62 protein-coding genes (2 of these 62 cut by a window edge) are annotated in these 56,606 nt (G+C 49.2%); 33 read left to right on the forward strand and 29 right to left on the reverse strand.

Annotation, left to right across the window (positions count from 1 at the left end; all coding sequences use genetic code 11):
- A protein-coding gene (locus tag D9738_RS07475) for a D-hexose-6-phosphate mutarotase (protein ID WP_130259881.1) crosses the window boundary here: on the forward strand, positions 1 to 470 show its 3' portion. 415 nt of this gene lie to the left of the window's left edge; only the last 470 of its 885 coding nucleotides appear in the window; the start codon falls outside the window, past its left edge; it ends in the stop codon at positions 468 to 470.
- A 48-nt stretch (positions 471 to 518) separates the two neighbouring features.
- On the opposite strand, the gene D9738_RS07480 is transcribed toward D9738_RS07475, so the two are convergent.
- Positions 519 to 1,373, reverse strand: coding sequence for an aldo/keto reductase (locus D9738_RS07480; protein ID WP_130259882.1), 855 nt, complete (start codon positions 1,371 to 1,373; stop codon positions 519 to 521).
- Positions 1,374 to 1,462: 89 nt separating this feature from the next.
- Positions 1,463 to 2,209, reverse strand: a complete 747-nt coding sequence (gene mipA / locus D9738_RS07485) for a scaffolding protein MipA (protein ID WP_130208388.1) — start codon at positions 2,207 to 2,209, stop codon at positions 1,463 to 1,465.
- A 435-nt stretch (positions 2,210 to 2,644) separates the two neighbouring features.
- On the opposite strand from mipA, the gene yeaG reads away from it, so the two are divergent.
- The 5 genes from yeaG to yeaK all read left to right on the forward strand — a co-directional run bounded on the left by yeaG (position 2,645) and on the right by yeaK (position 9,813).
- Positions 2,645 to 4,579 carry a protein kinase YeaG gene (yeaG, locus tag D9738_RS07490; RefSeq protein ID WP_064529211.1) on the forward strand — a complete coding sequence of 645 codons (1,935 nt, stop codon included), beginning with the start codon at positions 2,645 to 2,647 and terminating at the stop codon, positions 4,577 to 4,579.
- Positions 4,580 to 4,690: 111 nt separating this feature from the next.
- The gene (locus D9738_RS07495; RefSeq protein ID WP_130208390.1) at positions 4,691 to 5,974 is read left to right on the forward strand and encodes a YeaH/YhbH family protein; all 1,284 of its coding nucleotides are present in this window, start codon (positions 4,691 to 4,693) and stop codon (positions 5,972 to 5,974) included.
- Between the two features lie 146 nt (positions 5,975 to 6,120).
- A complete protein-coding gene (locus tag D9738_RS07500; RefSeq protein WP_165383325.1) occupies positions 6,121 to 7,596 on the forward strand; it encodes a GGDEF domain-containing protein in 1,476 nt (491 codons plus the stop codon).
- 180 nt (positions 7,597 to 7,776) lie between these two features.
- Entirely contained in the window at positions 7,777 to 9,267 is a 1,491-nt protein-coding gene (gene dgcJ, locus D9738_RS07505; RefSeq protein WP_130260043.1) for a diguanylate cyclase DgcJ, read from the forward strand.
- Between the two features lie 42 nt (positions 9,268 to 9,309).
- Positions 9,310 to 9,813, forward strand: coding sequence for a mischarged aminoacyl-tRNA deacylase (yeaK, locus tag D9738_RS07510; protein WP_130208392.1), 504 nt, complete (start codon positions 9,310 to 9,312; stop codon positions 9,811 to 9,813).
- On the opposite strand, the gene yoaI is transcribed toward yeaK, so the two are convergent.
- Positions 9,814 to 9,918: a small membrane protein YoaI gene (gene yoaI / locus D9738_RS07515; RefSeq protein WP_130218789.1), complete on the reverse strand. Its 105-nt coding sequence runs from the start codon at positions 9,916 to 9,918 to the stop codon at positions 9,814 to 9,816.
- A gap of 169 nt (positions 9,919 to 10,087) precedes the next feature.
- Between yoaI and D9738_RS07520 the strand changes: the two genes are divergently transcribed.
- Positions 10,088 to 10,534: a DUF441 domain-containing protein gene (locus tag D9738_RS07520; RefSeq protein WP_130208396.1), complete on the forward strand. Its 447-nt coding sequence runs from the start codon at positions 10,088 to 10,090 to the stop codon at positions 10,532 to 10,534.
- Between the two features lie 81 nt (positions 10,535 to 10,615).
- Positions 10,616 to 10,963: a DUF488 domain-containing protein gene (locus D9738_RS07525; RefSeq protein ID WP_064529217.1), complete on the forward strand. Its 348-nt coding sequence runs from the start codon at positions 10,616 to 10,618 to the stop codon at positions 10,961 to 10,963.
- A gap of 21 nt (positions 10,964 to 10,984) precedes the next feature.
- On the opposite strand, the gene D9738_RS07530 is transcribed toward D9738_RS07525, so the two are convergent.
- Positions 10,985 to 11,239: a DUF333 domain-containing protein gene (locus D9738_RS07530; protein ID WP_130259883.1), complete on the reverse strand. Its 255-nt coding sequence runs from the start codon at positions 11,237 to 11,239 to the stop codon at positions 10,985 to 10,987.
- Between the two features lie 184 nt (positions 11,240 to 11,423).
- Here D9738_RS07530 and D9738_RS07535 point away from each other — a divergent pair, with 184 nt between their 5' ends.
- The 3 genes from D9738_RS07535 to yoaJ are packed head-to-tail and all read left to right on the forward strand — an operon-like array spanning position 11,424 to position 12,657.
- Positions 11,424 to 12,449 carry a sensor domain-containing diguanylate cyclase gene (locus D9738_RS07535; RefSeq protein ID WP_130259884.1) on the forward strand — a complete coding sequence of 342 codons (1,026 nt, stop codon included), beginning with the start codon at positions 11,424 to 11,426 and terminating at the stop codon, positions 12,447 to 12,449.
- A gap of 32 nt (positions 12,450 to 12,481) precedes the next feature.
- Positions 12,482 to 12,580 (forward strand): YoaK family small membrane protein, encoded by a 99-nt coding sequence (locus D9738_RS07540; protein ID WP_001219350.1) that lies wholly within the window; start codon positions 12,482 to 12,484, stop codon positions 12,578 to 12,580.
- 2 nt (positions 12,581 to 12,582) lie between these two features.
- Entirely contained in the window at positions 12,583 to 12,657 is a 75-nt protein-coding gene (yoaJ, locus tag D9738_RS07545; RefSeq protein WP_001386836.1) for a protein YoaJ, read from the forward strand.
- Positions 12,658 to 12,716: 59 nt separating this feature from the next.
- Here yoaJ and D9738_RS07550 read toward each other — a convergent pair whose 3' ends face one another.
- The 5 genes from D9738_RS07550 to dmlR all read right to left on the reverse strand — a co-directional run bounded on the left by D9738_RS07550 (position 12,717) and on the right by dmlR (position 15,521).
- Complete coding sequence (locus D9738_RS07550; protein WP_064529219.1) at positions 12,717 to 12,965, reverse strand: GlsB/YeaQ/YmgE family stress response membrane protein; 249 nt, start codon at positions 12,963 to 12,965, stop codon at positions 12,717 to 12,719.
- A gap of 149 nt (positions 12,966 to 13,114) precedes the next feature.
- Positions 13,115 to 13,297, reverse strand: a complete 183-nt coding sequence (locus tag D9738_RS07555; protein WP_064529220.1) for a DUF1869 domain-containing protein — start codon at positions 13,295 to 13,297, stop codon at positions 13,115 to 13,117.
- 3 nt (positions 13,298 to 13,300) lie between these two features.
- The gene (yeaR, locus tag D9738_RS07560; RefSeq protein ID WP_240725503.1) at positions 13,301 to 13,651 is read right to left on the reverse strand and encodes a DUF1971 domain-containing protein YeaR; all 351 of its coding nucleotides are present in this window, start codon (positions 13,649 to 13,651) and stop codon (positions 13,301 to 13,303) included.
- 181 nt (positions 13,652 to 13,832) lie between these two features.
- The gene (leuE, locus tag D9738_RS07565) at positions 13,833 to 14,471 is read right to left on the reverse strand and encodes a leucine efflux protein LeuE (protein WP_130208404.1); all 639 of its coding nucleotides are present in this window, start codon (positions 14,469 to 14,471) and stop codon (positions 13,833 to 13,835) included.
- 126 nt (positions 14,472 to 14,597) lie between these two features.
- Positions 14,598 to 15,521 (reverse strand): DNA-binding transcriptional regulator DmlR, encoded by a 924-nt coding sequence (dmlR, locus tag D9738_RS07570; RefSeq protein ID WP_130257682.1) that lies wholly within the window; start codon positions 15,519 to 15,521, stop codon positions 14,598 to 14,600.
- A gap of 102 nt (positions 15,522 to 15,623) precedes the next feature.
- Here dmlR and dmlA point away from each other — a divergent pair, with 102 nt between their 5' ends.
- The 4 genes from dmlA to yeaX all read left to right on the forward strand — a co-directional run bounded on the left by dmlA (position 15,624) and on the right by yeaX (position 20,747).
- Complete coding sequence (gene dmlA, locus D9738_RS07575; protein ID WP_130259885.1) at positions 15,624 to 16,709, forward strand: multifunctional D-malate/3-isopropylmalate/tartarate dehydrogenase; 1,086 nt, start codon at positions 15,624 to 15,626, stop codon at positions 16,707 to 16,709.
- A 250-nt stretch (positions 16,710 to 16,959) separates the two neighbouring features.
- The gene (gene yeaV / locus D9738_RS07580; RefSeq protein ID WP_130259886.1) at positions 16,960 to 18,570 is read left to right on the forward strand and encodes a BCCT family transporter YeaV; all 1,611 of its coding nucleotides are present in this window, start codon (positions 16,960 to 16,962) and stop codon (positions 18,568 to 18,570) included.
- Positions 18,571 to 18,601: 31 nt separating this feature from the next.
- Positions 18,602 to 19,726 carry a carnitine monooxygenase, oxygenase subunit YeaW gene (gene yeaW / locus D9738_RS07585; RefSeq protein ID WP_033869918.1) on the forward strand — a complete coding sequence of 375 codons (1,125 nt, stop codon included), beginning with the start codon at positions 18,602 to 18,604 and terminating at the stop codon, positions 19,724 to 19,726.
- Between the two features lie 55 nt (positions 19,727 to 19,781).
- A complete protein-coding gene (gene yeaX, locus D9738_RS07590) occupies positions 19,782 to 20,747 on the forward strand; it encodes a carnitine monooxygenase reductase subunit YeaX (RefSeq protein WP_130259887.1) in 966 nt (321 codons plus the stop codon).
- Positions 20,748 to 20,788: 41 nt separating this feature from the next.
- Here the strand turns inward: yeaX and rnd are convergent, their stop codons facing one another.
- From rnd to D9738_RS07615, 5 genes are all read right to left on the reverse strand, one after another.
- Positions 20,789 to 21,904, reverse strand: a complete 1,116-nt coding sequence (gene rnd, locus D9738_RS07595) for a ribonuclease D (RefSeq protein ID WP_130259888.1) — start codon at positions 21,902 to 21,904, stop codon at positions 20,789 to 20,791.
- A gap of 81 nt (positions 21,905 to 21,985) precedes the next feature.
- A complete protein-coding gene (fadD, locus tag D9738_RS07600; protein ID WP_130259889.1) occupies positions 21,986 to 23,671 on the reverse strand; it encodes a long-chain-fatty-acid--CoA ligase FadD in 1,686 nt (561 codons plus the stop codon).
- A 204-nt stretch (positions 23,672 to 23,875) separates the two neighbouring features.
- Positions 23,876 to 24,457 (reverse strand): Slp family lipoprotein YeaY, encoded by a 582-nt coding sequence (gene yeaY / locus D9738_RS07605; protein ID WP_130218769.1) that lies wholly within the window; start codon positions 24,455 to 24,457, stop codon positions 23,876 to 23,878.
- Positions 24,458 to 24,495: 38 nt separating this feature from the next.
- Positions 24,496 to 25,191 carry a tRNA (adenosine(37)-N6)-threonylcarbamoyltransferase complex dimerization subunit type 1 TsaB gene (gene tsaB, locus D9738_RS07610; RefSeq protein ID WP_130259890.1) on the reverse strand — a complete coding sequence of 232 codons (696 nt, stop codon included), beginning with the start codon at positions 25,189 to 25,191 and terminating at the stop codon, positions 24,496 to 24,498.
- Between the two features lie 57 nt (positions 25,192 to 25,248).
- Positions 25,249 to 27,159 (reverse strand): ATP-dependent DNA helicase, encoded by a 1,911-nt coding sequence (locus D9738_RS07615; protein ID WP_130259891.1) that lies wholly within the window; start codon positions 27,157 to 27,159, stop codon positions 25,249 to 25,251.
- Positions 27,160 to 27,290: 131 nt separating this feature from the next.
- Here D9738_RS07615 and D9738_RS07620 point away from each other — a divergent pair, with 131 nt between their 5' ends.
- On the forward strand, positions 27,291 to 27,635 hold the full coding sequence (locus D9738_RS07620) for a RidA family protein (protein WP_010376144.1): 345 nt from the start codon (positions 27,291 to 27,293) through the stop codon (positions 27,633 to 27,635).
- A 433-nt stretch (positions 27,636 to 28,068) separates the two neighbouring features.
- On the forward strand, positions 28,069 to 28,368 hold the full coding sequence (locus tag D9738_RS07625) for a DUF1889 family protein (protein WP_130208426.1): 300 nt from the start codon (positions 28,069 to 28,071) through the stop codon (positions 28,366 to 28,368).
- Between the two features lie 124 nt (positions 28,369 to 28,492).
- On the opposite strand, the gene D9738_RS07630 is transcribed toward D9738_RS07625, so the two are convergent.
- Positions 28,493 to 28,645 (reverse strand): hypothetical protein, encoded by a 153-nt coding sequence (locus tag D9738_RS07630; RefSeq protein WP_240780543.1) that lies wholly within the window; start codon positions 28,643 to 28,645, stop codon positions 28,493 to 28,495.
- Positions 28,646 to 28,651: 6 nt separating this feature from the next.
- Positions 28,652 to 28,831 (reverse strand): YoaH family protein, encoded by a 180-nt coding sequence (locus D9738_RS07635; RefSeq protein ID WP_000457334.1) that lies wholly within the window; start codon positions 28,829 to 28,831, stop codon positions 28,652 to 28,654.
- A 73-nt stretch (positions 28,832 to 28,904) separates the two neighbouring features.
- Between D9738_RS07635 and pabB the strand changes: the two genes are divergently transcribed.
- From pabB to D9738_RS07655, 4 genes are all read left to right on the forward strand, one after another.
- Positions 28,905 to 30,266, forward strand: a complete 1,362-nt coding sequence (pabB, locus tag D9738_RS07640) for an aminodeoxychorismate synthase component 1 (protein WP_130259892.1) — start codon at positions 28,905 to 28,907, stop codon at positions 30,264 to 30,266.
- Positions 30,267 to 30,269: 3 nt separating this feature from the next.
- Entirely contained in the window at positions 30,270 to 30,848 is a 579-nt protein-coding gene (locus tag D9738_RS07645) for a CoA pyrophosphatase (protein WP_064529235.1), read from the forward strand.
- A gap of 183 nt (positions 30,849 to 31,031) precedes the next feature.
- Entirely contained in the window at positions 31,032 to 32,396 is a 1,365-nt protein-coding gene (gene sdaA, locus D9738_RS07650) for an L-serine ammonia-lyase (protein ID WP_130259893.1), read from the forward strand.
- 130 nt (positions 32,397 to 32,526) lie between these two features.
- The gene (locus tag D9738_RS07655) at positions 32,527 to 34,125 is read left to right on the forward strand and encodes a cyclic diguanylate phosphodiesterase (protein WP_130259894.1); all 1,599 of its coding nucleotides are present in this window, start codon (positions 32,527 to 32,529) and stop codon (positions 34,123 to 34,125) included.
- A 3-nt stretch (positions 34,126 to 34,128) separates the two neighbouring features.
- On the opposite strand, the gene yoaE is transcribed toward D9738_RS07655, so the two are convergent.
- Positions 34,129 to 35,685: a CNNM family cation transport protein YoaE gene (gene yoaE, locus D9738_RS07660; RefSeq protein ID WP_130259895.1), complete on the reverse strand. Its 1,557-nt coding sequence runs from the start codon at positions 35,683 to 35,685 to the stop codon at positions 34,129 to 34,131.
- Positions 35,673 to 35,831 carry a hypothetical protein gene (locus D9738_RS25400; protein ID WP_276319693.1) on the reverse strand — a complete coding sequence of 53 codons (159 nt, stop codon included), beginning with the start codon at positions 35,829 to 35,831 and terminating at the stop codon, positions 35,673 to 35,675. Before D9738_RS25400 ends, yoaE begins: the two co-directional genes overlap by 13 nt.
- A 315-nt stretch (positions 35,832 to 36,146) precedes the next feature.
- On the opposite strand from D9738_RS25400, the gene manX reads away from it, so the two are divergent.
- The 5 genes from manX (at position 36,147) to mntP (ending at position 40,341) form a co-directional block, all read left to right on the forward strand.
- Entirely contained in the window at positions 36,147 to 37,118 is a 972-nt protein-coding gene (manX, locus tag D9738_RS07665; protein WP_130259896.1) for a PTS mannose transporter subunit IIAB, read from the forward strand.
- Positions 37,119 to 37,180: 62 nt separating this feature from the next.
- Positions 37,181 to 37,981 (forward strand): PTS mannose transporter subunit IIC, encoded by an 801-nt coding sequence (gene manY, locus D9738_RS07670; protein ID WP_064529241.1) that lies wholly within the window; start codon positions 37,181 to 37,183, stop codon positions 37,979 to 37,981.
- A 12-nt stretch (positions 37,982 to 37,993) separates the two neighbouring features.
- The gene (gene manZ, locus D9738_RS07675) at positions 37,994 to 38,845 is read left to right on the forward strand and encodes a PTS mannose transporter subunit IID (RefSeq protein WP_130208438.1); all 852 of its coding nucleotides are present in this window, start codon (positions 37,994 to 37,996) and stop codon (positions 38,843 to 38,845) included.
- Between the two features lie 54 nt (positions 38,846 to 38,899).
- Entirely contained in the window at positions 38,900 to 39,358 is a 459-nt protein-coding gene (locus D9738_RS07680) for a DUF986 family protein (protein WP_130259897.1), read from the forward strand.
- A gap of 416 nt (positions 39,359 to 39,774) precedes the next feature.
- On the forward strand, positions 39,775 to 40,341 hold the full coding sequence (gene mntP, locus D9738_RS07685; protein ID WP_001353153.1) for a manganese efflux pump MntP: 567 nt from the start codon (positions 39,775 to 39,777) through the stop codon (positions 40,339 to 40,341).
- Here the strand turns inward: mntP and rlmA are convergent.
- The 5 genes from rlmA to mgrB all read right to left on the reverse strand — a co-directional run bounded on the left by rlmA (position 40,338) and on the right by mgrB (position 42,850).
- Positions 40,338 to 41,147: a 23S rRNA (guanine(745)-N(1))-methyltransferase gene (gene rlmA / locus D9738_RS07690; protein WP_130208445.1), complete on the reverse strand. Its 810-nt coding sequence runs from the start codon at positions 41,145 to 41,147 to the stop codon at positions 40,338 to 40,340. The two genes, mntP and rlmA, sit on opposite strands and share 4 nt — an antisense overlap.
- A 167-nt stretch (positions 41,148 to 41,314) precedes the next feature.
- Positions 41,315 to 41,524: a transcription antiterminator/RNA stability regulator CspE gene (gene cspE / locus D9738_RS07695; protein WP_001062678.1), complete on the reverse strand. Its 210-nt coding sequence runs from the start codon at positions 41,522 to 41,524 to the stop codon at positions 41,315 to 41,317.
- Between the two features lie 39 nt (positions 41,525 to 41,563).
- Positions 41,564 to 41,680, reverse strand: a complete 117-nt coding sequence (locus D9738_RS07700; protein ID WP_064529246.1) for a DUF2627 domain-containing protein — start codon at positions 41,678 to 41,680, stop codon at positions 41,564 to 41,566.
- A 664-nt stretch (positions 41,681 to 42,344) separates the two neighbouring features.
- A complete protein-coding gene (locus D9738_RS07705; protein ID WP_130208447.1) occupies positions 42,345 to 42,632 on the reverse strand; it encodes a YebO family protein in 288 nt (95 codons plus the stop codon).
- Positions 42,633 to 42,706: 74 nt separating this feature from the next.
- The gene (gene mgrB / locus D9738_RS07710; protein WP_130208449.1) at positions 42,707 to 42,850 is read right to left on the reverse strand and encodes a PhoP/PhoQ regulator MgrB; all 144 of its coding nucleotides are present in this window, start codon (positions 42,848 to 42,850) and stop codon (positions 42,707 to 42,709) included.
- A 156-nt stretch (positions 42,851 to 43,006) separates the two neighbouring features.
- Here mgrB and D9738_RS07715 point away from each other — a divergent pair, with 156 nt between their 5' ends.
- The gene (locus D9738_RS07715) at positions 43,007 to 43,246 is read left to right on the forward strand and encodes a YobH family protein (protein WP_130208729.1); all 240 of its coding nucleotides are present in this window, start codon (positions 43,007 to 43,009) and stop codon (positions 43,244 to 43,246) included.
- A gap of 146 nt (positions 43,247 to 43,392) precedes the next feature.
- Here D9738_RS07715 and kdgR read toward each other — a convergent pair whose 3' ends face one another.
- Entirely contained in the window at positions 43,393 to 44,184 is a 792-nt protein-coding gene (kdgR, locus tag D9738_RS07720; RefSeq protein ID WP_096849880.1) for a DNA-binding transcriptional regulator KdgR, read from the reverse strand.
- 176 nt (positions 44,185 to 44,360) lie between these two features.
- Between kdgR and D9738_RS07725 the strand changes: the two genes are divergently transcribed.
- Positions 44,361 to 45,734 (forward strand): MFS transporter, encoded by a 1,374-nt coding sequence (locus tag D9738_RS07725; protein ID WP_130208451.1) that lies wholly within the window; start codon positions 44,361 to 44,363, stop codon positions 45,732 to 45,734.
- Positions 45,735 to 45,782: 48 nt separating this feature from the next.
- Here the strand turns inward: D9738_RS07725 and htpX are convergent, their stop codons facing one another.
- The 4 genes from htpX to msrC form a co-directional block, all read right to left on the reverse strand.
- Entirely contained in the window at positions 45,783 to 46,664 is an 882-nt protein-coding gene (gene htpX / locus D9738_RS07730) for a protease HtpX (RefSeq protein WP_000984517.1), read from the reverse strand.
- 191 nt (positions 46,665 to 46,855) lie between these two features.
- Positions 46,856 to 48,904 carry a carboxy terminal-processing peptidase gene (gene prc, locus D9738_RS07735; protein WP_130208453.1) on the reverse strand — a complete coding sequence of 683 codons (2,049 nt, stop codon included), beginning with the start codon at positions 48,902 to 48,904 and terminating at the stop codon, positions 46,856 to 46,858.
- A 19-nt stretch (positions 48,905 to 48,923) separates the two neighbouring features.
- Positions 48,924 to 49,622: an RNA chaperone ProQ gene (gene proQ, locus D9738_RS07740; protein ID WP_130259898.1), complete on the reverse strand. Its 699-nt coding sequence runs from the start codon at positions 49,620 to 49,622 to the stop codon at positions 48,924 to 48,926.
- 96 nt (positions 49,623 to 49,718) lie between these two features.
- Positions 49,719 to 50,216: an L-methionine (R)-S-oxide reductase gene (gene msrC / locus D9738_RS07745; RefSeq protein WP_130208455.1), complete on the reverse strand. Its 498-nt coding sequence runs from the start codon at positions 50,214 to 50,216 to the stop codon at positions 49,719 to 49,721.
- A gap of 129 nt (positions 50,217 to 50,345) precedes the next feature.
- On the opposite strand from msrC, the gene yebS reads away from it, so the two are divergent.
- The 5 genes from yebS to D9738_RS07770 all read left to right on the forward strand — a co-directional run bounded on the left by yebS (position 50,346) and on the right by D9738_RS07770 (position 56,401).
- On the forward strand, positions 50,346 to 51,629 hold the full coding sequence (gene yebS / locus D9738_RS07750) for a membrane integrity lipid transport subunit YebS (protein WP_130259899.1): 1,284 nt from the start codon (positions 50,346 to 50,348) through the stop codon (positions 51,627 to 51,629).
- Positions 51,598 to 54,231, forward strand: a complete 2,634-nt coding sequence (gene yebT / locus D9738_RS07755; RefSeq protein ID WP_130259900.1) for a lipid-binding membrane homeostasis protein YebT — start codon at positions 51,598 to 51,600, stop codon at positions 54,229 to 54,231. The genes yebS and yebT overlap by 32 nt, the downstream gene beginning before the upstream one ends.
- 79 nt (positions 54,232 to 54,310) lie before the next feature.
- Complete coding sequence (gene rsmF / locus D9738_RS07760; RefSeq protein ID WP_130259901.1) at positions 54,311 to 55,750, forward strand: 16S rRNA (cytosine(1407)-C(5))-methyltransferase RsmF; 1,440 nt, start codon at positions 54,311 to 54,313, stop codon at positions 55,748 to 55,750.
- Positions 55,751 to 55,867: 117 nt separating this feature from the next.
- Positions 55,868 to 56,104: a YebV family protein gene (locus D9738_RS07765; RefSeq protein WP_002431586.1), complete on the forward strand. Its 237-nt coding sequence runs from the start codon at positions 55,868 to 55,870 to the stop codon at positions 56,102 to 56,104.
- Between the two features lie 105 nt (positions 56,105 to 56,209).
- Positions 56,210 to 56,401 (forward strand): YebW family protein, encoded by a 192-nt coding sequence (locus D9738_RS07770; RefSeq protein WP_130208463.1) that lies wholly within the window; start codon positions 56,210 to 56,212, stop codon positions 56,399 to 56,401.
- On the opposite strand, the gene pphA is transcribed toward D9738_RS07770, so the two are convergent.
- Positions 56,402 to 56,606: the 3' end of a protein-serine/threonine phosphatase gene (gene pphA, locus D9738_RS07775; RefSeq protein WP_130259902.1), read on the reverse strand. The gene runs 452 nt beyond the window's last position; the window shows 205 of its 657 coding nt (coding positions 453-657); its start codon lies off the right edge, out of view; its stop codon occupies positions 56,402 to 56,404.

Raw genomic sequence — 56,606 nt, forward strand, 5'->3', positions numbered from 1 at the left:
CGCATTTCCGCGTGGGTAAAACCTGTAAAATCGATCTTGAATCACATGGCGAATTTGAAACCACCTCTGCCCTGCATACCTACTTTAATGTTGGCGATATTGCCGGGGTGAGCGTCAGTGGTCTGGGCGATCGCTACATTGATAAAGTGAATGATGCAAAAGAAGGTGCACTAACTGACGGGGTCCAGACATTCCCGGATCGTACCGACCGCGTGTATCTGAATGCCCAGGATTGCAGTGTGATTAATGACGAGGCGTTAAATCGTATTATCGCCGTAGGCCACCAGCATCATCTGAACGTCGTTGGCTGGAACCCAGGACCGGCGCTTTCTGTCAGCATGGGCGATATGCCGGATGATGGCTACAAAACATTTGTTTGTGTGGAAACAGCTTACGCTTCAGAAACTCAAAAAGTCACCAAAGAGAAACCTTCACATCTGGCGCAATCCATTCGCGTTGCCAAACGTTAATTTGCGTTAGTCACTGTGCCGGATGCATGCATCCGGCCTTGCAGCAAATCACACCATATCCAGCGCAGTTTTTCCTTTTGGTGCCGGGTACGCTTTTTCCAGCATCGCCAGTTCTTCCCCTGAAAGCGTCAATTCCAACACTGCCGCATTTTGTTGGACATGTGCGACAGTTGCCGCTTTCGGAATCGCCATCACGCCCTGATGGCTGATCACCCACGCCAGCAGAACTTGCGCCGCAGTGACATTGTGAGCATGAGCAATTTCGTTGACCACTGCGTTTTTTAGCAAGCCATTACGTAAGCGCCCAGCCTGCGCCAATGGACTGTATGCCATCACTGGCATATGTTGTTGCTGACACCAGGGTAGCAGATCATATTCAATACCGCGCGAGCCGAGATGATAAAGCACCTGATTGGTAGCGCATTGATTTCCCCCTGGCACCTGCCAGAGTTCCTGCATGTCGGCATAATCAAGATTAGAAACGCCCCAGCGACGAATTTTGCCCTGGGCGATCAGTTTTTCCATTGCCGCAACAGTCTCTTCAAACGCGAAACTGCCAGACCAGTGCAATAAGTAGAGATCGAGATAATCGGTATTGAGACGACGTAAACTGGCTTCGCAAGCGTTAATGGCTTTTTGCCCGCCGGCATTCCACGGATAGACTTTGGAGACGAGGAAAACCTTATCACGCAGGCCGGATAAAGCTTCACCAACCACCTTTTCGGCACCGCCTTCGGCATACATTTCAGCGGTATCAATGAGAGTTAAACCAAGATCAATGCCCGCACGCAGTGCATCAACTTCGGTTTTACGCTGACTGACCTCTTCGCCCATATACCATGTTCCCTGCCCTATGGCTGGCAGTGAGACATCGCCACTAAATTGAATCGTTTTCTGTTGCATCGCTTCCTCCCAGTTTTTGCACCACCGTAATGCAAAACAGGGCATTACGCCCTGTTTTTATGCACAAAATGCCCTGGAAAGATGCATTATCAGAATTTGTAGGTGATCCCGGTAGAAATCAGGCCAGTCCAGGATTTATCCACCATCGGGCTGTCGGTAACTTCGTCAGACAGGCGGGTATAGCGCGCGGTGCCATAAACGTTCCAGTCGCCGAGGAAGTTGTAGCTGGCGCTCAGCTCCAGATACGGGCTCCAGCTGTCATTCGGGTTATAGCCACGCAGGCCGCTGCGAGCGGACTCTTTACGCGATACGCCATAATAGTATTCGTTATGGTTTTCGCTGTTCCACTGAACACCGATACCCGGGGTCAGAGTCAGACCACCATTGGTGTAACGGTATAACCAGGCAGTATCCCAGACAATGCCGTTGCTGTTATCCAGGGTATCGCCAGCCAGGGTGGTACGCAGGTAACCATACTGGGTAAAGTGAGCGTAAGACAGACCAGCCATCATGGTGCTCTTGCGGTCATCCAGGTGACGCATTTGGTGATCGCCGCTGTCTTTGGCTTTGAAGTAGAGCGGCGACCAGTAAGCGGTAATCGAAAGTTTATCCGTTGCATCATTCCACAGGTAGTAACCACCACCTAAGCCACGGAACCAGAAGTTATCGCCTTCGTAGTTGATTACTGGTACTGGGTAAACATCGGTATCGTAATCTTTATAAGGGTGTTCAACGACACCTACGCCTGCGCCCAGGGAAAAATTACCTTCAGCGTGTGCTACGCCTGCAGACGTTGCGATAAGCACTCCAAGTGCCAGAAGTTTGAGTTTGGTCACAATTAATTATTCCTTAAACAAATGTTTAGCGGGCGACAAAGTTTACCCGTCAATACAACGAAACCCAAACTTTTTGCGTTTTCATTTCAAAAGGTAACTGTTTAATTTTCCTGACGCTGATGACGCGGCGCTTACAGCCGAATGAATTTTGCGTTTCTGGCGGCATTATTCTTTACATTAGTTATGCAATTTTTATGGATGAGTTGTTGATATGCCATTGAAATTCAGAAAGCCGTGCAGGCAAGTTTCTCAATTGCCATCTACGCTTAATTTTGAAGGTGTATCACCGGGCACGTTGTTCTCATGGTCGGCAGGATGGCATGAGAGTTGCTGTGTTTTAGCAAGAGACGTCGTTCAGTTTACCTCTTCCGGGAGCCTCTACTATTCATATGAACGGCTCTTAACCTGTGCTAAAAAACGAAAGGACGGCATACCATGAATATATTCGATCACTATCGCCAGCGATATGAAGCTGCCAAGGACGAAGAGTTCACACTGCAGGAGTTTCTTACCATTTGTCGGCAAGATCGCAGTGCTTATGCCAACGCGGCAGAGCGGCTATTGATGGCTATTGGTGAGCCTGTCATGGTCGATACAGCCCAGGAGCCCAGACTTTCTCGACTCTTTTCTAACCGGGTCATCGCACGTTATCCGGCATTTGAAGAGTTTTACGGCATGGAAGACGCGATTGAACAGATTGTCTCTTATCTGAAACACGCGGCTCAGGGGCTGGAAGAGAAGAAACAAATCCTGTATCTGCTGGGGCCTGTGGGTGGGGGTAAGTCGTCACTTGCTGAACGACTGAAATCATTAATGCAACGCGTGCCTATTTATGTATTGAGCGCCAACGGTGAGCGAAGCCCGGTTAACGATCATCCGTTCTGTCTGTTCAATCCACAGGAAGATGCGCAGATCCTTGAAAAAGAGTACGGCATTCCACGCCGCTACCTTGGCACCATTATGTCGCCGTGGGCGGCAAAACGTCTGCATGAATTTGGTGGCGACATCACTAAATTCCGCGTGGTCAAAGTGTGGCCGTCTATTCTGCAACAGATTGCCATTGCCAAAACGGAACCGGGCGATGAGAACAACCAGGATATTTCCGCGCTGGTGGGGAAAGTGGATATTCGTAAACTCGAACACCACGCCCAGAACGATCCGGATGCCTACGGCTATTCCGGTGCGCTGTGCCGCGCTAACCAAGGGATCATGGAATTTGTTGAGATGTTCAAAGCACCGATTAAAGTGCTGCATCCTCTGTTAACCGCCACTCAGGAAGGTAACTACAACGGGACGGAAGGTATCTCCGCCCTGCCGTTCAACGGGATTATTCTCGCCCACTCGAACGAATCTGAATGGGTGACTTTCCGTAATAATAAAAACAACGAAGCCTTCCTCGACCGTGTCTATATCGTGAAGGTGCCGTATTGCTTGCGTATTTCCGAAGAGATCAAAATCTACGAGAAATTACTTAATCATAGTGAATTGACCCACGCGCCATGCGCGCCAGGCACGCTGGAAACATTGTCACGTTTTTCCATTCTTTCGCGCCTGAAAGAGCCAGAAAACTCCAGCATTTATTCGAAGATGCGCGTTTATGATGGCGAAAGCCTGAAAGATACCGATCCGAAAGCCAAGTCATATCAGGAATATCGTGATTACGCGGGCGTCGATGAAGGGATGAACGGTCTGTCTACGCGTTTCGCGTTTAAGATCCTCTCCCGCGTGTTCAACTTCGATCACGTGGAAGTGGCGGCTAACCCGGTTCATCTGTTCTACGTTCTTGAACAGCAGATTGAACGCGAGCAGTTCCCGCAAGAACAGGCCGAACGCTATCTGGAGTTCCTGAAAGGCTATCTGATCCCGAAATATGCCGAGTTTATCGGCAAAGAGATTCAGACGGCCTACCTTGAATCCTATTCTGAATATGGGCAGAACATTTTCGACCGTTATGTCACCTATGCGGATTTCTGGATTCAGGATCAGGAGTATCGCGACCCGGATACTGGTCAATTGTTTGATCGCGAGTCGCTGAACGCCGAGCTGGAGAAAATCGAAAAACCGGCGGGGATCAGCAATCCGAAAGATTTCCGTAACGAGATCGTCAACTTTGTACTGCGTGCCAGAGCGAATAACAGTGGGCGCAATCCGAACTGGACCAGTTACGAAAAACTGCGCACGGTCATTGAGAAGAAAATGTTCTCCAATACCGAAGAGTTGTTGCCGGTCATTTCGTTTAACGCCAAAACCTCAACCGACGAGCAGAAGAAACACGACGATTTTGTCGACCGTATGATGGAAAAAGGCTACACCCGTAAACAGGTACGTTTACTGTGCGAATGGTATTTGCGCGTACGTAAATCGTCTTAACAACAACGGCCCTGTGCGCATGCGCCGGGCCTACAACGACAGCGAACCGTGGGCCAGACAGGCGGCAACACAGGCGTAGCATACAGTTGGCAAATGCAGTACGGGGGGCATATGACCTGGTTTATTGACCGGCGTCTGAACGGCAAAAATAAAAGCATGGTGAATCGCCAGCGTTTTTTACGCCGTTATAAAGCGCAAATTAAACAGTCGATCTCCGAGGCCATTAATAAGCGTTCGGTGACCGATGTCGACAGCGGCGAGTCCGTTTCCATTCCAACGGAAGATATCAGCGAACCAATGTTTCATCAGGGGCGTGGCGGCTTGCGCCATCGCGTTCATCCGGGCAACGACCATTTCGTACAGAACGACCGTATTGAGCGGCCTCAAGGCGGCGGCGGTGGTTCTGGTAGCGGTCAGGGCCAGGCCAGCCAGGACGGTGAAGGTCAGGATGAATTCGTCTTTCAGATTTCGAAAGATGAGTATCTCGATCTGCTGTTTGAAGATTTGGCTTTACCAAATCTGAAACAAAACCAGCAACGCCAGTTGACCGAATTTAAAACGCATCGCGCGGGTTATACCGCTAACGGCGTTCCGGCCAATATTAGCGTGGTACGCTCATTGCAAAATTCGCTGGCGCGACGTACCGCGATGACCGCGGGCAAGCGGCGGGAACTGCACGCGCTGGAAGAAAATTTAGCGATAATCAGCAATACTGAACCTGCGCAACTGCTGGAAGAGGAACGCTTGCGCAAAGAAATTGCCGAACTGCGAGCTAAAATTGAACGTGTTCCTTTCATCGACACTTTCGATTTACGCTACAAAAATTATGAGAAACGGCCCGATCCCTCCAGCCAGGCAGTAATGTTCTGCCTGATGGACGTTTCTGGCTCGATGGATCAGTCCACCAAAGATATGGCCAAACGTTTTTACATTCTTCTGTATCTGTTCCTGAGCAGAACATACAAGAACGTAGAAGTCGTTTACATTCGCCATCATACCCAAGCGAAAGAAGTTGATGAACATGAGTTTTTCTACTCACAGGAAACGGGCGGCACCATTGTTTCCAGCGCACTGAAACTGATGGATGATGTGGTAAAAGAGCGTTATAACCCGGCGCAGTGGAATATCTATGCTGCGCAAGCATCGGACGGCGACAACTGGGCTGATGACTCTCCGCTGTGCCATGAGATACTGGCGAAGAAATTACTGCCAGTTGTTCGTTATTACAGCTATATCGAAATTACCCGCCGTGCGCATCAGACATTGTGGCGAGAATATGAGCACCTGCAATCTACTTTCGAAAACTTTGCGATGCAGCATATCCGCGATCAGGATGATATTTATCCGGTATTCCGTGAACTGTTTCATAAGCAAAACGCAACTACTAAAGACTAATACCATCAGCCAGGTCATTATTACCTGGCTGATTTTTAGCTTACTGTAAATTATTTAATTTATTACATACGTTAGCTTACAATTGGTTTAAATATGACAGCGCAACCTTTACACAATTTAGTTCCAGAAAACAATCATTCGGAAAAATGATTCGGTTAACACGTATTTTCCCGGGGTTATTCTTTAATTATTTTTTATTGATAGTGAAAATTGATCCTGGTCAAAACTATATATCTCGAGCATCAATAAAATTCAGCACTCACATTGCTCTCCTTTTTATGATTTCTATGTGTACACAAAAGCTAAAAGCACAAAGCTTTTTTATTTTCAGTTTACTGCTGACATTGATTTTATTTTGCATCACCACCTTATATAACGAAAACACCAATGTAAAACTCATCCCGCAGATGAATTACCTGATGGTTGTTGTGGCTTTGTTTTTCCTTAACGCCGTCATTTTTCTATTCATGCTAATGAAATATTTCACTAACCGTGAAATTTTACCAACACTCATTTTAAGCCTTGCATTTTTAAGTGGCATTTTCTATTTAACTGAAACCATTGTCATTATTCATAAACCTATCAGTGACAGTACGCTTATTCAGGCTAAATCAAATGATGTTTCCATATTATATCTGTTTCGCCAGCTAAGTTTCATTTGCTTAACAGCGTTAGCTCTCTTCTGTTATGACCGAAAAAGTATTCTAACGAACAACAAGAAAAAAACCTGCATCCTGTTGTTGGCGCTGATACCTTTCATGTTGTTTCCCTTACTGGCACACAACCTGAGCAGTTATAATCCTGACTATTCCTTATACGTCGTAGATTACTGTCCGTATAGCAATTCTGCGAGCTGGGGAATTAACTACACAAAAATTTTGGTTTGTCTGTGGGCATTTTTGCTGTTCTTTATTATCATGCGCACACGACTAGCAAGCGAACTTTGGCCGTCAATAGCGTTATTATGTCTGGCATCGCTCTGCTGTAACTTACTTCTGCTGACTCTGGATGAATACAATTACACCATTTGGTACATCAGTCGTGGTATCGAAGTTTCCAGCAAACTGTTTGTTGTGACTTTTCTGATTTATAACATTTTTCAGGAGCTGCAACTCTCCAGCAAACTGGCGGTTCATGATGTGTTGACCAATATTTATAATCGTCGTTACTTTTTCAACAGCGTAGAGTCATTATTGTCGCGACCTGTTGTGAAGGATTTTTGTATCATGCTGGTAGATATTAACCAGTTCAAACGCATCAATGACCAATGGGGGCATCATGTGGGTGATAAAGTGCTGGTTTCAATTGTCGATATTATCCAGCAAAGTATCCGCCCCGATGACATTTTAGCCCGTCTTGAGGGGGAAGTATTTGGCCTGCTATTTACCGAACTCAATGCTGCCCAGGCAAAAATTATTGCTGAACGTGTGCGTAAAAATGTCGAACTCCTGACCGGCTTTAGTAACAGGTATGCTGTTCCTGAACCAATGACTATCAGCATTGGCAGTGTTTTTTCCACCGGAGATACGCACAATCTTTCACTTGTCATGACAGAAGCAGATAAAGCCTTACGTGAGGCGAAAAGCGAGGGAGGCAACAAAGTGATTATTCATCGTCTTTGAGTGCAAAAATATTCACAGCCATGCTTTTTGCGTGGCTTTTGCATACAATTAATATCTAATACCACTAAATTTCTCCTCCCCAACGGCACAGAGATGAGTATAATTAGCGCCCCTGTGCCAGGCCGCAATCGAACTTTAACTGGTTTTCTCATTTCACTAACCGAAGGAGTGCCATTTATCATGAAATTGCACCATAGAATGCTCCGGCATTTTATCGCCGCAAGTGTCATTGTGCTGACATCTTCCTTCCTTATTTTTGAACTTGTCGCCAGCGACAGAGCGATGAGCGCCTACTTGCGCTATATCGTCCAGAAAGCGGATTCCTCCTTTCTCTATGATAAGTATCAAAATCAGAGTATTGCCGCACATGTCATGCGCGCACTTGCTGCTGAGCAGTCAGAGGTGTCGCCAGAACAGCGACGTGCTATCTGCGAGGCTTTTGAAACGGCCAATAATACTCATGGATTAAATCTGACGGCCCATACTTATTCTGGCTTGCGCGGGACATTACAGAGCGCATCCGATGACTGTGACACAATTGTGGAAGCAGCGGCGCTATTACCCGCATTTGATCAAGCGGTGGAAGGCAATCGCCATCAAGATGAATATGGTTCCGGTCTTGGGATGGCCGAAGAGAAATTTCACTATTATCTCGATCTCAATGACCGCTATGTCTATTTTTATGAGCCGGTCAATGTTGAATACTTCGCCATGAATAACTGGTCGTTTTTGCAATCAGGAAGCATTGGCATTAACCGTAAAGACATTGAAAAGGTGTTTACCGGTCGAACCGTATTATCGAGCATTTACCAGGATCAGCGTACCAAACAGAATGTGATGAGCCTGCTGACGCCGGTTTATCTCGCAGGTCAACTTAAAGGGATAGTGCTGCTGGATATCAATAAAAACAACCTGCGGAATATCTTTTACACTCATGACCGCCCTCTCCTCTGGCGTTTTCTCAATGTTACGCTTACCGATGTAGATTCGGGTCGGGACATTATTATCAACCAGAGTGAAGACAATCTGTTTCAGTATGTCAGTTACGTCCATGACTTACCTGGCGGAATTCGCGTTACATTATCCATTGATATTCTTTACTTTATTACATCTTCATGGAAAAGCGTTGTCTTCTGGCTGCTGACGGCATTGATATTACTGAATATGGTGCGCATGCACTTCCGCTTGTACCAAAACGTGACTCGCGAAAATATTAGCGATGCGATGACCGGATTGTATAACCGCAAAATATTGACTCCTGAGTTGCAGCAACGCTTGCAGCGCCTGGTTCAGGCAGGTTCTGCAGTCATGTTTATTGCTATTGACATGGACAAGTTAAAGCAAATTAATGACATACTCGGCCACCAGGAAGGTGATTTAGCGATTACTTTATTGGCACAGGCGATTAAACAGTCGATTCGTAAAAGCGATTATGCTATCCGTCTCGGCGGTGATGAATTTTGCATCATCCTGGTCGATTCGACGCCACAAATTGCTGCGCAATTGCCTGAACGTATTGAAAAACGCCTGCAACACATCGCACCGCAAAAAGAGATCGGCTTCTCTTCCGGCATTTATGCGATGAAAGAAACCGATACGATTCACGATGCTTATAAAGCGTCCGATGAACGTCTGTATGTCAATAAACAGAACAAAAACAGCAGTTCATGATAATCTTCTGTGGTTGTTTAGTTATAAATCCAGGAGCGTGAAATGACTGAAGTGGCTAAAGGAAGCGTGACGCATCAGCGCTTAATCGCTTTATTATCACAAGAAGGCGCTAACTTCCGCATCGTCACCCACGAAGCGGTGGGCAAATGTGAAGCGGTGTCAGAAATTCGCGGCACCGCTTTGGGCCAGGGCGCCAAGGCGCTGGTGTGTAAAGTCAAAGGTAATGGCGTTAATCAACATGTATTAGCGATACTTCCTGCCGATCAACAGGCCGATCTGAGCCGACTCGCCAGTCACATTGGCGGGTTACGCGCCTCGCTTGCCAGCCCGGCGGAGGTCGATGAACTCACGGGCTGCGTTTTTGGCGCCATCCCGCCTTTCAGCTTCCACCCCAAACTCAAACTGGTCGCCGACCCACTACTCTTCGAGCGATTCGATGAAATTGCCTTCAATGCGGGAATGCTGGATAAATCAGTTATTCTTAACACCGCAGATTATTTACGCATTGCGCAACCAGAGCTGGTCCATTTCCGCCGTACTGTATAACTAGCTGGTCCGTTCAAGTAGCAAAACTGACAGTACCAGCACAACCGCAATGGCAAAAAACGATGACGTGATAATCAGTGTCTCAATGAACATTTGATCGTTCATGGTTTTACCCCTGGAGATAACTGTTTTCACGTTATTGTTAGCGTACGCAAATGGCAGTTTGATGACAATTCTCCCTATTTTTTATGCAAAAAGTGTAATTAATGTCTGATTCCTGCCCTCAGCAAGCGTAAAGTACGGGGGATAATTATTTTTTGGCAAGGAAACCACGATGTTTGATGTCACTTTGTTAATCCTCCTCGGATTAGCTGCGCTGGGCTTTGTCAGCCACAACACCACTGTCGCCGTTTCAATTCTGGTGTTGATCATTGTCCGCGTCACACCGTTGAGCACCTTTTTCCCCTGGATTGAAAAACAAGGGTTGAGTATCGGGATAATTATTCTCACCATCGGCGTTATGGCGCCAATCGCCAGCGGGACGCTGCCACCATCAACACTTGTTCACTCGTTTCTGAACTGGAAATCATTAGTCGCGATTGCCGTAGGCGTGATTGTTTCCTGGCTTGGCGGACGCGGCGTCACGTTAATGGGTAGTCAGCCACAACTGGTAGCCGGATTGCTGATGGGTACGGTTTTAGGCGTAGCGCTTTTTCGCGGTGTGCCCGTCGGCCCGCTTATTGCTGCTGGCCTGGTTTCGCTGATTATTGGTAAGCAGTAGTTTTTGCCGCAGCCGCCATAACCATAAAAACAAAGTGCTATAGTGGCGTAGCAATGTTGCGTGAAAGGGAGAACAAACACGATGAATATTCAGTGTAAACGCGTCTATGATCCGGCTGAACAAGGCGATGGTTATCGCGTACTGGTCGATCGTCTCTGGCCGCGTGGTATCAAAAAAACAGATTTAGCACTTGATGAATGGGACAAAACCATCACGCCTTCAACGGAATTACGCAAAGCCTTTCACGGCGAAGTGATCGATTTTGAAACCTTTCGCGAACAATATCTTGCAGAACTGGCGCAGCATGAGCAAGAAGGGAAACGACTGGCGGATATTGCCCGCCAGCAGACACTAACCCTACTCTATTCGGCAAAAAATACCACGCAAAACCATGCTCTGGTGCTGGCCGATTGGCTACGCAGTTTGTAATTCTCGCCCGGCATCCGGTTGTTATTTTCTACCAGCCGGATGATCCCTGCGCCATAATGCCCATTCATCAATCGTTTCGCCGCCCGGTAATTTGCAATTGTTGCTGACCCCTTGCACTGTTTGTACCGGAATAAGCGAACCTCCCTTTTGCTGGCAGTAGACCGATGCAGGATTAGCCATTCCAACATGTGGCGGTTTAGGCGCATCGGGTTGAGAAGCAGTTGAACACCCCGCTAGGACTAACAGGCAAGGCAAAGCAAAACGGATAATTTTCATATAGTGATCTCACTCGTTTATCTACTCTTTAGAGTATCGCGGTATCGTTATGTTTTGCAGCACTATTTCTTTTACATTCATTCAAAATACATTACGTCTGGTTTCATCTTCGTTGATGATGTTTTATCATGCCTGCAAAGATTAAATATTCAGCATTTTACCTACCACCTCCTGGAGTTCTTTCGTGTCAGATCAGATCATTGCCCGCGTCTCGCAGTCACTCGTCTCGGAACAGTCTCTGGAAAGTCTGGTCCGGCAACTTCTGGAGATGCTAGAAATGGTTACCGACATGGAGTCGACGTATCTGACAAAAGTGGATATTGACGCGCGCCTGCAACACATTTTGTATGCCCGTAATAGCCAGAAAATGCACATCCCGGAGAATTTTACCGTTTCCTGGGATCACTCATTGTGCAAACGCGCAATTGATGAGAACTGTTTTTTCAGCGATGAAGTCCCTGACCGTTGGGGCGACTGCATTGCGGCACGCAATCTTGGGATCACGACATTTCTGAGCACGCCGATTCACTTACCGGATGGCTCATTCTACGGCACGCTTTGCGCCGCCAGCAGCGAGAAACGCCCGTGGAGCGAACGCGCGGAGCAAGTTTTGCAGTTATTCGCCGGGCTTATTACACAATACATCCAAAAAGAGGCGCTGGTTGAGCAATTGCGTGAAGCTAATGCGGCGTTGATTGCGCAATCTTATACTGACTCTTTGACGGGACTGCCGAATCGAAGGGCAATTTTTGATAATCTGACGACACTGTTTTCTCTCGCGCGGCATCTGAAACGTAAAGCCATTATTGCCTTTATCGATCTGGATAACTTCAAATTAATCAATGACCGTTTTGGTCATAATAGCGGCGATCTGTTTCTTATTCAGGTTGGCCAGCGCCTTAACACACTACATCAGAATAGCGAGATTATTGGTCGTCTCGGCGGTGATGAATTTTTGGTCGCGTCGCTGGCCGATGAAAATGCCGATATCCCGTCATTGCGTGAGCGTATTCAGCAGCAAATACGCGGTGAATATCACTTAGGTGATGTTGACTTGTTTTATCCTGGCGCCAGCCTCGGCATTATTGAAGTGGATCCTGAAACAACTGATGCCGACAGCGCCCTGCATGCCGCCGATATTGCAATGTACCAGGAGAAAAAACACAAAGAGAAAAAACCTTTTGTCGCGCATTCAGCTCTGGATTCCTGAGGCGTATTCACATCCTTTTGATTGGTGATAACATGCGAATCGGTATTATTTTCCCTGTCGTAATCTTTATTACGGCAGTCGTATTTTTAGCGTGGTTTTTTATTGGCGGCTATGCTGCCCCGGGAGCATAAAGATGAAAAAAACAACGATTATTATGATGGGTGTTGCGATTATTGTCGTCCTTGGTACCGAGTTAGGATGGTGGTAACACTGCAACTGTAAAAATAGCAAAGGCTGCGAAAAAGCAGCCTTTGTTTTATTTGAGCGTTAGCTTTTGACTTTTCTGTAGATAAACAGCACGACAAGCGCACCGATCACCGCAACCACGAAGCTGCCAAAGTTAAAGCCATCGACTTTACCAAAACCAAACAGTGTACTGATCCATCCGCCGACCACGGCGCCGACAATCCCCAACAGGATAGTCATGAAGAATCCACCACCATCTTTACCTGGCATAATCCACTTCGCCAGAATACCAGCAATAAGCCCAAAAATAATCCATGACAGAATGCCCATTTTATCCTTCCTTATCTGTTTTGTATTAGCGAGTTGGTCGCTAATAAAAAGCATAGCACAACATCAAAGAAGTAAAAATTGTGATGAGCATCACGCATATTTTTTTTTGCGATGGCGCATAAAATGGCGAATTTTTCTATCAGGTAAAATTACCAGCCACAAACATCATGTTCGTTTTCTGTGTCATAAGAGCGCACCGTGTTAACAAGATCTTTTAACACTTCCGCCGCAACTTCTGGCACCAGCAATGTCATCGGTGTCTCTGTTTCGTAATCAACAGAGACACCATTACTGTTATTGGTGACGGTTACGGTATACGTTGCTTTGCCCATAATTCATCTCCCGGTATGAATGACTTTCCGTTGTTTTGCGCCTTCCATCAGGACTTCAGGGGCAACGAAGAAGTCGATGTTGAAATAAGTATCGTCAGTCATGGCTTCAATGTTGTGCCATTTTTCCGGCGGGAACACCGCAAATTGCCCCGCTTCGATAAGGATCACCTGATCAGGTTCTGTGCTGTGTTCATCAGCATAGCCGAGATATTTGACCGCCCCATGCATAACGGACAATCGAGGGTAAACCCCGGGACGAGTTCCTTTATCAAGATGACGTTCGAATATTCCGGCAGGTGCGGTTTGTTTATTCCAGAAAGGTGTTGAGCGTGTATGAATGTAATTCTGTGGGATTTGTAGCATCCTTCTCCCTCCTTCGGTAAATGCGCTGAAAACCGTTTATTCCAGCCGTTTCAGGGTACGCCTGATAATTTGCATTTTAAATACCATTTATTGGTTACTTTTTAGCACTGCGTCAACGTCCAGGCGCGGTAGCGTTCAGGAGGGAAGCCCGCGGCATCGCGGGCAGAAAGCATTAAGATTGCAGCGTCGCCAGTCGAGCGGCAAAACCGACAAACATCAAACCAATCAGAGAGTTGCCTAGTTTTGCCAGTTTCTTTTTAGTGCGAATGTACTGCGTGACAAAGGCGCCGGAAATAATCAGGAAGCTCAAATAACAGAAGCTGACTATCTCAAGTGTCATCGCCAGAATAAAGAACGAAATACCCGTATGTGGCGCATTAACGTCGATAAATTGCACGAAAAATGACACGTAGAATAAAATAGCTTTCGGGTTGGTCAGGCTCAATATTAGTGCGCGCTTGAAAATAGCGCCATATTGCGGTTCATCCGATTTGGCCTCGCTATTGTTGCCCTTCAGGGTGGCGTAAAGAATTTTACCCCCAAGATAGAGCAAATAAAACGCGCCAAGATAACGTACGATGTTGAATAATATCGGTGTGGTCTTAATCAACGTTGCCACACCTGCCCACGCCAGAAACATTAATACCGCATCACCAATAAATACGCCGCAGGCTGCAAGATAACCACCTTTCACTCCACTGCTGACGCTATTTTTAAGCACAAACAAAGTATTCGGCCCAGGCACCAGCACGATAAAAATGGCCCCAACCAGATAGGTCCAGTAATTCAGAACCCCATATTCAGCGAACACGTTAACCTCTTTAATTTTCTTTGGGAAATGCGCGATTAAAGGTGAATATGCTAACCAATCTGTAGTGGCTTAGAAAGGAGAAAATCAGGTTTTAACCTGATAATAACCCGATAATTGAATCATTAATCAGGCGTGATCCAGTGAAAAATTCGGGTAGTGCTCGGCAAAATACTGGCGTAAAAACTCTACCGTTATCCGCACCTTCGCTGATGTTGCCAGCCTGGATACATACACCGCCCAGACATTCGCGGGCTGATAATACTCCGGTAGTACCTGCACCAAATGGCCACTGGCAATATTTTCGCTGACATCCCACCAGGAGCGCAGCGCAATACCCTGACCATCGAGACACCATTGATGCACTATTTCACCATGATTAGACGATAGCGGGCCAGTGACTTTAATGGCGTGGTTTCCTTCCTTATTGCGCAATTGCCAGACGCCAAATGGATGATCGCGCTCTTTTATAACCAGACAAGGTAACGCTGAAAGGTCCGTGAAATGTTTCGGCGCACCATGTTGTGCAATAAATTCCGGCGACGCGCAGAGGATACGGTAATTGGTCGCCAGTTTGCGGGCGATTAAGTTAGGTGCAATGTCATCACCAATACGAATATCGAGATCGACGCCTTCATTGACCAGGTCGACCAGTCTGTCTTCCACGTCAAAGCGTAATTCCAGTTGCGGATAAGCCTTTGCCAGCGCCGATAATGCCGGAGCTACAACTCGCCGTCCAAACCCAAAACTACTGATAACACGCAACATCCCTTGTGGCACGAGGCGCACGTCGGAGAGTTCATCCATCATCTGCCCGACATCCTGCAATATGCGCTGCGCCCACTCATAAATCCGCTCACCTTCTTCGGTGATCGTCACGCGACGAGTGGTGCGGTGTAATAACACCACGTTCAGCGTTTGTTCCAGTAAGGCGATACGCTTGCTAACGAAAGCCGGAGAAACCCCCATTTCTTCTGCTACAGCAGCAAAACCAGCCCGGCGAGCCACCAGCATAAAGACGCGCAAATCGTTCAGCAGCGGTAAATTATTCATGATTCGTGTTTTATGTTTCACCAGTTGCGGGGATTAATTCCTTTTCAGTCAATTATAGGATGAGGGTATTGTCAATTTTGATGGTCAGGAAGTGAGAACCCAATGATGAAAACGTTTCGGATCGCTGCAATACCCGGGGATGGAATCGGCAAAGAAGTCCTTCCTGAAGGGATTCGTGTGTTACAGGCTGCCGCTGAACGCTGGGGCTTTGCCTTAAGCTTTGAGCAGATGGAATGGGCAAGCTGTGAATATTACAACCATCACGGCAAAATGATGCCGGACGACTGGCATGAACAACTCAGCAGTTTCGACGCTATCTACTTTGGTGCCGTCGGCTGGCCGGATACCGTTCCGGACCATATTTCGTTATGGGGATCGCTGCTGAAATTTCGCCGTGAATTTGACCAATACGTTAACCTGCGTCCGGTCCGCCTCTTTCCTGGCGTACCTTGCCCACTGGCGGGGAAACAGCCTGGCGATATCGATTTTTACGTAGTGCGCGAGAACACGGAAGGCGAATACTCGTCTCTGGGTGGACGGCTAAACGAAGGAACGGAGCATGAGGTTGTCATCCAGGAATCGGTATTTACCCGCCGTGGTGTCGACCGTATTTTGCGTTATGCCTTTGAACTTGCACAAAGCCGCCCACGTAAGACGCTAACTTCTGCCACTAAATCGAACGGTTTAGCCATCAGCATGCCGTACTGGGATGAGCGAGTGGAAGCAATGGCTGAGAATTACCCTGGGATCCGCTGGGACAAACAGCATATTGATATTCTCTGCGCGCGTTTTGTGATGCAGCCGGAACGCTTCGATGTGGTGGTGGCGTCCAATTTGTTTGGCGATATCCTTTCCGACCTTGGCCCGGCCTGCACCGGCACCATCGGCATTGCCCCATCCGCCAACCTGAATCCGGAACGTACTTTCCCGTCGCTCTTCGAGCCTGTCCACGGTTCCGCGCCGGATATCTACGGGAAAAATATTGCTAACCCTATCGCCACGATTTGGGCCGGTGCAATGATGCTCGATTTCCTCGGCAATGGCGATGAGCGTTTCCAGCAAGCGCATAACGGTATTCTGGCAGCGATTGAAGAAGTGATTGCTCACGGGCCGAAAACACCCGATATGAAAGGCAATGCCACCACGCCACAGGTTGCCGACGCGATTTGCAAAATTATTTTGCGTTAAGGTCAAACCAGTTTATTTGAACCGCGTCACTGACGCGGTTTTTTTATTCATTCTCTTCAGTAAATAACCTGCGTCATTTCACCTTTTATTGTTTCCGTTTCGTGTTTTATGGCTTTCCGTATTCTTAATTGTTTAATTTATGTAACATGCAAATAATCAATTTGTTAAACACAACATGCAATTCATTACCCTGCACATAATTACAACTAGCAAAAGCCAGAGACGGGCTTTTATGCCCAGGAGATGACTCATGATGAGCAATGTTAAGAAAAAAGATGTGCCGCTGATAAGCATCAGCCTGGTGGCCATTCTTTTCATCGCAGCTGCATTAAGCCTTTTCCCACAACAATCGGCCGACGCGGCCAACGCAATATTCACTTTTGTCACGCGTACGTTAGGTTCCGCCGTACAGGTATTGGTTTTGCTGGCAATGGGACTGGTGATTTATTTAGCCACCAGTAAATACGGCAATATTCGTCTTGGCGAAGGAAAACCGGAATACAGCACGCTCTCCTGGCTGTTTATGTTTATTTGTGCCGGTTTAGGTTCTTCTACGCTTTATTGGGGGGTTGCTGAGTGGGCCTATTATTATCAAACGCCTGGTTTAAATATCGCGCCACGTTCACAACAGGCACTCGAATTTAGCGTTCCCTACTCCTTCTTCCATTGGGGCATCAGCGCCTGGGCAACTTATACGCTGGCCTCATTAATCATGGCTTACCACTTTCATGTGCGGAAAAATAAAGGGCTGAGCCTTTCCGGCATTATTGCTGCTATTACCGGCGTTCGCCCGCAAGGTCCGTGGGGAAAACTGGTCGATTTGATGTTCCTGATCGCCACTGTCGGCGCACTGACCATTTCCCTGGTCGTCACCGCCGCAACCTTTACCCGTGGGCTTTCCGCGCTGACCGGTTTACCGGATAACTTCACCGTGCAGGCATTTGTGATCCTGCTTTCCGGCGGCATTTTTTGCCTTAGCTCGTGGATTGGTATCAACAACGGTTTGCAACGTCTGAGCAAAATGGTTGGCTGGGGCGCCTTCCTGCTGCCATTGCTGGTTCTGATTGTCGGCCCAACCGAATTTATTACCAACAGCATCATCAATGCCATCGGCCTGACCACGCAAAACTTCCTGCAAATGAGCTTATTTACCGATCCGCTTGGCGATGGTTCATTTACCCGCAACTGGACCGTTTTCTACTGGCTGTGGTGGATCTCATACACGCCCGGTGTGGCAATGTTTGTCACCCGCGTTTCGCGCGGTCGTAAGATTAAAGAAGTTATCTGGGGCTTGATCCTCGGCAGCACCGTCGGTTGCTGGTTCTTCTTCGGTGTCATGGAAAGCTATGCCATTCATCAGTTTATCAATGGCGTAATCAACGTCCCACAGGTGCTGGAAACACTGGGCGGTGAAACTGCCGTTCAACAAGTTCTGATGTCGTTGCCAGCAGGTAAATTATTCCTCGCCGCATACCTGGGCGTGATGATTATTTTCCTTGCCTCGCATATGGATGCGGTGGCCTACACTATGGCGGCGACCAGTACGCGAAATCTCCAGGAAGGTGACGATCCTGACCGTGGGCTGCGTCTTTTCTGGTGCGTGGTGATCACACTGATCCCGCTTTCAATTCTGTTCACCGGCGCGTCGCTGGAAACGATGAAAACCACCGTCGTGCTCACAGCCCTTCCCTTCCTCGTCATTTTACTGGTGAAAGTCGGCGGATTTCTTCGCTGGCTGAAACAGGATTACGCCGACATTCCGGCTCATCAAGTTGAACATTATCTCCCGCAGACACCGGTAGAAGCATCGGAAAAAGATCCGCTGATCCCGGCAGGAACGGTATTCAAAGGCGACAACTGAACGCCATCATCCTAACGATAAAGGTATCCCTATGAGCAATCTGAGCCCTGACTTAGTACTACCCGAAAATTTTTGCGCTAACCCGCAAGAGGCATGGACTATTCCGGCCCGTTTCTATACCGATCAGAACGCCTTTGAACACGAAAAAGAGAACGTCTTCGCCAAAAGCTGGATTTGCGTCGCTCACAGTAGCGAACTGGCGAATGCGAATGATTACGTGACGCGTGAGATCATTGGCGAAAGCATTGTTCTGGTACGCGGTCGTGATAAGGTTTTGCGCGCGTTCTATAACGTGTGTCCGCACCGTGGTCATCAGTTGTTGAGCGGTGAAGGAAAAGCAAAAAATGTGATTACCTGTCCGTATCACGCATGGGCATTCAAACTCGATGGCAACCTGGCCCACGCACGTAACTGTGAAAACGTCGCTAATTTCGACAGCGACAAAGCGCAACTGGTCCCGGTGCGTCTGGAAGAATATGCCGGATTCGTCTTCATCAACATGGACCCCAACGCCACCAGCGTAGAAGATCAGTTACCCGGTCTGGGAGCGAAAGTGCTGGAAGCCTGCCCGGAAGTCCACGACCTGAAACTGGCGGCCCGCTTTACCACCCGCACGCCTGCCAACTGGAAGAACATTGTCGATAACTATCTCGAGTGCTATCACTGTGGTCCGGCGCATCCAGGTTTCTCCGACTCCGTTCAGGTTGATCGTTACTGGCACACCATGCACGGTAACTGGACACTGCAATACGGTTTCGCCAAACCGTCAGAACAGTCGTTTAAATTTGAAGAGGGTACGGATGCGGCATTCCACGGTTTCTGGCTGTGGCCGTGCACTATGCTAAACGTCACACCGATCAAAGGGATGATGACGGTCATTTATGAATTCCCGGTGGATTCTGAAACCACCCTGCAAAACTACGATATTTACTTCACCAATGAAGAGTTAACCGACGAGCAAAAATCGCTGATTGAGTGGTATCGCGATGTGTTCCGTCCGGAGGATTTACGTCTGGTTGAAAGCGTACAGAAAGGGCTGAAATCGCGTGGCTATCGTGGTCAGGGGCGCATCATGGCCGACAGTAGCGGTAGCGGGATTTCCGAACACGGTATCGCCCATTTCCATAATCTGCTGGCGCAGGTATTTAAGGACTAATGACATCGGCGGCGGTCTATTCCGCCGCCGGGCTGATTTTTGATGGAGTACAGCAATGTCAGACTATCAAATGTTTGAAGTACAGGTGAGTCAGATAGAACCGCTTACCGAGCAGGTGAAACGCTTCACGCTGGTGACAACCGATGGCAAACCATTACCTGCGTTCACCGGAGGAAGTCACGTCATTGTGCAGATGAGCGATGGTGATAACCAGTACAGCAATGCGTATTCGCTGCTGAGTTCGCCGCTCGATACAACTCATTATCAGATTGCCGTTCGACTGGAAGAAAACTCGCGCGGTGGTTCGCGCTTTTTGCATCAGCAGGTGAAAGCTGGCGATCAGTTGACCATTTCGACGCCTAATAATCTGTTTGCCCTAATTCCCTCGGCCAGAAAGCATCTGTTTATCGCGGGCGGTATTGGTATCACCCCTTTCCTGTCGCACATGGCAGAGTTGCAACACAGCGACGTCGACTGGCAGCTACATTACTGCTCGCGAAATCCAGAAAGTTGCGCATTTCGTGATGAGCTAGTCCAGCATCCGCAGACTGATAGAATCCATTTTCATCACTCATCGATCGGAACGCGACTTGAATTAGCGCGATTATTGGCGGATATCGAACCTGGCACACACGTTTATACCTGTGGCCCCGAGGCGCTAAATGAAGCGGTAAGAAGTGAAGCTGCACGTCTGGACATCGCCGCCGATACGCTGCATTTTGAGCAGTTTGCTATTGAAGACAAAACCGGCGATGCGTTTACACTGGTGCTCGCCCGTTCCGGTAAAGAGTTTGTGGTGCCGGAAGAGATGACCATTTTGCAGGTTATTGAAAATAATAAAGCGGCAAAAGTGGAATGTTTATGTCGTGAAGGGGTATGCGGGACCTGCGAAACGGCGATTCTGGAAGGTGAAGCTGACCATCGGGACCAGTATTTTAGCGATGAAGAACGCGCCAGCCAGCAAAGTATGTTGATCTGTTGTTCACGCGCGAAGGGTAAACGCCTGGTGTTGGATTTGTAGTTTGCCTGAAGCCGGACGCACCTGTCCGGCTCAGGAAGGTTTTACTGCGGATATTCCTGCAATAAATTGTGCAATGCTTCTGCCATCAGCTCACCGCGCCAGCCGGAAATCAGCTCCGGCAAATTGTTCTGCGGTTTCAGTTTCCAGTGCCAGTTCAGCAGCTGGTTGATTTGCCGACGCGATGCCAGCAATTCGGCGCTGATTTTGTGCGTTTCGCTCACGTCAGTAATCAGCGATTTAATCGCTTTAAACGCTTTGCGATAACCGGGCATGTCCATCAGGTTAAGCATCGGCTGCGGTAAGGCCTCTTCCGGCAATGCCTGCGCTTTTTCCACCAGCGCCAGCAGCGTTTTACCGTGGGAGCGGATTTCGCTACCGGATAAACCCAGGCTGTCCAGTTCTCCTAAACTTCCCGGCATATAACGCGCTACCGACCACAAATGCTCTTCACGCACGACAAAGTTCACCGCCAGATCGCGCTCCCGCGCCTTGCGCAGTCGCCAGTCGGCTAACAGTTGCAGACAGGCCAGTTGGCGCGTACGTAATTGCCAGGCATTGGTGATATCACGCCAGGCATCTTCCGGCGCAACGACTTCCTGACGACGCATTTGCATCAGGCGGCATTCATCCAGCGCCGCAGGTAACCAGCCAGAGGCTTCCGTTTCTACCATTAGCTTTGCGGTGATCGGTAACAAATACCAGACGTCCGCCGCCGCGTATTCGCATTGACGTTCGGTTAGCGGTCTTGCCAACCAGTCGGTGCGCGATTCGCTCTTGTCGAGCGTAACGCCGGTGTACTCTTCCACCATGGAAGCAAATCCCCACGACATCGGGCGTCCGCAGAAAGCAGCGAGGATTTGCGTGTCAATTAGGGGTTGTGGTAATTCGCCAAAGACATTGAGGAACACTTCCAGATCCTCACTGCCCGCATGGAGAAATTTGGTAATGGACGGATCACGCAGGATCGCTTTCAGCGGTGACCAGTCGGTGATCCCGAGCGGATCGATTAGCGCCAGATGCTCGCCATCGAAAAGTTGAATCAACCCCAGCTGCGGGTAATAGGTGCGCGTACGAACAAATTCAGTATCCAGGGCTATCGCCGGAAAGGCACGGACGGCTTCACACAAAGAAGCCAGCGCATCGTCCGTGGTAATCATTTGGTAATTCAAATTGTATTCTCTTTAGTGGGCGTCAAAAAAAACGCCGGATTAACCGGCGTCTGACGACTGACTTAACGCTCAGGCTTTATTGTCCACTTTGCCGCGCGCTTCGTCACGTAATTCTCGTCGCAAAATTTTTCCGACGTTAGATTTCGGTAACTCATCACGAAACTCCACCAGCTTCGGTACTTTGTAGCCCGTGAGCTGACGGCGACAAAAGGTCACCAGTGACTCTTCGGTAAGCGATGGATCTTTTTTCACTACGAAGATTTTCACCGCTTCACCACTGGAGCCGGAGGGTACGCCAACCGCCGCGACTTCCTGTACGCCAGGATGCTGCATGACGACATCTTCAATCTCGTTGGGATAAACGTTAAAACCGGAAACCAGAATCATGTCTTTTTTACGATCGACAATACGCAGGAATCCTTCTTCATCCATCACCGCGATGTCGCCAGTGTGTAACCAGCCATTTTTGATGATCTCATCGGTAGCATCCGGACGCTGCCAGTACCCCAGCATCACCTGCGGTCCTTTGACACAAAGCTCACCCGGTTGACCCGGTGGTACTTCGTTGTCGTCGTCATCCACCAGTTTGGCTTCCGTCGACGGTACCGGCAAACCGATGCTACCGCTATGATAATCAATATCATACGGGTTAACGCTGACCAGCGGCGCGCACTCGGTCAGGCCATAACCTTCCAGCAGATACTGTCCGGTCAGTTTCACCCAGCGTTCTGCCACCACTTGTTGAACAGGCATCCCACCGCCTGCGGAAAGGTGCAGACTGGAGAAATCCAGTTGCTGGAACTCTTTATTGTTCAGCAACGCATTGAACAAGGTGTTTACGCCGGTGATAGCGGTAAACGGATATTTCGCCAGCTCTTTCACCAGCCCCGGAATATCACGTGGGTTAGTAATAAGCAGGTTCTGCCCGCCCAGTTCAATAAACAGCAGACAGTTAATGGTCAGTGCAAAAATGTGATAGAGCGGCAGTGCCGTTACTACCAGTTCTTTACCTGGATGCAGCAACGGCCCATAGGTGGCGTTGACCTGTTCTAGGTTCGCCAGCATATTGCGGTGAGTCAGCATCGCGCCTTTCGCCACGCCTGTAGTGCCGCCAGTGTATTGCAGGAAAGCTAAATCTTCCGGCACCAGTTCGGGTTTGACGTACTGCATCCGGTAGCCGTTATGCAGGGCGCTACGAAATGAAATGGCATCTGGCAGATGGTATTTCGGCACCAGACGCTTGATGTATTTAACAACGAAATTGACTACCGTGCCTTTTGCCGTAGAAAGTTGATCGCCCATACGGGTCAGAATAACGTGCTGGACTGCAGTTTTATCAACCACTTTTTCCAGGGTGTGAGCAAAGTTAGACACGATAACAATCGCCGATGCGCCACTATCGTTAAGCTGATGCTCAAGCTCGCGCGGGGTATACAACGGGTTAACGTTTACGACAATCATCCCGGCGCGCAAAATGCCGAACAGCGCCACTGGATATTGCAATAAGTTAGGCATCATCAGCGCAACGCGATCGCCTTTCTTCAGCCCCAACCCTTGTTGCAAATAAGCGGCAAACGCGCGACTGCGTTCTTCCAGCTTGCGGAAGGTCATTACCTCCCCCATATTCATAAACGCGGGCTGATCGGCGTAGCGCGTGACCGACTGCTCAAACATATCTACCAGAGATTGATAACGGTCAGGGTTGATCTCCGTCGGAACGTCCGCGGGATAACGGTTAAGCCAAACCTTCTTCAATTCTTCACCTCTAAAATGCGTGTTCGTCGTCATCGCAACCCCAAGTAATAAACATGTTGTTAACATAATATTAACTCATCTTACCAGCTTGATAATTACCCAACGAAAAGGTTGCGAAGCGCGTCACTATTTATTTTTATCTTTACCGTAAGAATGCAGAAACAGCGGACCAGCCGCTGTTTCTTTTTCTTTAAAAACAAGCAATTATTCAGTTACAACTGTTTGTACTCTCGCGGGGCCGGGATTATACCAGCCCCATCCGCCGTAGCCATAGGGCCAGCCTCGCCCACCATAAAACCAGGGATCAATCGGCTGTGGCGGCATAATCACCTGCTGGGTTAAATGCCAACGTTTGTAACCCGTTGCCTGCATTACCATAAATTTATATGGCGTGTTGCCGATTTTTCCGTCAACCGTACCGGTGATTGGCCCGACAACTGTCACCAGCTGGCCTCGGAAATCGACCGGATCAAGAAAACCATTCACATCGGCATAAATGCGCCCACGCGACGGTTCTCCCAGCGTCGGTCTTGCTCCGCTGTCGAGTGGTACAGTGGCAATCTCCAGGCGGGTTTTCCCTTGCTGGTTTTGCACCGCAACCACTTTACCGCCAAATCGCGCTTCCTGACCAACGTACAGCTGCGGCGCATTCATCACCCGAACTAAATCTTGTTGCGGCGTTGGGCTACTGCCTTTAATGGCGTCCGGCACAGTGACACAACCGCTCAGTATTAGCGCAAACGTACCTGCCAGTATGCCTTTGATAACATTGTTTTGAACCGCCATGATGCGACTCCTTTTTTCTCAGGGCATACTCTTAAGATTCATTCTTTGCCCGGAAGTTTCTTCCATGCGACGTTGTTACGCAAATAAACCGGCTCGGCATGTTCCACCGCCACCGTTTTACCCTCGACAAACATCTGACAGGCAATCGGCAGCATATCTTCTGCAGCGGGCAGTAATACTTCTCCGTCGCGTAAAACCAGACCGCTTTCTTTACCGAGATCCGGCCAGGCTTGCCAGCCTGTACCCACGGTCGCCCATTCACCGGAAAGCTGTTGCATCCGTTCATGAACGAGTTCTGGTTTGAGTACGGCTTCGGTTTCTTCACCGTGCCAGACACCGTTTTCATCACGCTGATATTCGGCCCAGTAAACTTCGCCCATTCGCGCGTCAATGGCTGCCAGCACGCGGGTTGCGCCGTTTTTGCGCCACGCCCCTTGCGCCATCGTCATTAGCGTGGAGACGCCAATCATCGGTAGCTCCGCACCAAGTGCCAGTCCTTGCGCGATGCCAATACCGATGCGTACGCCGGTGAAACTACCGGGGCCGCGCCCGTAAGCCAGAGCGTTAATGTCAGTCAGGGAGGTTCCGCTGGCGGTCAGGATATCCTGCACCATCGGTAAGATTCGTTGAGTATGTTCACGTGGGCAAAGCTCGAAATGAGCATTGACAGTACCGTCGTTCCACAGGGCGACAGAGCAGGCCTCTGTCGCGGTATCGATAGCCAGAATTCGCATGGGTCTTCGTGCTTAGATCAATAAAAAGGCGCGCATCATACCATACTCCATCACAAATTACCTGGAGGATGGTATCGCAAGGAAACGAACCGCACGGGCAATATCACGGGTACGCGGCGCGGGCGGCAGGCTGGCAAGGAAAGTAGCGCCATAAGGGCGCATCACCAACCGATTGTCGCAAATCACCAGCACGCCGCGATCGTCGGCGTCGCGAATCAGTCGCCCTACTCCCTGTTTGAGAGTAATGACGGCATCTGGTAGTTGCACTTCATCGAACGGGTCACCACCACGCAAACGGCAATCTTCCATGCGCGCTTTTAACAGTGGGTCATCCGGCGAGGTAAATGGCAATTTGTCGATAATCACCAATGACAATGTATCGCCACGCACGTCCACCCCTTCCCAGAAGCTGCTGGTCGCCACAAGAAGCGCATTACCGGCGCTGACAAATTGCTGCAACAGTTGCCCTTTGCTGGTTTCCCCCTGTAACAATACGGGAAGCGTCATGGTGGCGCGGAACTGCTCAGCCAGATCGCGCATCATGGCGTGCGAGGTGCAAAGCATAAAACAACGACCGTTGTTGGCTTCGATGATCGGTCGCAGCATTGCTGCCAGTTGCCGTGCGGAACCTGGCTGGTTGGTTTTCGGCAGGTTGCGCGGCACACAGAGTAACGCCTGGCGGCTGTAATCAAAGGGGCTGGGTAACAGCAACGACTCGGCCTGTTCGATGCCAAGCCGCGAGGTGAAATGATGCAGATCGTCATTCACCGACAACGTTGCCGAGGTAAAGATCCAGCTTCCGGGCTTTTGCGCCATTAGCTCTTTAAATTTATCCGCCACGCTAAGCGGCGTGAGCGCCAAAGTAAAATGGCGCGAAGTGCATTCGTACCAGTAGCTGTAGCCTGGTTGGTTGATCTCTTTCAGCCGCTTCAGACGTGTACGATATAACGTGGCGCGTTCAAATGCCGCATCCAGCAAGGCGGAACGCCCCAAAGACAGTTTCGCCACGTCGTAACAGAGTTCAAGGGTGTCATCGAGCAGTAAAAACGCCCGCTGAATTTGTGGGTTGGCTAACAGTTCGCGCAGATTACCGCGATAACCTGGCTCGCCGAGTTGCAGACGAAAATCCTGCGCGCTCTGGGCAAGACGGTCGGCGCATTTTTGTAACTGTTGAGTGTCTTTTAATTCGGTGCGATAGGCGATGGTGATGTCTTTTGCCAGATCGAGCAGTTGTCGGCTGGAGAGCGACTGTCCAAAGTACTGGCTGGCAATGTCCGGCAGCTGGTGGGCTTCGTCGAAGATCATCACGTCTGCTTCCGGGATCAACTCGCCAAATCCACTTTCTTTAACCACCATATCCGCCAGAAACAGATGATGGTTCACCACAACCACATCAGCATCCATCGCTTTTTTACGCGCTTTGACCACAAAGCAATCTTTATACATTGGGCAGTCGCTGCCAAGACAGTTGTCGTTGGTGCTGGTGACCAGCGGCCACGCCTGCGAGTCTTCCGCCACGCTAACGCAGGTGCTGATATCGCCATCTACCGTCTGATTTGACCATGAACGCAGGAGGATCACATCGCTTAAGGTTTGTACTGGCAAATCTCCGCCCGCCAGTGCCTGCTGTTCCAGTCGTTCGAGGCAGAGGTAGTTTGAGCGCCCTTTCAGCAACGCCACGTTGCCAGTGTATTTCAGCGCCTTTGCCACCGTCGGCAAATCGCGGCTGTAGAGCTGATCCTGCAACGCTTTTGAGCCAGTTGAGATTATGACTTTCTTTTTCGCCCGCAGTGCAGGAGCAAGGTAGGCATAGGTTTTACCCGTACCGGTTCCCGCTTCCACCACCAGCGGCTGGCTTTTTTCAATCGCCTGGGTCACAGCGACTGCCATCTGTCGCTGTGGTTCACGCGGCTTAAAGCCTGGTATCGCTTTCGCCAGTTGACCGTCTGGTGCAAAATCGTCCGTCACACTACCCCCTGTTGATTTGAACAGGGATTATGTCAGGCCAGACTGGTTTTCGCCAGTTGAAGTGGTGACGGCAACCTCACATTGTGGCAGTCTTTGCAGCACAAAAATGTAAAGTTAATGAGGACATAATGATGACTATCGTTCGTATCGACGCTGAAGCCCGCTGGTCTGATGTGGTGATCCACAACAACACGCTCTACTACACTGGCGTACCAGAAAACCTCGATGCCGATGCTTTTGAACAAACCGCCAACACGCTGGCGCAAATTGACGCCGTGCTGGAAAAACAGGGCAGCAATAAATCGAGCATTCTGGATGCCACCATTTTCCTTGCCGATAAAAACGACTTTGCGGCAATGAATAAAGCATGGGATGCCTGGGTTGTAGCGGGTCACGCGCCGGTGCGCTGCACGGTGCAGGCGGGGCTGATGAATCCGCAGTACAAGGTTGAAATTAAGATTATCGCTGCGGTTTAATTCCTGAAAAAGAATTCTATCAAAGTAAAAATCAGACGATAATTGTTCGAAAATACTGGTCGGTTATAAACAAATCGGCCAGTGTTTAAGAGGATACTTTAGATAAATAATGAAATCCGTCAGGTAACTTATTTTTATGATTTCAACTGCATCTATACAAAAATGATATTAATCACCCAAATTAAACCATTCTGTTAACTCCCCGAGCCGTTTACTCTGACTTTTCTGCCCTTAACAATCTGGCTGGAGCGCGGCGATTTACCGTTAATTTTTTGCCATATCACTAGAAAACCCGCCATGACCTGCTACCTTTAAAATACCTGAATGTCAACAGGTTAACTAATGAGATATCGTTATAATCCCTTTGATATTAGATGCAATTTAAGGTCATATATAGCCTTATCAAAAACGTGGTTAATTTAAGGACAAGAATATGCCTGCTGCAATAGATAAAGCCCTGGATTTCATTAGTGCCATGGATGTATCAGCATCAACACCAAGCTCGATGAATGAAAGTACGGCGAAAGGAATATTTAAATATTTGCATGACCTGGGAGTCCCCGCGAGTACCGCCGATATTACTGCGCGAGCTGAACAGGAAGGCTGGAATCCTGGATTCACGGAAAAAATGGTGGGATGGGCAAAAAAGATGGATTCTGGCGAACGCGTGGTGATTAAAAACCCTGAATACTTCTCGTCTTATATGCAGGAAGAACTTAAAGCCCTTGTGTGAGTTAAAACTCCAGCTTTAAAAATCAATCCGGACGCTTTCATTGACCTCAGAAAAGCGTCCTTTTTTCTCGTCATCATAAACACAGCCAAAATTAATCAACAGATATGGCCCCGTGATTTTTGTTTCAACACAGCGGACCATTGTCATAACGCGCGCCGTCCAGGCACATACCGTCAAAAATGGCACGATGTAAGTTCATGCCGGAAAAATCTCTGCCGATGAGGCTATCCGTATCAAGATACAGGACGTCATCCGTGACGAAATCGATACGGATCATTTTGTGTTACTCGTCTTCATCCTCAAAACGCGCCACAATCCGCTCACCGGAATGGTTGGCACGCAACTCTTCTGCCACCAGCGCGATGGCCTGACCACTGCTCATCCCCTGTGCCATCAGTTCCTGAATACGCTCAACGGCTTTTTGCTGCTGTTCATGGGTGAGTGAAGGTAAACCTGCAAACATTGTTAACTCCTGCTAAATTGTTGGCGCTAATTATTTCATGCTACCCGGCACATAGCCAGTAGAGTCAGGACTGATGAAGACGTTATCTCCCGCTGTGATTACTTTACCCTGGCGTCAGGACGCCGCTGAATTTTATTTCTCCCGCTTAAGCCACCTGCCGTGGGCGATGTTGTTGCACTCCGGCTATGCCGACCATCCGCATAGTCGCTTTGATATTGTGGTGGCTGACCCCGTTTGCACTTTAACCACTCACGATAATGAAACCGTGGTATGTGAAGGAGAAATCAGCACAACGACCACTGACGATCCGCTCAAAGCGCTCCAGCAGGCACTGGACCGAGCAAACATTCACCCGTCGCATAATGGTGATTTGCCATTTCAGGGCGGCGCACTGGGGCTGTTTGGCTACGATCTGGGCCGCCGTTTTGAGTCACTGCCGGAAGTGGCGCTGAGAGATATCGACCTGCCTGATATGGCGGTTGGTATCTACGACTGGGCGCTGATCGTCGATCACCAGCGCCAGCGTATTTCGCTACTCAGCCATCGTGATGTCAATGCCCGTCTGGCGTGGCTGGACAGCCAGCAAATAGCGCCACAGCAAGATTTCCAGTTAACATCCGCCTGGCAATCCAATATGAACCGCGAGCAGTATGGCGAGAAATTTCGCCAGGTACAGGAATATCTGCACAGCGGCGATTGCTATCAGGTGAATCTCGCCCAGCGTTTTCACGCGACCTATTCTGGCGATGAATGGCAGGCGTTCGTTCAGCTTAATCAGGCCAACCGCGCACCGTTCAGTGCCTTCCTGCGTCTGGAACAAGGTGTGATTTTAAGCCTTTCACCAGAACGGTTTATTCTTTGTGATGGTGGTGAGATCCAGACCCGCCCGATTAAAGGCACGCTCCCACGCTTGTCCGATCCTCAGGAAGATAGCAAACAAGCTGAAAAATTGGCGAACTCACCGAAAGATCGCGCCGAAAACCTGATGATTGTCGATTTAATGCGCAATGACATCGGTCGCGTTGCTGTACCAGGCTCAGTAAAAGTGCCTGAACTGTTTGTAGTAGAACCGTTCCCTGCCGTGCATCATCTGGTCAGCACCATAACGGCACGCTTGCCAGAGCACTTGCATGCCAGCGATCTGCTGCGCGCGGCTTTTCCCGGAGGCTCAATCACCGGCGCGCCGAAAGTGCGGGCAATGGAAATTATTGATGAACTGGAACCGCAGCGACGCAATGCCTGGTGCGGCAGCATTGGCTATTTAAGCTTCTGCGGCAATATGGATACCAGCATCACCATCCGCACGCTAACGGCGGTTAACGGGCAGATTTACTGTTCCGCTGGTGGCGGCATCGTTGCTGATAGCCAGGAAGAAGCGGAATATCAGGAAACTTTTGATAAAGTTAATCGTATCCTGAAGCAACTGGAGAAGTAAGACGTGGAATACCGTGGCCTGACGCTTGATGATTTTTTATCGCGATTTCAACTATTGCGTCCGCAAATTAACCGGGAAACCTTAAATCATCGTCAGGCTGCCGTGTTAATCCCCATTGTCCGCCGACCGCAACCAGGCTTGCTGCTGACTCAGCGTTCCATTCATCTGCGCAAACATGCTGGACAAGTCGCATTCCCTGGAGGTGCAGTCGATGACACGGACGCGTCAGTTATCGCCGCTGCGCTGCGTGAAGCCGAAGAAGAGGTCGCCATACCGCCTTCAGCCGTTGAGGTTATCGGCGTGTTACCCCCTGTCGATAGCGTTACGGGCTACCAGGTCACTCCCGTGGTTGGCATTATCCCGCCTGATTTACCGTATCGCGCCAGTGAAGATGAAGTCTCCGCAGTATTTGAAATGCCGCTCGCCCAGGCGTTACATTTGGGCCGTTATCATCCTTTGGATATCTACCGCCGTGGCGATTCGCATCGGGTATGGCTTTCCTGGTACGAACAGTATTTTGTATGGGGAATGACCGCAGGCATAATTCGTGAACTGGCGCTGCAAATTGGTGTGAAACCCTGACTATACTTATCTTTACATCTACAAAACACTACTTGAGACAATCATCGCAATATTAGTTAAATCGCGGTTTTTGATTAGTTTAATTCATGTGAATAGTTAAGCCTGTCGCCGCGTTCCCTCTTACACTATGCGCTGTTATTCGTTCGTTACTGGAAGTCCAGTCACCTTGTCAGGAGTATTATCGTGATTAGTCTATTCGACATGTTTAAGGTGGGGATTGGTCCCTCATCTTCCCATACTGTAGGGCCTATGAAGGCGGGTAAACAGTTCGTCGATGATCTGGTCGAAAAAGGCTTACTGGATAGCGTTACCCGCGTTGCCGTGGACGTTTATGGTTCACTGTCGCTGACGGGTAAAGGCCACCACACCGATATCGCCATTATTATGGGTCTTGCAGGTAACGAACCTGCCACCGTGGATATCGACAGTATTCCCGGTTTTATTCGCGACGTAGAAGAGCGCGAACGTCTGCTGCTGGCACAGGGACGGCATGAAGTGGATTTCCCACGCGATAACGGGATGCGTTTTCATAACGGTAACCTGCCGCTGCATGAAAACGGCATGCAAATCCACGCGTATAACGGCGATACAGTTGTTTACAGCAAAACTTATTATTCCATCGGCGGCGGTTTTATCGTCGATGAAGAACATTTTGGTCACGATGCCGCCAACGAAGTGAGCGTGCCGTATCCGTTTAAATCCGCCACCGAGCTGCTGGCATACTGTAATGAAACCGGTTATTCCCTTTCCGGTCTGGCAATGCAGAACGAACTGGCGCTGCACAGTAAGAAAGAGATCGACGAGTATTTCGCTCATGTCTGGCAAACCATGCATGCATGTATCGATCGCGGCATGAACACCGAAGGCGTATTGCCTGGCCCGCTGCGTGTTCCGCGCCGTGCGTCTGCCCTGCGCCGTATGCTGGTTTCCAGCGATAAACTGTCTAAAGATCCGATGAATGTCATCGACTGGGTAAACATGTTTGCGCTGGCAGTTAACGAAGAAAACGCAGCGGGGGGGCGTGTGGTAACTGCACCGACTAACGGTGCTTGCGGCATCGTTCCGGCAGTGCTGGCATACTATGACCACTTTATTGAATCGGTCAGCCCTGATATTTATACCCGCTACTTTATGGCGGCCGGAGCGATTGGCGCACTGTACAAAATGAACGCGTCTATTTCCGGTGCGGAAGTCGGTTGCCAGGGCGAAGTGGGCGTTGCCTGTTCAATGGCTGCGGCGGGTCTTGCAGAACTGTTGGGCGGTAGCCCTGAACAGGTTTGCGTGGCGGCGGAAATTGGCATGGAACACAACCTTGGTCTGACTTGCGACCCGGTTGCGGGTCAGGTTCAGGTTCCGTGCATTGAACGTAACGCCATTGCATCAGTGAAGGCGATTAACGCCGCGCGGATGGCTCTGCGTCGTACTAGTGCACCACGCGTCTCACTGGATAAAGTCATCGAAACGATGTACGAAACAGGAAAAGATATGAACGCTAAATATCGCGAAACCTCACGCGGTGGTCTGGCGATTAAAGTCCAGTGTGACTAATACTTTATCCTCGCCCATCTGCAACGGATGGGCGAATTTATCCTCGCTTTCTCGTCTGCTGTAATTTTCCCCACTACACTTCCACTGTTGCGTCAGGCGTTTGTCGCCATACGCTTACCGGGTGGCCCGCATGCAAAAAGCACAACGGATCATTAAAACCTATCGCCGTAATCGAATGATTGTTTGTACGATTTGCGCACTCTTTACGTTTGTGGCAACACTGAGCGTGCGATTTATTTCACAGCGGAACTTAAATCAGCAGCGGGTAGTGCTCTTTGCCAATCACGCCGTTGAGGAATTAGACAAAGTCCTGCTTCCACTTCAGGCGGGTAACAACGTACTGCTTCCCCTGATTGGACTCCCCTGCTCAGTCGCCCATCTCCCCTTACGCAAACAGGCGGCAAAACTGCAAACTGTACGGTCAATTGGCCTGGTGCAAGACGGCACGCTTTATTGTTCCAGCATTTTTGGTTATCGCAATGTTCCTGCTGAAGATATCCAGGCTGATTTACCCGCGCCGCAGCCCCTTTTACGCTTAACTACCGACCGCGTATTAATTAAAGACAGCCCGGTATTGATTCAGTGGACACCTTTACCGGGCAATGGTCGAGATGGTGTGATGGAGATGATCAACATCGACCTGTTGATGGCAATGTTGCTGGAGCCGCAATTACCGCAAATAAGAACGGCCAGCCTGACGGTAGCCGATCGCCATTTACTCTATGATGATGGTCTGGTTGATTCTTTACCTCCGCTTAATGGCAATGAACGTTACCAGGTTTCATCGCAGAATTTTCCTTTTATCATCAGCGTTAGTGGACCTGGTGCGACAGCGCTGGCGTTGCAATATCTTCCCAGCCAGTTTCCACTAGCGGTACTGTTGAGTTTACTGGTGGGGTACATCGCATGGTTGGCCACGGCCCATAGAATGAGCTTTTCACGCGAGATAAATCTCGGGCTGGCGCAGCGCGAATTTGAGTTATTTTGTCAGCCCCTGCTCAATGCACGCTCGCAGCAATGTATTGGTGTAGAGATATTGCTGCGCTGGAATAATCCGCGTCAGGGATGGATCTCGCCGGATGTTTTTATCCCCATTGCGGAAGAACATCACCTGATAGTGCCGCTTACCCGTTATGTGATGATGGAAACCATCCGTCAACTCCACGTTTTTCCAATGAGCAGTCAGTTCCACATCGGCATTAACGTCGCCCCCAGCCATTTTCGCCGTGGCGTATTGTTAAAAGATCTCAATCGTTACTGGTTTAGTGCTAACCCGATTCAGCCACTAATCCTCGAAATTACCGAGCGCGATGCCTTACTGGATGTTGATTATCGGATTGCCCGCGAACTGCATCGTAAAAACGTCAAACTGGCGATTGATGACTTCGGCACCGGCAACAGTTCGTTTTCCTGGCTGGAAACGTTACGTCCTGACGTGCTGAAAATTGATAAGTCATTTACCGCAGCTATCGGTTCTGACGCGGTTAACTCAACGGTGACCGATATCATCATCGCGCTGGGGCAAAGACTGAATATTGAACTGGTGGCAGAAGGTGTGGAAACGCAAGAACAAGCGAAGTATTTGCGCCGTCATGGCGTGCATATTTTACAAGGGTATTTGTACGCGCAACCCATGCCGCTGCGTGATTTCCCGAAATGGCTGGCGGGCAGCCAACCGCCGCCCACCCGGCATAATGGGCGCATCACACCCATTATACCGTTACGTTAACGCTTACTCGTCTTCATCGTGCGCTGGTTGCTCTTTAACAATGCGAACCAGATCAACACGATAATCATTGGCTTCTACGATGGTGATATGCAGCGGTCCAACATCGATCACGTCGCCTGCGCGAGGAATGTGACCATTTGCCGAAATTACCAGACCTGCAACCGTCGCAATATCATCATCATCGGTAAGGTGCTCAACATCAAGCGCCTGCTGTAAGGCATGTAAGTCTGTACCACCTTTTACCAGCCAACCGTCGCCATCGATAACAATTTCCGGCGTTTCATCTGCATCCGGGAACTCACCAGCAATGGCTTCCAGTACATCCAGCGGCGTAACCAGACCTTGCACCACACCAAACTCGTTGGTGACGATAACAAAACTACCGCGAGCACGACGCAACACGCCCAGCAGGTTGATCGGGTCGAGGGTTTCCGGAACGATTATCGCCGGAGAAGCAGAAGCAATTGCCGTCACGTCGACACCGACTTCCAGTGCCACCAGCAGTTCTTTGGCACGCACGATACCGATGATTTCATCCAGCTCACCACGACACACCGGAAACAGGCTGTGCGGTGAAGAGAGCAGTTGCTGGCGGATTTCATCAACGCCAAGGTTAGCATCTACCCAACTGATCTCACCGCGTGGCGTCATAATGCCGCGCAGAGAGCGTGACGCCAAAGTCAGTACGCCGTTAATCATATAACGCTCTTCTTCGGCAAAGGCACCTTCTGGAACCGGAATTGGCACCGGGTTATCAGCATCGTGTTGAATATTTGCCTGACGTTTACCCCCCATCAAACGCAGAATGGCATCGGCGGTACGCGCACGCAGCGGTAAGGTAGACTGATGACGAATAAAGTTACGACGCGCAATCTGGTTAAACACTTCGATGATGATCGAGAAACCAATTGCTGCATACAGGTAGCCTTTTGGAATATGGAAACCAAAACCTTCAGCTACGAGACTCAGACCAATCATCAACAGGAAGCTCAAACAGAGCACTACAACTGTTGGATGCTGGTTAACGAATCGCGTCAGCGGTTTCGATGCCAGCAACATAACTGCCATCGCAATCACTACCGCAGCCATCATTACCGGTAGATGGTTGACCATCCCTACGGCAGTAATCACTGCATCCAGCGAGAAGACAGCGTCAAGGATGACAATCTGTGTGACGACCACCCAGAAACTGGCATAACCTTTACTGTGACCAGAGTCATGATCGCGGTTTTCCAGCCGCTCATGCAACTCGGTTGTCGCTTTGAACAGCAAGAATATCCCCCCGAACAGCATAATCAGATCGCGCCCGGAGAAAGAAAAATCCATTACGGTAAATAGTGGTTTGGTCAGCGTGACCATCCATGAAATCAGCGATAACAGCCCCAGGCGCATAATCAACGCCAGTGACAGCCCCAACAAACGCGCTTTATCACGTTGTTTCGGCGGCAGTTTATCGGCAAGGATGGCGATAAAAACCAGGTTATCGATACCCAGCACGATTTCAAGGACGACAAGCGTGAGCAGCCCCGCCCAAATCGAGGGATCCATTAAGAATTCCATGACAAGCTCCTGCTTAAGGAATAGCTAATCGGCGCCAGAAATAATGCAGGCGAAACGAGAAAATACAAACAAAAGGTGCGGCAAAAAATGCCAGTAAGGCAGGCGCTATATGGCCTGATGCTGAAGTGACGTCGGTGACGATCCATACTGCGGGCTGCAGCCCTATACTCCTTGGTTGTTAAACGGGAGTTAAACATATCAGAGAGATCTCTGATTTGGCAAAGATTTACCTTCCTTTGCAAATGAATGTGACAACATTTTTTACTCTTTCGGAATTTTGTCAATTCAAAGTTAATTTACGGATCTTCATCACATAAAATATTTTTTTCGATATCTAAAATAAATCGCGAGGCACAGGGGGTTTCTGGTTGTAGCCCTTATCTGAATCGATTCGATTGTGGACGACGATTCAAAAATACATCTGGCACGTTGAGATGTTAACAATAATAAGGAGGTAGCAAGTGACCATTGCTATTGTTATAGGCACACATGGTTGGGCTGCAGAGCAGTTGCTTAAAACGGCAGAGATGCTGTTAGGCGAGCAGGAAAACGTTGGCTGGATCGATTTTGTTCCTGGCGAAAATGCCGAAACGCTAATCGAAAAGTACAACGCTCAGTTGGCAAAACTCGACACCACTAAAGGCGTGCTGTTTCTCGTTGATACATGGGGAGGCAGTCCGTTCAATGCTGCCAGCCGCATTGTCGTCGACAAAGAGCATTATGAAGTGATCGCAGGCGTTAACATTCCAATGTTAGTGGAAACGTTAATGGCTCGTGATGATGACCCAAGCTTTGACGAACTGGTAACACTGGCCGTAGAAACAGGCCGCGAAGGTGTGAAAGCACTGAAAGCGAAACCAGTTGAAAAAGCAGCACCTGCCCCCGCCGCAGCGGCACCGAAAGCGGCTCCTGCACCGGCAAAACCGATGGGACCAAACGACTATATGGTAATTGGCCTCGCGCGTATCGACGATCGCTTAATTCACGGTCAGGTTGCTACCCGCTGGACCAAAGAAACTAATGTCTCCCGTATCATCGTAGTTAGTGACGAAGTGGCTGCGGATACCGTTCGTAAGACACTGCTCACCCAGGTTGCACCTCCCGGCGTAACAGCGCATGTAGTTGATGTCGCCAAAATGATTCGCGTCTACAACAACCCGAAATATGCGGGCGAACGCGTGATGCTGTTATTTACCAACCCGACAGATGTTGAGCGTCTCGTTGAAGGCGGCGTGAAAATCACTTCAGTCAACGTCGGTGGTATGGCATTCCGTCAGGGCAAAACTCAGGTGAATAACGCGGTTTCGGTTGATGAAAAAGATATCGAAGCATTCAAGAAACTGAATGCGCGCGGTATCGAGCTGGAAGTCCGTAAGGTTTCCACCGACCAGAAACTGAAAATGATGGATCTGATCAGCAAAATCGATAAGTAACGTATTGTGTTGATTATCACTCAGTTTTCACACTTAAGTCTTACGTAAACAGGAGAAGTACAATGGAGATTACCGCTCTTCAAATTGTGCTGGTATTTATCGTAGCCTGTATCGCAGGTATGGGATCAATCCTCGATGAATTTCAGTTTCACCGTCCGCTAATCGCGTGTACCCTGGTGGGTATCGTTCTTGGGGATATGAAAACCGGTATTATTATCGGTGGTACCCTGGAAATGATCGCGCTGGGCTGGATGAACATCGGTGCCGCTGTTGCACCTGACGCCGCCCTGGCTTCTATTATTTCTACCATTCTGGTTATTGCTGGTCATCAGAGCATCGGTGCCGGTATCGCGCTGGCAATCCCTCTGGCAGCAGCAGGCCAGGTGCTGACCATTATCGTTCGTACTATTACCGTTGCCTTCCAGCACGCTGCGGATAAAGCAGCTGAAAACGGTAACCTGACGGCGATTTCATGGATCCACGTTTCGTCTCTGTTCCTGCAAGCTATGCGTGTGGCTATTCCGGCCGTTATCGTTGCGCTTTCTGTTGGTACCAGTGAAGTTCAAAACATGCTGAACGCCATTCCGGAAGTGGTGACCAATGGTCTGAACATTGCCGGTGGCATGATCGTGGTAGTTGGTTATGCGATGGTTATCAACATGATGCGTGCTGGCTACCTGATGCCGTTCTTCTACCTCGGCTTCGTAACCGCAGCATTCACCAACTTTAACCTGGTTGCTCTGGGTGTCATCGGTACCGTTATGGCGGTGCTCTACATTCAGCTGAGCCCGAAATATAACCGTGTCGCCGGTGCGCCAGTTCAGGCTGCTGGTAACAACGATCTCGACAACGAACTGGACTAACAGGTGAGCGAAATGGTTGATACAACTCAAACTACCACTGAGAAAAAACTCACTAAGAGTGATATTCGTGGCGTCTTCCTGCGTTCTAACCTCTTCCAGGGTTCATGGAACTTCGAGCGTATGCAGGCGCTGGGCTTCTGCTTCTCTATGGTGCCGGCGATTCGTCGCCTCTACCCGGAAAATAACGATGCCCGTAAACAGGCGATTAAACGTCACCTCGAATTCTTTAACACCCAACCGTTCGTGGCGGCGCCAATTCTGGGCGTAACCCTGGCGCTGGAAGAACAGCGTGCTAACGGTGCAGAGATCGACGATGGTGCAATCAACGGTATCAAAGTAGGTCTGATGGGTCCGCTGGCAGGTGTAGGCGACCCAATCTTCTGGGGTACGGTACGTCCCGTATTTGCAGCGCTGGGCGCCGGTATCGCGATGAGCGGCAGCCTGTTAGGTCCGTTGCTGTTCTTTATCCTGTTTAACCTGGTACGTCTGGCAACGCGTTACTACGGCGTAGCATATGGTTACTCCAAGGGCATCGATATCGTTAAAGATATGGGCGGCGGCTTCCTGCAAAAACTGACGGAAGGGGCGTCTATTCTCGGCCTGTTTGTCATGGGGGCATTGGTTAACAAGTGGACACATGTCAATATCCCGCTGGTCGTCTCACGCATCACTGACCAGACGGGTAAAGAGCACGTTACCACTGTACAGACCATTCTTGACCAGTTAATGCCGGGCCTGGTACCGCTGCTGCTGACCTTCGCCTGTATGTGGCTGCTGCGCAAAAAAGTGAACCCGCTGTGGATCATCGTTGGCTTCTTCGTCATCGGTATCGCTGGTTACGCTTGCGGCCTGCTTGGACTGTAAGACTGTTGTACACTACCGGGGCCTTTTGGCCCCGTTTTTTTATCTGGAGGATTAATGACAATCACGGAACTGGTGCTGATTCTGTTCATCGCCGCACTGCTTGCCTTTGCGATATACGATCAGTTCATTATGCCCCGCCGCAATGGCCCCACCCTGCTGGCAATTCCTTTGCTGCGGCGCGGTCGCATCGACAGCGTTATCTTCGTCGGGCTGATTGTCATTCTTATCTACAATAATGTGACCAGTCATGGCGCACAAATTACCACCTGGTTATTAAGTGCTCTGGCGCTGATGGGTTTTTATATATTCTGGATCCGCGTTCCGAAGATCATCTTTAAACAGAAAGGTTTTTTCTTCGCCAATGTCTGGATTGAATATAGCCGGATAAAAGCAATGAACTTATCGGAAGATGGTGTCCTGGTTATGCAATTAGAACAGCGTCGGTTGTTAATCCGCGTTCGAAATATCGACGTTCTGGAAAAGATTTATAAACTTCTTGTTTCAACTCAATAGGTTATATCTTTAGCCAAAGCTATGTTAAGTGTGTTTTTAATAACCAGACATAGCTTAGGCTATATTATCTCTTCGACCATTTGTTATTTATTTTAACGTTTCATTTATATATAAATCTAAATGAAAATCGTTATCAACGAAGTAATGAAATAATATATTCCAACAGTTGTTTTATATTCTCAAAATATGTTAAGGTTGCGCCCTCATTTGGGGAGTAGCCGATTTCCAGACTCCGGAAATGTACGTGTCAACATACTCGTTGCAAAACGTGGCACGTACGGACTGAACATTTTCAGTCAGGCGAGACCATATGCACATCAATCGCTATGCCTGCATGAGCGCCTCTTGTCGTTCATGTGTGCATGTTTGCGGGGGGCGAAGATGTGTTTTATGGATACCCCGGTCAGGACGTTGTCATGAATATCACTGCTACTGTTCTTCTTGCGTTTGGTATGTCGATGGATGCATTTGCTGCATCAATCGGTAAAGGTGCCACCCTCCATAAACCGAAATTTTCTGAAGCGTTGCGAACCGGCCTTATTTTTGGTGCCGTCGAAACCCTGACGCCGCTGATCGGCTGGGGTATGGGCATGTTAGCCAGCCGCTTTGTCCTCGAATGGAACCACTGGATTGCGTTTGTGCTGCTGATATTCCTCGGCGGGCGAATGATTATTGAGGGTTTTCGTGGCGCAGATGATGAAGATGAAGAACCGCGCCGTCGACACGGTTTCTGGCTACTGGTAACCACCGCGATTGCCACCAGCCTGGATGCCATGGCTGTTGGTGTAGGTCTTGCCTTCCTGCAGGTCAACATTATCGCGACCGCATTGGCCATTGGTTGTGCAACCTTGATTATGTCGACATTAGGGATGATGGTTGGTCGCTTTATCGGCTCAATTATTGGGAAAAAAGCGGAAATTCTCGGCGGGCTGGTACTGATCGGCATCGGCGTCCAGATCCTCTGGACGCACTACCACGGTTAATTTGTTCGCTGCCAGAGGTGAATATTAAAGTCCGTCTGGCAGTCGAATACTTCTTTTGCCGCCAACGTTTGCCAGACATCAGGCTTCGCACGCCAGGCAAACGGCGTCATCTGCAACAATGCAACAGCTTCATCGCCGCGAAGACGCATCGGATACCGCAGTTCATCGCTCTGCTGTAATGCAAAACCTTCCAGTTGTTCAGTATGGGGGGCATGCAGAAGTACTTCGTCGTAAATCAGCCCTTTCAACTCCATTAAATGTCGTGGCCCTGGAGTAACGGTAATTACCCACCCTCCCGGTTTGACGACACGCGCTAACTCTTCTGCTTTGCATGGCGCGTAGATGCGAATAATGGCATCCATACTGGCATCGGCAAAAGGCAGACGGTGGCTGGAAGCGACACAAAAGGTAACCTGCTTATAGCGTTTCGCCGCAGCTTTAATTGCGACCTTAGAGACATCAAGACCAAAGGTTGTCACTACTGGCAAGGCATCGGCAAAAGCATGAGTGTAATACCCTTCCCCACAGCCAATATCCAGTACCGCTGTTGCGTGCTCATTAAGACATCCACGCAATTGAGCGACTATCGCATCACGAAGCGGCTGGTAATGACCGGCATCTAAAAACGCACGTCGCGCCTGCATCATTTCCGCGCTGTCTCCCGGATCGCGGGATCGTTTATATTGAACGGGTAGCAGATTGACATATCCCTCTTTCGCCATATCAAATTGATGCCGCTGCGGACAGATATAGCTATTTTTTTCAAGAGATAGAGGCTGGTGGCAAAGTGGACAGGAAAACGACATGAAAACTCCGGCGGGATACTAAATGCCGCAAGTGTAACGCGAATCGCGCTGCGGGCAAATATTCGAAGATCGTAAGGGAGCATTAAATAAAGTAAAAAGCCTCGCTTTTTCGACGAGGCTTTATAGCGAGATTGAAGTGCGTTAACACTTCAGATCAGTGAATTCGATCAGATAGCGGTTACGTTAACAGCTGCCGGACCTTTCTGGCCGTCCTGAATTTCGAACTCAACGTTCTGGCCTTCGGCCAGAGTTTTGAAGCCATTACCCTGGATAGCGGAGAAGTGTACGAACACATCTTTGCTGCCATCAGCCGGAGTAATGAAGCCAAAACCTTTAGACTCGTTGAACCACTTAACCTGACCTTTAATCTTTGCCATTTGAAAAATTCCTTAGATTGTTTTCTTCGCCCGCAGGCATTACAGAGATAAAACTGACACATTACTGCTTGAGGCACTAATATAAGGTTCGGCAGAGAAGCGGTATTCAACGACAACGTGTTTACTCAGGACTTCTTTACTGAAAATGCCACACATAAACAGAACTGTACCTCGTTTAACCCAAAGCTGTTATCACATACAACGTTAATTATGGCAAGCCATTTTTAAACATGTCTCGATCAGCTGCACAAATCTCGATGCGCCTTCCACTTTTTTTGCACATTTATGCAACGAACTGCGTGTCGATATATCGAGACACTTAAGCATACCAGTACAAACAGATGCCTGAACTGATGTGGTTTCTAACATAGTTCAATAAGTTCTAATCTTCCAGTTCAGAAATACAATTTAATTCCACAATGTGTGTGATATCACTTTTTATACTATGTAATGATAAAGTGTTATATAACTTTATCTCATAAAACAGTCAGTTAACAACATACATAGATGCAATGCCGATGCCATATTCAAAGCATATTAATAATGTAAAATAAGAAAAAATGATGAATGATAAAAAATGAGAAGAGAAACGTTTCGCTTATAAACAATGCTGTAATTAATCAATATTCCGATGCAAACATCCCAATCAGCAAGTACAAAAAATAACTTTTTCTGATGTCAAAATAAATGAATAAATAACAGAGAAAATAATCAAAATCCAACAAAGGATTAATTTTAATCAATTGCATCATTATAGTGCATGTAAGAATGATGAGATGAGTAACCCATCAACACAGGGTTACTCAAATTGCAGGAAGGATTACCGTTCTGCTACCAGACGAATAATATCTTCATCTTCACCCGTTTTTTGGTTCTCAGTAACCTTTTCATCGGCTTTTTCAGGTTCGTTAGCTTCGCACAAGCGGCGTAACAGTACATTCTGCCGTTTTTGCTGATCCAGCAATGCCTCAAGCAGTTCAATCTGTTCGTTAGTCCGGGAACTGGCACGGTTGATGAAAAACCACAAGATGAGCCCAATAATAAGAACTACTACCGATACGACCAAAGACGCAATGTTCATCACGCCTGAATTTACAACTTCGTTCATTTAACCACCTCTAAGTAGAGGCGCCATTTTACCACTGCTACGCAGGAAGGAAATCTACTGATGAAAAAATGATATCACCATGGGATGAACTGATTGATGGCACAAATTCCGCTGAAAAATTGCACATCCTGATCGCACATTATGTTGAATACCTGCATCCATAGCAGCAAGAAAGCCAGCACAGCGGCAACCAGAACGACCCATCGAAACTTTTTCACTCCAATCTCCGTTTAACCTATCTTCTGCCTTTAAACTATCATGCGTTAGTTAAACAACGTCTAACCATGTCGATATTCGTGCTTTTTCGGAATGATACGCTTGCTTCAGTCCATATTGCCGCTACGATTAAGCAAACAAAAAGAGAAGAGGTCGTAATGCGATTCATCATTCGCACAATTATCTTGATAGCACTGGTATGGACAGGATTATTACTCAGCGGATATGGCGTTCTGATTGGAAGCAAGGAAAATGCTGCCGGGTTAGGGCTGCAATGCACATATCTCACCGCCCGAAGCACAAGCACGGTGCAATATCTTCATACTAAAAGTGGATTTTTGGGGATTACAGATTGCCCGCTGCTACGTAAAAGCAATATCGTCGTCGATAATGATTGATAGATAACGGTACAAATATCCACATCAAAACTAATGGATATAAAGTACTTTCATCTTCTGCTCGAACGATATCACTATTAACATTATTTAATCCACGCTAAATGAAGAACCTGTCTGAATTTTATGCAGACAGGTTCTTATTTTAATCAGAATGGATAGTCGTGATACCCCATTTGTGCGGATATTTTGCGCGCTGCCGTATGCAACATAGCCACATACTCCTGCAAACGTTCTTCAGAAAAACGCAGCGTCGGGAAGGAAATACTCAAGCCGGCAATCACGACACCAAAGCGGTCAAACACCGGAACGGCGATGCAGCGCAGCCCTTCTTCCTGCTCTTCGTTATCTTCGCCGTATCCCTGCTCACGGACCTGATCTAACACGGGTAATAACGCCTCTGTGCTAGTGATGGTCCGATCGGTGCTGCGTTTATATTCCACGCCCTCAAGAATTTGCTTCACTTCATCGCGATCGCGCCATGCCAGCAGCACCTTACCAATCGCAGTGCTGTACAGCGGATTACGACGGCCAATCCGTGAATACATGCGCAAATTGTACATAGAGTCAATTTTGTGGATGTAAACGATACTGTCTTCATCCAGTGCGCCAAGATGAATGGTTTCTTTGGTCAAACGGGAGATCTCACGCATCTGGATATCAGCACTGCGAATAAGATCGACGTTTTGTAGCGCACGAGCGCCCAGCTCAAATAATTTCAGGGTCAGAGAGTATTTCTCCGACTCCCCTTCCTGCGCGACATAGCCCAAGGTTTTCATGGTCTGTAAAAAGCGATAAACGGTGCTTTTTGACATCATGACGCGCTGTGACAGCTCGGTTATCCCTATTTCGCGCTCTTCGCCCAGCGCCTGCAAAATGCCAAAAACCTTCAGTACAGAAGATACAGAATCAGGTTGTTTATCCAGATCTGCGTTAGCCATTTATCACCTCATTGCGAGTGTTTTATAAAAATTAGAACTGTTTTTTATTATAATTTCGCGCCAGGGTGGTCGCAATCCATCTTTTGCCGGTTAGTTACAATTCTGCGACATTCACCGTGAATATCAGTGCTAAAATCATACCCCTGTTGATTATTACCAAAAGATATAAAATTCCTATGCCAAAAGTTCAGGCCGATGGCCTGCCGTTGCCTCAGCGGTACGGCGCAATATTAACCATTATTATTGGTATTTCGATGGCGGTTCTCGACGGCGCTATCGCTAATGTCGCCTTGCCAACCATTGCAACCGATCTCCACGCCACACCAGCCAGTTCCATCTGGGTGGTGAATGCCTACCAAATCGCGATTGTTATCTCCTTACTCTCGTTCTCTTTTTTGGGCGATATGTTTGGCTATCGACGAATTTATAAATTCGGTCTGGTGGTTTTTCTGCTCTCATCGTTGTTCTGCGCTCTTTCTGATTCACTGCAAATGCTAACCCTGGCGCGTGTAATACAAGGTTTTGGCGGCGCGGCGTTAATGAGCGTCAATACTGCACTCATCCGCTTAATCTACCCACAACGTTTTCTGGGGCGAGGGATGGGAATTAACTCTTTTATCGTCGCCGTCTCCTCCGCTGCCGGGCCGACGATCGCCGCCGCAATCCTTTCAATTGCGTCCTGGAAGTGGTTATTTTTAATTAACGTACCGTTGGGTATTATCGCCCTACTCCTGGCAATGCGTTTTCTGCCGCCAAATGGTTCTCGTGCCAGTAAGCCGCGGTTTGACCTGCCCAGCGCCGTGATGAATGCGCTGACATTTGGCCTGCTTATTACCGCATTGAGTGGTTTTGCTCAGGGGCAATCACTGACGCTGATCGGTGCTGAACTGGCGGTAATGATTATTGTTGGTATTTTCTTTATTCGCCGCCAGCTTTCCCTTCCTGTTCCACTGCTACCGGTGGATTTACTGCGTATTCCGCTGTTTACACTATCAATTTGTACCTCCATTTGTTCTTTCTGCGCGCAAATGCTGGCGATGGTTTCCCTGCCTTTTTATCTGCAAACCGTACTTGGACGTAGTGAAGTTGAGACAGGTTTGCTCCTGACCCCGTGGCCGTTGGCAACGATGGTAATGGCTCCGCTGGCAGGTTATTTGATAGAGCGCGTCCATGCAGGATTGCTTGGTGCTTTAGGGCTGTTCATCATGGCCGCGGGACTTTTTTCTCTGGTCCTGTTGCCAGCTTCGCCTGCCGATATCAATATCATCTGGCCGATGATCTTATGCGGTGCAGGCTTTGGGTTATTCCAGTCCCCCAATAATCACACCATTATTACCTCCGCCCCGCGTGAGCGTAGCGGTGGTGCCAGTGGAATGTTGGGTACAGCGCGTCTGCTTGGTCAGAGTAGCGGTGCAGCTCTGGTGGCGCTGATGTTGAATCAGTTTGGTGATAATGGTACGCACGTCTCGCTGACGGCTGCGGCTATTCTGGCAGTGATCGCCGCCTGTGTCAGTGGTTTACGCATTACCCAACCGCGCGCACAAGGCTAAAAAAAAAGCGCGTCAGCCAGGACGCGCTTTTTTATAATTTACTGCAAATTACTTCAGGTATTCACCGGTACGCAGGGCTTCAATACGTTTATCCAGCGGCGGGTGAGTCATGAACAGCTCACTCAGCGATTTGGACTTACCATTGATACAAAAAGCCATCATGCTGGTTGCTTCCTGCGGCTCATAGCTGGTTTTCAGACGCTGCAGCGCAGCAATCATTTTCTCACGACCAACCAGTTTGGCTGAACCTGCATCGGCATGGAATTCACGGTGACGCGAGAACCACATGGTGATAATGCTCGCCAGAATACCAAATACCAGCTCCAGAACCGTCGCAACCGCAAAGTAGATCAGCGGGTTACCGTTGCTCTCTTCACCTTCATCACGGTTACCGCCCATAAAGCCCGCGGCAAGCTGCGCCAGAATACGTGAAATAAAGATAACGAAGGTGTTTACCACGCCCTGAATCAGCGTCATGGTAACCATGTCACCATTCGCAATGTGGCTAATTTCGTGGGCAATTACCGCCTCGGCTTCATCCGGGCTCATGTTCTGCAGCAAACCGGTGCTGACAGCAACCAGAGAGGCATCACGACGAGCACCTGTCGCAAAGGCGTTGATATCCGGCGCATGGTAGATAGCTACTTGCGGCATAGCAATCCCCGCCTGACGGGCCTGGGTTGCTACAGTATTGACCAGCCAACGTTCCCTTTCGTTACGCGGTTGCTCGATCACTTCCCCGCCAACAGATCGTAATGCCATCCATTTGGACATCAGAAGCGAAACGAAGGAACCACCAAAACCGAACAGCAAGGCCATAATCATCAGCCCCTGAACGCTGCTCGACTGTATCCCTGTCAGGCTCAGTACCAGCCCGAAAACGACCATAACGGCCAGGTTCGTTAGCAGGAAGAGCGCGATTCGCATCATAATTTTCTTTTTACCTCAGTTTAACAAAACGCAATATGCGATACCCACATCGTATGGGTTACGCGACTATTTTCAAGTCTGGATAGAGCGTAAGTCACCAGAAAGACACAACTTTACATTTTGTAGCATCTGATTTACGGCATCTTGCCACTGTTAAAAAATCAGGCACAATTTCTTGTGCCTGATTGATGTTACTTGACGGGAGCGGGCTGTTCCGCTGGTCTGGATTTTTCCAGCTTCGCCAGATCGAGTGCGATATTCACTGTCTCGTCCAGATACGGATCTGGCTCCTTGTAATCTTTTGGCAAATCATCCAGTTTCTTCAACTCCGGTTTGCCTTCGCGTTTAAAGCGATCGTTCAATCGCGCCAGACGCATCGCATCATCTTCATTGTTCTCTTTCTCACGTACAGCGTAATTCAGAGAAACAATATTGCGTTTGTCCTTCATGGCATTGAAACGAGCAATATCCTTCATGATGTTCTGGAATTCAGGATCTTTCGCGATACGCGCATTATGTTCCTTCAGCAATTCCGGCTCAAACGCCGATAAATCGCCAGATTTCACATAAGTTGCAGCATCAATGCTATCCCACGGCAGCGCGTTATCTTCGAATTTCTCTCCCGTTTCCGTCTCTTCATTGCCCGTCGGCATGATGATATCAGGCGTCACCCCCTTACGTTGGGTACTGCCACCGTTAACGCGATAGAATTTCTGGATTGTATACTGCACTGACCCCAGCGCCGGCCATTCAGGACGTAACATCTGATCGTAGATACGATTCAGAGAACGATACTGCTGGACAGTGCCTTTGCCGAATGTTGGTTCGCCCACAACCAGCGCGCGACCGTAATCCTGCATCGCGGCGGCAAAGATTTCTGAAGCCGAAGCACTGAATCGGTCAACCAATACCACCAGCGGGCCTTTATAGAACACCTGGCCGTCGGTATCACTGTCCTCGCGGACTTTACCATTGTTATCACGGACCTGAACAATCGGACCGGAAGGAATGAACAAACCAGAGAGCGATACTGCCTCGGTCAGCGCCCCGCCGCCATTGCTACGCAGGTCGATGACGACGCTGCTGACATTCTGTTTTTCCAGCTTCTGCAACTGAACTTTGACATCGTCTGTCAAGCCAACATAGAAGCCGGGAATATCCAGTACGCCCACTTTTTCTTTGCCGACAGTCTTCACGGACATTTTAACTGCGCGGTCTTCCAGACGAATGCGTTCACGCGTCAGTGTTACCGTACGGGTTTTAGTCCCTTTACCGGCTGGTAAAATTTCTAAACGAACTTTACTGCCTTTCGGCCCTTTGATTAAGGCAACGACATCATCAAGACGCCAGCCAATCACGTCAACCATCGGCTTGCCGGTTTGACCAACACCGACAATTTTGTCACCAACGCTGATAGCCTTACTCTTCGCAGCCGGGCCACCTGCCACCATCGAATTGATAACGGTGTAGTCATCATCCATTTGCAGCACCGCTCCAATACCTTCCAACGACAAGCTCATTTCAGTATTGAACTGTTCGGTATTACGCGGGGAAAGGTAGTTGGTATGCGGATCAATTTCGCGCGCAAACGCCGTCATTGCCAGCGAGAACACATCTTCGCTGTTAGTTTGCGCCAGACGGCGAATGGCAAATTTGTAGCGCCGAGTCAGGGTTTCACGAATTTCTTTATCCGTTTTTCCTGTCAGCTTCAGACTTAACTCGTCGAATTTGACTTTGCTGTCCCACAGCGCGTTCAACTCGGCCTCGTTTTTCGGCCAGGGCGCTTTGCTGCGGTCCAGGTTATAAGTGTCGTTGCCGGTAAAATCCATCGGTTTTTCCAGTACCGATAAGGCGTACTGGTAACGTTCAAAACGGCGTTTTTGCGCCAGATTGTAAAGATCGTAGAAAACGTCAAGTTTACCGGAGCGCAGTTCATCGCCCAGCTCATTTTTCTTTTTCGCGAACTGTTCAACATCGCTTGCCAGCAGCACATTGTGGCTGTAATCAAGCAGGTTCAGGTAGCGGTCAAAGATTTTGGCCGAGAATGCCTGATCGAGGTCGAACTGGCGATAATGGGAGCGGGTAAAGCGCGACGTTACGCGCTCACTCACCGTCGCATGCTGCGTCTCTTCCTTTAATACCGGAATCTGATCAGCACGCGTAATATCTTCTACTGCGAAGGTCTGGCCTGCTATTGCAAGCAGGCCAGCTAACGCGGTAAGCCTAAAAAACATGTTCATGCCTGGCCCGGCCTCCGTTTCAGAACACCAGGTGTTCTGCGCGCACAATCAAAGACATACCCGAATTCAGCTGGACGCGGACGCCGTCTTTGGTGATTTCTAATACGGTGGCATCCATCGCATTTTGACCAGCTTTCACCTTCAGGGCTTGTCCGACAGTCAGAGCTGAAATGTCAGAAACTGGGGTGTGCTGTTCTTCGCGAGGTGCTTTTACTGTTTTTAGCGCTTTCTCAGCCGGTTTCTGCGCGCGAGGTTTGCGCTCGGCGCCTTCTTTACGGCGTTGCGCGGCAGGACGTGGCTTGCGTTCGCGGCGTGGTGCGTCTTCTTTCTCACCTGCAGCTGCGGCAGCTTCGCGTTTTTTCGCCTGCTGTTCGGCACGCTGCGCCTGGACGCGCGCTTTCGCTTCTTCAAGCTGCTTGCGAGCATGTTCTACATGCTGCTCGTCCAGCTCACCGCATGGGTTGCCGTCGAGATCGACACGCGTCGCGCCTGGTTTAACGCCATACAGATAGCGCCAGCTCGAAGTGTAGAGACGTAAAGCGGATCGCAGTTGCGTTTTGCTAAGGTTCATTTCCCCAGCAACGCGATCGACCAAATCCTGAAAAATACCGATTTTCAGCGGACGCGCTTCACCTTCCGCACTGAAACAGTGGGGAAAACGTTCGGCCAGAAACGCGATTACTTCTTTACTGCTATTCAACTTAGGTTGATTTTCCATGAAATTTCCTGATTACAACGGACGTAGCCAACAAGCGCAGGCATGAACAGGCGTCATTATAATGACGTCATCAGTAAATGCTACGTTATCCGTTGATTATCCTGCGACGCTCGCAAAGAATTTTTTGTAATCCGTCGTTGCAAGCACCTTTTCAAGCTGTGCCACAAGCTGACGTAAACCTTGCTCGTCCTCGTCTGTAAAACGACCGAAGACAGTACTGTCGATATCGAGAACGCCAATAATCTGATTTTTCACCACCAACGGCAGAACGATTTCAGAATTACTCGCCGCATCACAGGCGATATGCCCATCAAAGGCGTGAACATCCTCGATTCGCTGTACTTCATTGCGGGCAACTGCAGTCCCACACACGCCACGCCCTACCGGGATCCGTACGCAGGCAATTTTGCCCTGAAACGGCCCGAGTACCAGCGTATCGTCCTCAAGTAAATAAAACCCAGCCCAGTTTACGTCAGTCAGACGCTCGTATAACAAAGCACTGGTATTCGCCAGCGTTGCCAGAAAACTGGTTTCTCCCGCCATCAACGCATTAAAGTCGCGGTTCAAGTCCGCGTAAAATTCTGTTTTGTTCATTATATAATCACTTAGTTGTCTTACCTGGAACTGCCAGCCTATTAAAATAAGCATTAAATGCGTTAATGCTCAAGATCATTCCCATCATGGGTTAAGATAAATGTTAATTCTTATCACATTTGGCATGTCATGGCTCTTAACACCCCACAAATTACGCCGACAAAAAAGATAACAGTGAGCGCAATTGGCGAGGCACTACCGTGTGGTGATTATCAGCGTTGCCCGCAATGTGACATGCTGTTTAGCCTGCCCGAGATAAATTCTCACCAGAGTGCCTATTGCCCGCGCTGTCAGGCGAAAATTCGCGATGGGCGTGACTGGTCGCTCACAAGGCTGGCAGCAATGGCTTTTACTATGTTGTTGCTTATGCCGTTTGCCTGGGGCGAACCTCTATTACATATCTGGCTGTTAGGTATCCGTATCGACGCCAATGTAATGCAAGGCATCTGGCAGATGACCAAACAGGGCGATGCGATAACCGGCGCAATGGTGTTTTTCTGCGTTATAGGTGCACCTCTCATACTGGTGACTTCTATTGCTTATTTATGGTTTGGCAATCGACTGGGAATGAATTTACGCCCGGTGTTGCTGATGCTGGAGCGACTAAAAGAGTGGGTAATGCTGGATATCTATCTGGTCGGCATTGGCGTTGCTTCTATAAAGGTACAGGATTACGCCCATATCCAGGCGGGCGTCGGGCTATTCTCTTTTTTCGCGCTGGTGATTTTAACAACAGTGACATTGTCACATCTTAATGTTGAACAGCTGTGGGAGCGATTTTATCCGCAGCGCCCTGCCACGCGTAGGGACGAGAAATTACGCGTTTGCCTGGGTTGTCACTTTACCAGCTATCCCGATCCGCGCGGTCGTTGTCCGCGTTGCCATATCCCACTTCGCTTGCGTCGCCATCATAGTATTCAAAAATGCTGGGCTGCTCTTTTGGCTTCAATTGTCTTATTGTTACCTGCCAACCTGCTGCCTATTTCGATCATCTACCTGAACGGTGGACGACAAGAAGATACGATTCTTTCCGGAATTATGTCGCTGGCGAACAGCAATATTGCAGTTGCCGGAATTGTTTTTATCGCCAGTATCCTGGTGCCGTTCACCAAAGTGATCGTCATGTTTACTTTACTGGTAAGCATTCATTTTAACTGCCAGCAAGGCTTACGCACGCGGATTTTGCTATTGCGGATGGTGACCTGGATTGGCCGTTGGTCGATGCTCGATCTATTTGTCATTTCATTAACCATGTCGCTGATTAATCGCGATCAGATCCTCGCTTTTACTATGGGACCCGCTGCGTTTTATTTCGGCGCAGCGGTTATTTTGACTATTCTTGCTGTGGAATGGCTGGACAGCCGCTTACTTTGGGATGCACATGAGTCAGGAAACGCCCGCTTCGACGACTGAAGCGCAAATTAAAACTAAACGCCGTATCTCACCTTTCTGGCTGTTGCCGTTCATCGCGCTAATGATTGCCGGTTGGCTGATTTGGGGTAGTTATCAGGATAGAGGCAATACCGTCACCATCGACTTTATGTCGGCAGACGGCATTGTTCCGGGTCGCACGCCTGTTCGTTATCAGGGCGTTGAAGTCGGCACGGTGCAGGATGTCAGCCTCAGCGACGATCTACGAAAGATTGAAGTCAAGGTCAGCATCAAGTCCGATATGAAAGATGCCCTGCGCGAAGAGACACAGTTCTGGCTGGTGACGCCGAAAGCCTCACTGGCAGGTGTTTCCGGGCTGGATGCGCTGGTCGGCGGTAACTATATCGGCATGATGCCGGGCAAAGGTAAAGAGCAAGATCATTTTGTGGCGCTCGATACCCAGCCAAAGTATCGGCTGGATAATGGTGATCTGATGATCCACCTGCAAGCCCCCGATCTCGGTTCATTGAACAGCGGTTCGCTGGTCTATTTCCGTAAAATTCCGGTGGGACGCGTCTATGACTATGCGATCAATCCCAATAAGCAAGGCGTGGTGATTGATGTCCTGATTGAGCGGCGTTTCACCGATTTGGTGAAAAAAGGCAGCCGCTTCTGGAACGTTTCCGGCGTTGATGCCAATGTCAGTATCAGTGGCGCGAAGGTAAAACTGGAAAGTCTGGCTGCCCTGGTTAACGGTGCGATTGCCTTCGATTCACCAGAAGAGTCGAAACCTGCCGATCCGGAAGATACCTTTGGTCTGTATGAGGATCTCGCCCACAGCCAGCGTGGGGTGATCATAAAGCTGGATCTACCAGGTGGAGCCGGATTAAACGCCGATTCAACGCCGCTCATGTACCAGGGACTGGAAGTCGGGCAACTGACCAAACTGAATTTAAACCCAGGTGGCAAAGTCACCGGAGAAATGACCGTTGATCCCAGCGTCGTCACTCTGCTTCGTGAAAACACCCGCATCGAATTACGTAACCCGAAGTTATCCCTCAGCGACGCCAATCTCAGCGCCCTGCTGACCGGCAAAACGTTCGAACTGGTACCGGGTGATGGCGAACCACGCAAAGAGTTTGTCGTTGTGCCTGGCGAGAAAGCTTTACTGCATGAACCCGATGTTCTGACGCTAACCCTGACAGCACCAGAAAGCTATGGAATTGATGCCGGTCAGCCGCTCATTCTTCACGGCGTACAGGTAGGTCAGGTTATCGACCGTAAACTCACCAGCAAAGGTGTGACATTTACCGTCGCTATCGAACCCCAGCATCGCGAACTGGTAAAAGGCGACAGCAAATTTGTCGTTAATAGTCGTGTCGACGTGAAAGTGGGTCTGGATGGTGTCGAGTTTCTCGGTGCCAGCGCCTCAGAATGGCTCAACGGCGGGATCCGTATTCTGCCAGGCGACAAAGGTGAGATGAAAACCAGTTACCCACTGTACGCCAATCTGGAAAAAGCCCTCGAAAATAGTCTTAGCGATTTACCTACCACGACCGTGAGTTTAAGTGCGGAGACACTGCCGGATGTGCAGGCAGGGTCGGTAGTGCTGTACCGTAAATTTGAGGTCGGTGAAGTGATTACCGTACGTCCACGGGCCAATGCGTTCGATATCGATCTGCACATTAAACCGGAATATCGCAACCTGCTGACCAGCAACAGCGTGTTCTGGGCTGAAGGTGGCGCGAAAGTTCAACTTAACGGCAGCGGCCTGACCGTTCAGGCGTCACCGCTTTCGCGGGCGTTAAAGGGAGCCATCAGCTTCGATAATCTCAGCGGTGCCAACGCCAGCCAACGTAAAGGCGATAAGCGGATTTTGTATGCTTCCGAAACAGCGGCTCGTGCGGTTGGCGGGCAGATTACGCTCCACGCTTTCGATGCCGGAAAACTGGCGGTCGGTATGCCAATTCGCTATCTCGGTATTGATATCGGGCAAATCCAGACTCTGGATCTGATCACCGCGCGCAATGAAGTACAGGCAAAGGCGGTGCTCTATCCTGAATATGTCCAGACCTTTGCGCGCGGTGGTACACGCTTCTCAGTGGTCACACCGCAAATTTCGGCAGCAGGCGTTGAGCATCTTGATACGATCCTCCAGCCGTATATCAACGTCGAACCAGGTCGGGGTAATCCTCGCCGTGACTTTGAATTGCAAGAAGCTACCATTACTGATTCGCGTTACCTTGATGGCTTAAGCATTATTGTTGAAGCGCCGGAAGCCGGTTCGTTAGGTGTTGGTACGCCAGTACTGTTCCGTGGTCTGGAAGTAGGTACAGTCACCGGAATGACGCTGGGTACATTGTCAGATCGCGTGATGATTGCGATGCGCATCAGTAAACGTTACCAGCACCTGGTACGTAACAATTCCGTCTTCTGGTTGGCATCGGGTTACAGTCTGGACTTTGGTCTGACGGGCGGCGTAGTGAAAACCGGCACCTTTAACCAGTTTATCCGTGGCGGCATCGCCTTCGCCACGCCTCCGGGTACGCCACTGGCACCGAAAGCCCAGGAAGGCAAACACTTCCTGTTGCAGGAAAGTGAACCGAAAGAGTGGCGTGAATGGGGAACAGCACTCCCCCGATAAGCCACATTGCTCCGGCGTGCCTGCGCCGGAGCGTTTATGCTAAACTGCGCGCCTGTTTTTTTGCCAGTGGTACATGCTCGTGGCCCAACACACCGTTTATTTCCCGGACGCCTTTCTGACACAAATGCGCGAAGCCATGCCTTCGACGCTCTCTTTTGATGATTTTCTCGCCGCCTGTCAGCGCCCGTTGCGCCGCAGCATTCGCGTAAATACCCTGAAAATCTCCGTTGCTGATTTCCTGCAATTAACCGCCCCTTACGGCTGGACGCTAACGCCGATTCCGTGGTGTGAAGAAGGTTTCTGGATTGAACGCGATGATGAAGAAACCTTGCCGTTGGGCAGTACCGCCGAGCATTTAAGCGGCCTGTTTTATATTCAGGAAGCCAGTTCAATGTTGCCCGTTGCCGCATTGTTTGCCGACGATAATACCCCACAGCGGGTGATGGATGTCGCCGCCGCGCCTGGTTCAAAAACCACACAAATTGCCGCTCGCATGAATAACGAAGGGGCGATTCTTGCCAATGAGTTTTCCGCCAGCCGGGTAAAAGTGTTACATGCCAATATCAGTCGCTGCGGTATCCGTAACGTCTCTCTGACTCATTTTGATGGCCGCGTCTTTGGTGCAGCGTTACCAGAAATGTTCGATGCCATTTTACTGGACGCCCCCTGCTCTGGCGAAGGCGTGGTGCGTAAAGATCCCGCCGCACTGAAAAACTGGTCACCAGAAAGCAATCAGGAAATTGCTGCCACCCAACGGGAACTTATCGACAGTGCCTTTCATGCATTACGCCCTGGCGGTACGCTGGTTTACTCGACCTGTACCTTAAACAAGGAAGAAAACGAAGCCGTTTGCTTGTGGCTGAAAGAGACTTACCCCGATGCAGTAGAGTTTTTACCGCTGGGCGATCTCTTCCCTGGTGCGGACAAGGCACTCACCGAAGAAGGCTTTTTGCACGTTTTTCCGCAAATTTACGACTGCGAAGGCTTCTTCGTTGCCCGGTTACGCAAAACACAGTCGATTCCCGCCTTACCCGCACCGAAATACAAAGTGGGTAATTTCCCGTTTAGCCCAATCAAAGATCGCGAAGCCGCACAAATTCGCCAGGCGGCGACTGCCGTTGGCTTACAGTGGGATGAAAATCTGCGCCTCTGGCAGCGCGATAAAGAACTCTGGCTGTTCCCTGCGGGTATTGAAGCCCTGATCGGTAAAGTCCGATTTTCCCGTCTGGGAATTAAGCTTGCTGAAACGCATAACAAAGGTTATCGCTGGCAGCATGAAGCGGTTATTGCCCTGGCCTCCCCCAACCATACGAACGCTTTCGAACTGACGCCTCAGGAAGCGGAAGAGTGGTATCGCGGGCGCGATGTTTACCCGCAAACCGTGCCAACTACGGATGATGTGCTGGTAACCTTCCAGCATCAGCCAATAGGTTTAGCCAAACGTATTGGCTCGCGACTGAAAAACAGTTACCCACGTGAACTGGTGCGCGATGGGAAACTTTTTACCGGTAACGCCTGATAGCGCACAAAAAAAGCGCACTTTTTGACTGGCACATTCGCCTGCCTCGACTACGCTGAAAAATGGTGCGATCGGACTGGTCGTACCACAACCGGCAGATAAATGGAGAGCACGAAGATGAAAACCAGTGTGCGCATAGGCGCTTTTGAAATCGATGACGGCGAGTTACACGGCGAATCGCCAGGTGATCGAACATTAACTATTCCTTGTAAATCTGACCCCGATTTGTGTATGCAACTTGATGCCTGGGACGCCGAAACCAGCATTCCAGCTCTACTAAACGGCGAACACTCTGTCCTGTACCGTACCCGCTACGATCAAAAGTCTGATGCCTGGATTATGCGTCTTGCCTGATCCAAAAAGAACCCGTCGGCATGACGGGTTATTTATTCTGGTTATTTCCCCGAAGTAAAATCCTCTCCTAAACTTAACGGTACGGCACCACACTTCGAGGATGAAATGTTCGCGCTGGTACTTTTTGTTTGCTATCTGGACGCTGGCTGTGAAGATATTGTTGTTGATGTTTACAACACGGAACAGCAGTGCGTCTACTCAATGGACGATCAACGGATCCGCCACGGCGGCTGCTTTCCTGTTGAGGATTTTATTGATGGGTTCTGGCGGCCCGCGCAGGAGTACAGTGACTTTTAATTACTGGAGTTGTTCCATTGTGAGTGTCCCTCCGAAGACGGCGCCGGTGTCTATATAATGCAAGTTTCCAATATCTACTCGATGAGGTAACGGCGTATGTCCAAACCAGAAATGGTCAGCACCGGTAATTCCCTGCCCTTTTTGGCCTTCACGTAATCGCGAACGACTCCACAATACCTGGTGCAAATCGACGTCCTTTTGCCAT

Origin of the sequence: Escherichia sp. E10V5, from assembly GCF_004212315.1 — a bacterium.
Lineage (GTDB): Bacteria > Pseudomonadota > Gammaproteobacteria > Enterobacterales > Enterobacteriaceae > Escherichia.

Excerpts from the sequence above, each read along its gene's own strand:
- D9738_RS07705 (WP_130208447.1), bottom strand. The coding sequence starts at position 42,632 with ATGAACGAAGTTGTAAATTCAGGCGTGATGAACATTGCGTCTTTGGTC.
- yeaV (WP_130259886.1), top strand. The coding sequence starts at position 16,960 with ATGATGAGCAATGTTAAGAAAAAAGATGTGCCGCTGATAAGCATCAGC.
- dmlA (WP_130259885.1), top strand. The coding sequence starts at position 15,624 with ATGATGAAAACGTTTCGGATCGCTGCAATACCCGGGGATGGAATCGGC.
- D9738_RS07530 (WP_130259883.1), bottom strand. The coding sequence starts at position 11,239 with ATGAAAATTATCCGTTTTGCTTTGCCTTGCCTGTTAGTCCTAGCGGGG.
- yeaW (WP_033869918.1), top strand. The coding sequence starts at position 18,602 with ATGAGCAATCTGAGCCCTGACTTAGTACTACCCGAAAATTTTTGCGCT.
- pabB (WP_130259892.1), top strand. The coding sequence starts at position 28,905 with ATGAAGACGTTATCTCCCGCTGTGATTACTTTACCCTGGCGTCAGGAC.
- rnd (WP_130259888.1), bottom strand. The coding sequence starts at position 21,904 with ATGATTACCACGGACGATGCGCTGGCTTCTTTGTGTGAAGCCGTCCGT.
- msrC (WP_130208455.1), bottom strand. The coding sequence starts at position 50,216 with ATGAACAAAACAGAATTTTACGCGGACTTGAACCGCGACTTTAATGCG.
- D9738_RS07500 (WP_165383325.1), top strand. The coding sequence starts at position 6,121 with ATGATTCGGTTAACACGTATTTTCCCGGGGTTATTCTTTAATTATTTT.
- yeaY (WP_130218769.1), bottom strand. The coding sequence starts at position 24,457 with ATGGCGGTTCAAAACAATGTTATCAAAGGCATACTGGCAGGTACGTTT.
- D9738_RS07620 (WP_010376144.1), top strand. The coding sequence starts at position 27,291 with ATGACTATCGTTCGTATCGACGCTGAAGCCCGCTGGTCTGATGTGGTG.
- kdgR (WP_096849880.1), bottom strand. The coding sequence starts at position 44,184 with ATGGCTAACGCAGATCTGGATAAACAACCTGATTCTGTATCTTCTGTA.
- yebT (WP_130259900.1), top strand. The coding sequence starts at position 51,598 with ATGAGTCAGGAAACGCCCGCTTCGACGACTGAAGCGCAAATTAAAACT.
- manZ (WP_130208438.1), top strand. The coding sequence starts at position 37,994 with ATGGTTGATACAACTCAAACTACCACTGAGAAAAAACTCACTAAGAGT.
- D9738_RS07725 (WP_130208451.1), top strand. The coding sequence starts at position 44,361 with ATGCCAAAAGTTCAGGCCGATGGCCTGCCGTTGCCTCAGCGGTACGGC.
- D9738_RS07540 (WP_001219350.1), top strand. The coding sequence starts at position 12,482 with ATGCGAATCGGTATTATTTTCCCTGTCGTAATCTTTATTACGGCAGTC.
- D9738_RS07555 (WP_064529220.1), bottom strand. The coding sequence starts at position 13,297 with ATGGGCAAAGCAACGTATACCGTAACCGTCACCAATAACAGTAATGGT.
- D9738_RS07765 (WP_002431586.1), top strand. The coding sequence starts at position 55,868 with ATGAAAACCAGTGTGCGCATAGGCGCTTTTGAAATCGATGACGGCGAG.
- D9738_RS07550 (WP_064529219.1), bottom strand. The coding sequence starts at position 12,965 with ATGGGCATTCTGTCATGGATTATTTTTGGGCTTATTGCTGGTATTCTG.
- D9738_RS07520 (WP_130208396.1), top strand. The coding sequence starts at position 10,088 with ATGTTTGATGTCACTTTGTTAATCCTCCTCGGATTAGCTGCGCTGGGC.
- D9738_RS07480 (WP_130259882.1), bottom strand. The coding sequence starts at position 1,373 with ATGCAACAGAAAACGATTCAATTTAGTGGCGATGTCTCACTGCCAGCC.
- dgcJ (WP_130260043.1), top strand. The coding sequence starts at position 7,777 with ATGAAATTGCACCATAGAATGCTCCGGCATTTTATCGCCGCAAGTGTC.
- D9738_RS25400 (WP_276319693.1), bottom strand. The coding sequence starts at position 35,831 with ATGGATCGTCACCGACGTCACTTCAGCATCAGGCCATATAGCGCCTGC.
- htpX (WP_000984517.1), bottom strand. The coding sequence starts at position 46,664 with ATGATGCGAATCGCGCTCTTCCTGCTAACGAACCTGGCCGTTATGGTC.
- prc (WP_130208453.1), bottom strand. The coding sequence starts at position 48,904 with ATGAACATGTTTTTTAGGCTTACCGCGTTAGCTGGCCTGCTTGCAATA.
- D9738_RS07715 (WP_130208729.1), top strand. The coding sequence starts at position 43,007 with ATGCGATTCATCATTCGCACAATTATCTTGATAGCACTGGTATGGACA.
- D9738_RS07655 (WP_130259894.1), top strand. The coding sequence starts at position 32,527 with ATGCAAAAAGCACAACGGATCATTAAAACCTATCGCCGTAATCGAATG.
- D9738_RS07525 (WP_064529217.1), top strand. The coding sequence starts at position 10,616 with ATGAATATTCAGTGTAAACGCGTCTATGATCCGGCTGAACAAGGCGAT.
- D9738_RS07680 (WP_130259897.1), top strand. The coding sequence starts at position 38,900 with ATGACAATCACGGAACTGGTGCTGATTCTGTTCATCGCCGCACTGCTT.
- D9738_RS07635 (WP_000457334.1), bottom strand. The coding sequence starts at position 28,831 with ATGTTTGCAGGTTTACCTTCACTCACCCATGAACAGCAGCAAAAAGCC.
- D9738_RS07625 (WP_130208426.1), top strand. The coding sequence starts at position 28,069 with ATGCCTGCTGCAATAGATAAAGCCCTGGATTTCATTAGTGCCATGGAT.
- yoaE (WP_130259895.1), bottom strand. The coding sequence starts at position 35,685 with ATGGAATTCTTAATGGATCCCTCGATTTGGGCGGGGCTGCTCACGCTT.
- yeaK (WP_130208392.1), top strand. The coding sequence starts at position 9,310 with ATGACTGAAGTGGCTAAAGGAAGCGTGACGCATCAGCGCTTAATCGCT.
- dmlR (WP_130257682.1), bottom strand. The coding sequence starts at position 15,521 with ATGAATAATTTACCGCTGCTGAACGATTTGCGCGTCTTTATGCTGGTG.
- yebS (WP_130259899.1), top strand. The coding sequence starts at position 50,346 with ATGGCTCTTAACACCCCACAAATTACGCCGACAAAAAAGATAACAGTG.
- D9738_RS07630 (WP_240780543.1), bottom strand. The coding sequence starts at position 28,645 with ATGATCCGTATCGATTTCGTCACGGATGACGTCCTGTATCTTGATACG.
- yoaI (WP_130218789.1), bottom strand. The coding sequence starts at position 9,918 with ATGAACGATCAAATGTTCATTGAGACACTGATTATCACGTCATCGTTT.
- D9738_RS07495 (WP_130208390.1), top strand. The coding sequence starts at position 4,691 with ATGACCTGGTTTATTGACCGGCGTCTGAACGGCAAAAATAAAAGCATG.
- cspE (WP_001062678.1), bottom strand. The coding sequence starts at position 41,524 with ATGGCAAAGATTAAAGGTCAGGTTAAGTGGTTCAACGAGTCTAAAGGT.
- tsaB (WP_130259890.1), bottom strand. The coding sequence starts at position 25,191 with ATGCGAATTCTGGCTATCGATACCGCGACAGAGGCCTGCTCTGTCGCC.
- rlmA (WP_130208445.1), bottom strand. The coding sequence starts at position 41,147 with ATGTCGTTTTCCTGTCCACTTTGCCACCAGCCTCTATCTCTTGAAAAA.
- manY (WP_064529241.1), top strand. The coding sequence starts at position 37,181 with ATGGAGATTACCGCTCTTCAAATTGTGCTGGTATTTATCGTAGCCTGT.
- D9738_RS07700 (WP_064529246.1), bottom strand. The coding sequence starts at position 41,680 with ATGTGTGGCATTTTCAGTAAAGAAGTCCTGAGTAAACACGTTGTCGTT.
- proQ (WP_130259898.1), bottom strand. The coding sequence starts at position 49,622 with ATGGAAAATCAACCTAAGTTGAATAGCAGTAAAGAAGTAATCGCGTTT.
- mntP (WP_001353153.1), top strand. The coding sequence starts at position 39,775 with ATGAATATCACTGCTACTGTTCTTCTTGCGTTTGGTATGTCGATGGAT.
- yeaX (WP_130259887.1), top strand. The coding sequence starts at position 19,782 with ATGTCAGACTATCAAATGTTTGAAGTACAGGTGAGTCAGATAGAACCG.
- D9738_RS07770 (WP_130208463.1), top strand. The coding sequence starts at position 56,210 with ATGTTCGCGCTGGTACTTTTTGTTTGCTATCTGGACGCTGGCTGTGAA.
- yeaG (WP_064529211.1), top strand. The coding sequence starts at position 2,645 with ATGAATATATTCGATCACTATCGCCAGCGATATGAAGCTGCCAAGGAC.